General features: G+C 66.4%; 45 protein-coding genes and 5 pseudogenes. 30 read left to right on the top strand and 20 right to left on the bottom strand.

The window, feature by feature from the left end:
* From ACWPWO_RS18565 to ACWPWO_RS18555, 3 genes are all read right to left on the bottom strand, one after another.
* On the bottom strand, window positions 1-1098 hold a 1098-nt coding region (locus ACWPWO_RS18565), incomplete at its 3' end, for a Rieske 2Fe-2S domain-containing protein (RefSeq protein WP_454007859.1).
* A gap of 98 nt (window positions 1099-1196) precedes the next feature.
* A complete protein-coding gene (locus ACWPWO_RS18560; protein ID WP_454007858.1) occupies window positions 1197-2474 on the bottom strand; it encodes an NAD(P)/FAD-dependent oxidoreductase in 1278 nt (425 codons plus the stop codon).
* Window positions 2475-2505: 31 nt separating this feature from the next.
* A complete protein-coding gene (locus ACWPWO_RS18555; protein ID WP_454007857.1) occupies window positions 2506-2820 on the bottom strand; it encodes a non-heme iron oxygenase ferredoxin subunit in 315 nt (104 codons plus the stop codon).
* A 642-nt stretch (window positions 2821-3462) separates the two neighbouring features.
* Here ACWPWO_RS18555 and ACWPWO_RS18550 point away from each other — a divergent pair.
* The 13 genes and pseudogenes from ACWPWO_RS18550 (at window position 3463) to ACWPWO_RS18490 (ending at window position 17103) form a co-directional block, all read left to right on the top strand.
* Complete coding sequence (locus tag ACWPWO_RS18550; protein ID WP_394061622.1) at window positions 3463-4560, top strand: TRAP transporter substrate-binding protein; 1098 nt, start codon at window positions 3463-3465, stop codon at window positions 4558-4560.
* Window positions 4561-4584: 24 nt separating this feature from the next.
* Window positions 4585-6975 carry a xanthine dehydrogenase family protein molybdopterin-binding subunit gene (locus ACWPWO_RS18545; RefSeq protein ID WP_454007856.1) on the top strand — a complete coding sequence of 797 codons (2391 nt, stop codon included), beginning with the start codon at window positions 4585-4587 and terminating at the stop codon, window positions 6973-6975.
* On the top strand, window positions 6972-7808 hold the full coding sequence (locus ACWPWO_RS18540; RefSeq protein ID WP_454007855.1) for an FAD binding domain-containing protein: 837 nt from the start codon (window positions 6972-6974) through the stop codon (window positions 7806-7808). The genes ACWPWO_RS18545 and ACWPWO_RS18540 overlap by 4 nt, the downstream gene beginning before the upstream one ends.
* A gap of 3 nt (window positions 7809-7811) precedes the next feature.
* Complete coding sequence (locus tag ACWPWO_RS18535) at window positions 7812-8999, top strand: xanthine dehydrogenase family Fe-S subunit (RefSeq protein WP_454007854.1); 1188 nt, start codon at window positions 7812-7814, stop codon at window positions 8997-8999.
* Between the two features lie 85 nt (window positions 9000-9084).
* Complete coding sequence (locus tag ACWPWO_RS18530; protein ID WP_454007853.1) at window positions 9085-10050, top strand: ABC transporter substrate-binding protein; 966 nt, start codon at window positions 9085-9087, stop codon at window positions 10048-10050.
* Window positions 10050-10829 carry an ABC transporter ATP-binding protein gene (locus tag ACWPWO_RS18525; RefSeq protein ID WP_454007852.1) on the top strand — a complete coding sequence of 260 codons (780 nt, stop codon included), beginning with the start codon at window positions 10050-10052 and terminating at the stop codon, window positions 10827-10829. Before ACWPWO_RS18530 ends, ACWPWO_RS18525 begins: the two co-directional genes overlap by 1 nt.
* Window positions 10822-11583 (top strand): ABC transporter permease, encoded by a 762-nt coding sequence (locus tag ACWPWO_RS18520; RefSeq protein WP_454007851.1) that lies wholly within the window; start codon window positions 10822-10824, stop codon window positions 11581-11583. Before ACWPWO_RS18525 ends, ACWPWO_RS18520 begins: the two co-directional genes overlap by 8 nt.
* Window positions 11584-11620: 37 nt before the next feature.
* The gene (locus ACWPWO_RS18515) at window positions 11621-12229 is read left to right on the top strand and encodes a TRAP transporter small permease subunit (protein ID WP_454007850.1); all 609 of its coding nucleotides are present in this window, start codon (window positions 11621-11623) and stop codon (window positions 12227-12229) included.
* An 8-nt stretch (window positions 12230-12237) separates the two neighbouring features.
* Window positions 12238-13908: a TRAP transporter large permease gene (locus tag ACWPWO_RS18510; RefSeq protein WP_454007862.1), complete on the top strand. Its 1671-nt coding sequence runs from the start codon at window positions 12238-12240 to the stop codon at window positions 13906-13908.
* A gap of 16 nt (window positions 13909-13924) precedes the next feature.
* Window positions 13925-14946: pseudogene (locus tag ACWPWO_RS18505) on the top strand (XdhC family protein).
* Window positions 14947-15050: 104 nt separating this feature from the next.
* A pseudogene (locus ACWPWO_RS18500) lies at window positions 15051-15614 on the top strand (NAD(P)H-hydrate epimerase); the annotation flags it as partial.
* A gap of 82 nt (window positions 15615-15696) precedes the next feature.
* Window positions 15697-16542 (top strand): NAD(P)H-hydrate dehydratase, encoded by an 846-nt coding sequence (locus ACWPWO_RS18495; protein WP_454007849.1) that lies wholly within the window; start codon window positions 15697-15699, stop codon window positions 16540-16542.
* Window positions 16543-16749: 207 nt separating this feature from the next.
* Complete coding sequence (locus ACWPWO_RS18490) at window positions 16750-17103, top strand: DUF1428 domain-containing protein (protein ID WP_454007861.1); 354 nt, start codon at window positions 16750-16752, stop codon at window positions 17101-17103.
* Window positions 17104-17109: 6 nt separating this feature from the next.
* Here the strand turns inward: ACWPWO_RS18490 and ACWPWO_RS18485 are convergent, their stop codons facing one another.
* Window positions 17110-18030, bottom strand: coding sequence for an EamA family transporter (locus tag ACWPWO_RS18485; RefSeq protein WP_454007848.1), 921 nt, complete (start codon window positions 18028-18030; stop codon window positions 17110-17112).
* Between the two features lie 294 nt (window positions 18031-18324).
* A complete protein-coding gene (locus ACWPWO_RS18480; RefSeq protein ID WP_454007847.1) occupies window positions 18325-18732 on the bottom strand; it encodes a GNAT family N-acetyltransferase in 408 nt (135 codons plus the stop codon).
* Window positions 18733-18991: 259 nt separating this feature from the next.
* On the opposite strand from ACWPWO_RS18480, the pseudogene ACWPWO_RS18475 reads away from it, so the two are divergent.
* A pseudogene (locus ACWPWO_RS18475) lies at window positions 18992-20595 on the top strand (phospholipase D family protein).
* A 53-nt stretch (window positions 20596-20648) separates the two neighbouring features.
* Here ACWPWO_RS18475 and ACWPWO_RS18470 read toward each other — a convergent pair.
* Window positions 20649-24245: an AAA family ATPase gene (locus tag ACWPWO_RS18470; RefSeq protein WP_454007846.1), complete on the bottom strand. Its 3597-nt coding sequence runs from the start codon at window positions 24243-24245 to the stop codon at window positions 20649-20651.
* A 427-nt stretch (window positions 24246-24672) separates the two neighbouring features.
* On the opposite strand from ACWPWO_RS18470, the gene ACWPWO_RS18465 reads away from it, so the two are divergent.
* The 3 genes from ACWPWO_RS18465 to ACWPWO_RS18455 all read left to right on the top strand — a co-directional run bounded on the left by ACWPWO_RS18465 (window position 24673) and on the right by ACWPWO_RS18455 (window position 27612).
* Complete coding sequence (locus ACWPWO_RS18465) at window positions 24673-25443, top strand: GntR family transcriptional regulator (protein WP_454007845.1); 771 nt, start codon at window positions 24673-24675, stop codon at window positions 25441-25443.
* Between the two features lie 280 nt (window positions 25444-25723).
* Window positions 25724-26617, top strand: coding sequence for an MBL fold metallo-hydrolase (locus tag ACWPWO_RS18460; RefSeq protein WP_454007844.1), 894 nt, complete (start codon window positions 25724-25726; stop codon window positions 26615-26617).
* Window positions 26618-26637: 20 nt separating this feature from the next.
* Window positions 26638-27612, top strand: a complete 975-nt coding sequence (locus ACWPWO_RS18455) for a Bug family tripartite tricarboxylate transporter substrate binding protein (protein WP_454007843.1) — start codon at window positions 26638-26640, stop codon at window positions 27610-27612.
* Between the two features lie 139 nt (window positions 27613-27751).
* Here the strand turns inward: ACWPWO_RS18455 and ACWPWO_RS18450 are convergent, their stop codons facing one another.
* Together ACWPWO_RS18450 and ACWPWO_RS18445 are read right to left on the bottom strand one after the other, a co-directional pair.
* Complete coding sequence (locus ACWPWO_RS18450) at window positions 27752-28723, bottom strand: Bug family tripartite tricarboxylate transporter substrate binding protein (protein ID WP_454007842.1); 972 nt, start codon at window positions 28721-28723, stop codon at window positions 27752-27754.
* 44 nt (window positions 28724-28767) lie between these two features.
* Window positions 28768-30357, bottom strand: a complete 1590-nt coding sequence (locus tag ACWPWO_RS18445) for a sulfatase family protein (protein ID WP_454007841.1) — start codon at window positions 30355-30357, stop codon at window positions 28768-28770.
* Between the two features lie 108 nt (window positions 30358-30465).
* Between ACWPWO_RS18445 and ACWPWO_RS18440 the strand changes: the two genes are divergently transcribed.
* Both ACWPWO_RS18440 and ACWPWO_RS18435 read left to right on the top strand, forming a co-directional pair.
* Window positions 30466-31374, top strand: a complete 909-nt coding sequence (locus ACWPWO_RS18440) for a LysR family transcriptional regulator (protein ID WP_454007840.1) — start codon at window positions 30466-30468, stop codon at window positions 31372-31374.
* 149 nt (window positions 31375-31523) lie between these two features.
* Window positions 31524-32606 carry a diguanylate cyclase gene (locus ACWPWO_RS18435; protein ID WP_454007839.1) on the top strand — a complete coding sequence of 361 codons (1083 nt, stop codon included), beginning with the start codon at window positions 31524-31526 and terminating at the stop codon, window positions 32604-32606.
* Between the two features lie 7 nt (window positions 32607-32613).
* Here the strand turns inward: ACWPWO_RS18435 and ACWPWO_RS18430 are convergent, their stop codons facing one another.
* Together ACWPWO_RS18430 and ACWPWO_RS18425 are read right to left on the bottom strand one after the other, a co-directional pair.
* Window positions 32614-33015 (bottom strand): hypothetical protein, encoded by a 402-nt coding sequence (locus ACWPWO_RS18430; RefSeq protein ID WP_454007838.1) that lies wholly within the window; start codon window positions 33013-33015, stop codon window positions 32614-32616.
* A 66-nt stretch (window positions 33016-33081) separates the two neighbouring features.
* Window positions 33082-35514 carry a penicillin acylase family protein gene (locus ACWPWO_RS18425; RefSeq protein ID WP_454007837.1) on the bottom strand — a complete coding sequence of 811 codons (2433 nt, stop codon included), beginning with the start codon at window positions 35512-35514 and terminating at the stop codon, window positions 33082-33084.
* Between the two features lie 189 nt (window positions 35515-35703).
* On the opposite strand from ACWPWO_RS18425, the gene ACWPWO_RS18420 reads away from it, so the two are divergent.
* Complete coding sequence (locus ACWPWO_RS18420) at window positions 35704-36291, top strand: hypothetical protein (protein WP_454007836.1); 588 nt, start codon at window positions 35704-35706, stop codon at window positions 36289-36291.
* A gap of 9 nt (window positions 36292-36300) precedes the next feature.
* On the opposite strand, the pseudogene ACWPWO_RS18415 reads toward ACWPWO_RS18420, so the two are convergent.
* The 6 genes and pseudogenes from ACWPWO_RS18415 to ACWPWO_RS18390 form a co-directional block, all read right to left on the bottom strand.
* Window positions 36301-37424, bottom strand: a pseudogene (locus ACWPWO_RS18415) (M20 family metallopeptidase).
* Window positions 37421-38355, bottom strand: a pseudogene (locus ACWPWO_RS18410) (ABC transporter ATP-binding protein). The pseudogenes ACWPWO_RS18415 and ACWPWO_RS18410 overlap by 4 nt, the downstream one beginning before the upstream one ends.
* 74 nt (window positions 38356-38429) lie before the next feature.
* Complete coding sequence (locus tag ACWPWO_RS18405) at window positions 38430-39344, bottom strand: ABC transporter ATP-binding protein (protein ID WP_454007860.1); 915 nt, start codon at window positions 39342-39344, stop codon at window positions 38430-38432.
* Between the two features lie 71 nt (window positions 39345-39415).
* On the bottom strand, window positions 39416-40336 hold the full coding sequence (locus tag ACWPWO_RS18400; protein WP_454007835.1) for an ABC transporter permease: 921 nt from the start codon (window positions 40334-40336) through the stop codon (window positions 39416-39418).
* Window position 40337: 1 nt separating this feature from the next.
* A complete protein-coding gene (locus tag ACWPWO_RS18395; RefSeq protein WP_454007834.1) occupies window positions 40338-41315 on the bottom strand; it encodes an ABC transporter permease in 978 nt (325 codons plus the stop codon).
* Between the two features lie 34 nt (window positions 41316-41349).
* On the bottom strand, window positions 41350-42960 hold the full coding sequence (locus tag ACWPWO_RS18390; protein WP_454007833.1) for an ABC transporter substrate-binding protein: 1611 nt from the start codon (window positions 42958-42960) through the stop codon (window positions 41350-41352).
* 188 nt (window positions 42961-43148) lie between these two features.
* On the opposite strand from ACWPWO_RS18390, the gene ACWPWO_RS18385 reads away from it, so the two are divergent.
* From ACWPWO_RS18385 to ACWPWO_RS18355, 7 genes are all read left to right on the top strand, one after another.
* Window positions 43149-44060, top strand: coding sequence for a LysR family transcriptional regulator (locus tag ACWPWO_RS18385; RefSeq protein WP_454007832.1), 912 nt, complete (start codon window positions 43149-43151; stop codon window positions 44058-44060).
* A 267-nt stretch (window positions 44061-44327) separates the two neighbouring features.
* Window positions 44328-45545 carry an ABC transporter substrate-binding protein gene (locus ACWPWO_RS18380; RefSeq protein ID WP_394061561.1) on the top strand — a complete coding sequence of 406 codons (1218 nt, stop codon included), beginning with the start codon at window positions 44328-44330 and terminating at the stop codon, window positions 45543-45545.
* A 232-nt stretch (window positions 45546-45777) separates the two neighbouring features.
* Complete coding sequence (locus ACWPWO_RS18375) at window positions 45778-47682, top strand: ABC transporter permease (protein ID WP_454007831.1); 1905 nt, start codon at window positions 45778-45780, stop codon at window positions 47680-47682.
* On the top strand, window positions 47679-48446 hold the full coding sequence (locus tag ACWPWO_RS18370) for an ABC transporter ATP-binding protein (RefSeq protein WP_394061557.1): 768 nt from the start codon (window positions 47679-47681) through the stop codon (window positions 48444-48446). The genes ACWPWO_RS18375 and ACWPWO_RS18370 overlap by 4 nt, the downstream gene beginning before the upstream one ends.
* The gene (locus tag ACWPWO_RS18365) at window positions 48443-49231 is read left to right on the top strand and encodes an ABC transporter ATP-binding protein (protein ID WP_454007830.1); all 789 of its coding nucleotides are present in this window, start codon (window positions 48443-48445) and stop codon (window positions 49229-49231) included. The genes ACWPWO_RS18370 and ACWPWO_RS18365 overlap by 4 nt, the downstream gene beginning before the upstream one ends.
* A 45-nt stretch (window positions 49232-49276) precedes the next feature.
* Window positions 49277-49825 carry a DUF924 family protein gene (locus tag ACWPWO_RS18360; RefSeq protein ID WP_454007829.1) on the top strand — a complete coding sequence of 183 codons (549 nt, stop codon included), beginning with the start codon at window positions 49277-49279 and terminating at the stop codon, window positions 49823-49825.
* Between the two features lie 55 nt (window positions 49826-49880).
* A complete protein-coding gene (locus ACWPWO_RS18355; protein ID WP_394061551.1) occupies window positions 49881-50360 on the top strand; it encodes a VOC family protein in 480 nt (159 codons plus the stop codon).
* A gap of 89 nt (window positions 50361-50449) precedes the next feature.
* Here ACWPWO_RS18355 and ACWPWO_RS18350 read toward each other — a convergent pair whose 3' ends face one another.
* Genes ACWPWO_RS18350 through ACWPWO_RS18340 form a run of 3 tightly spaced genes read right to left on the bottom strand, consistent with a single transcriptional unit; the run spans window position 50450 to window position 53747 of the window.
* Window positions 50450-51154 (bottom strand): c-type cytochrome, encoded by a 705-nt coding sequence (locus tag ACWPWO_RS18350; protein WP_454007828.1) that lies wholly within the window; start codon window positions 51152-51154, stop codon window positions 50450-50452.
* Window positions 51049-53274 (bottom strand): c-type cytochrome, encoded by a 2226-nt coding sequence (locus ACWPWO_RS18345; protein ID WP_454007827.1) that lies wholly within the window; start codon window positions 53272-53274, stop codon window positions 51049-51051. The genes ACWPWO_RS18350 and ACWPWO_RS18345 overlap by 106 nt, the downstream gene beginning before the upstream one ends.
* A complete protein-coding gene (locus tag ACWPWO_RS18340) occupies window positions 53271-53747 on the bottom strand; it encodes a (2Fe-2S)-binding protein (RefSeq protein ID WP_454007826.1) in 477 nt (158 codons plus the stop codon). The genes ACWPWO_RS18345 and ACWPWO_RS18340 overlap by 4 nt, the downstream gene beginning before the upstream one ends.
* Before the next feature lie 354 nt (window positions 53748-54101).
* Between ACWPWO_RS18340 and ACWPWO_RS18335 the strand changes: the two genes are divergently transcribed.
* Window positions 54102-54299: a hypothetical protein gene (locus tag ACWPWO_RS18335; RefSeq protein WP_454007825.1), complete on the top strand. Its 198-nt coding sequence runs from the start codon at window positions 54102-54104 to the stop codon at window positions 54297-54299.
* A 176-nt stretch (window positions 54300-54475) separates the two neighbouring features.
* On the opposite strand, the gene ACWPWO_RS18330 is transcribed toward ACWPWO_RS18335, so the two are convergent.
* Window positions 54476-54622, bottom strand: coding sequence for a hypothetical protein (locus ACWPWO_RS18330; protein ID WP_454007824.1), 147 nt, complete (start codon window positions 54620-54622; stop codon window positions 54476-54478).
* Here ACWPWO_RS18330 and ACWPWO_RS18325 point away from each other — a divergent pair.
* The gene (locus ACWPWO_RS18325; RefSeq protein WP_454007823.1) at window positions 54593-56506 is read left to right on the top strand and encodes a xanthine dehydrogenase family protein molybdopterin-binding subunit; all 1914 of its coding nucleotides are present in this window, start codon (window positions 54593-54595) and stop codon (window positions 56504-56506) included. The two genes, ACWPWO_RS18330 and ACWPWO_RS18325, sit on opposite strands and share 30 nt — an antisense overlap.
* A gap of 26 nt (window positions 56507-56532) precedes the next feature.
* Window positions 56533-57256, top strand: a 724-nt coding sequence (locus tag ACWPWO_RS18320; protein ID WP_454007822.1) for an alpha/beta fold hydrolase, incomplete at its 3' end; no start/stop codon positions are given.

Genomic DNA, 57256 nt, shown 5'->3' with positions numbered 1-57256 from the left:
CATCAGGTTGCCCTGGCGCAGCCGGTGGCGGGTCATCTCCTCGGTGTCGTCCTCGTAGCCGAACATGGTCCATTGCATGATCAGGCTGTTGGGGCCGTTGGGAACGATCTGGCGCACGCCCAGTGTGTTCATCTCGCGCTGCACGATCAGGTTGGGCCAGATGGTCTGCATGGTGACCGACCAGGGCGAATCGAATTCCTTGATGTAGTCCAGGAAGCGCTCGTCGCGCAGGCGCAGGTCGTCCACGAAGGAGCGCATTTCCTTCTTGTTGTCCTCGCTGACCTCGGCGTACTTGTCCTCGGACTTGGCCGAGGCCATGTAGCCGTGGCGGCCGTGCACGGGATCCACGTACATCTGCGATTTGTTGCCCGCCACCAGCAGGCCGAACACCACCAGGAAGGAGTGCAGCAGCGTGGCGTGGTAGGGGTCCTTCAGGTTCTCGTGGTACATCTTCCAGTTGCAGGGCAGCTCGTTGCGGTAGTAGCCCAGGATCTTGAGCTTCTTGCCCGTGAAGACGGCCTCGAAGTCCTTCAGGATCTCGGGGGTCAGGTATTCCTGGATAGGCTCGACCTTGTCGCTGTACGAGGCGAAGATGACGCCGTTGTGCGTGGTGACGTGCAGCTTCTTCAGGCCGTGGTCGGCATTCTTGAAGCTGCGCGGCATGCCGCCTTCCTTGTTGACGCCGCGCTTGAAGGGAATGCCCTGCAGGTCGCCCTTCAGGCTGTAGGACCACTGGTGGTAGGGGCAGACGAATTCATTCGTGTTGCCCTGGTTGTGGCGGCAGAATTCGGCGCCGCGGTGGGCGCAGCGATTCTCGAACACGTTGATGCTGCCGTCCTCGGCGCGCGCCACCACCACGGGCGTGGAGCCTACATAGGAGCGCTTGTAGTCGCCCGAATCGGGAATCTCGGCCTCCAGGGCGACGAAGTTCCAGGTGTCGCCATGGAAGATGCGTTCCATCTCGCGGTTGTAGACGTCGTTGCTGGTGTAGACCCAGTCCGGAATCGCGTTGAGCGCGTCTTCGGGCCAGCTGCATTCGTCGACGGGACGGTCCTTGGACCCGACCGTCTGGCCTATCACCGTTTGTGCCTGATACATAGGAATCTCCTCTGATAACTCTTTGATGATGCGTGTTGAATGCCGTGCGGCGCAGGGCCGCCGGCGTGATCGGTGCGGATGCGCACGGGGCCGACGCATCAAGCGTGGGCGGCGCGCGCGGCCTCCTTGACGTACTGGCGCAGGTTCGTCGCCGGATCCAGCAGGGCGGCCGGATCCACGGGCAGGTCCTGCTCCATGAGCGTGCGCAGGGCGCGCAGGTCGGCGCCCGCGTTGACGGCGATGGCATGGCGCAGGCGCCGGCCCTCGAAGGCCAGCAGCATGAACTTGACGGCCTCGCCCGCGCTGTCCATGACGCCGCGCACCTGGTAGTCCAGGTCGGGTGAGCCCTGGCCCAGCATCTGGATGTTGCAGCCCAGCACGTCGGTCCAGAACCAGCTGACCGGATGATCGGGCGCGTCCTGCCCGGCGATGGCGTGCGCCACCTGGCGCGCCTGTTCGTTGGCGTTCTGCCAGGATTCGATGCGGCTGCGCGCGGCGGTGTCGGGACAGATCTGGGTGGCGCAGTCGCCGGCGGCGTAGATCCCGGCCACGCTGGTGCGGCCCTGGCGATCCACGATGATGCCGGCCGTCAGTTCGTCCACGGCGATGCCGCTGGCGCGCGCCAGCGCCGAGTTGGCCTGCAGGCCCGCAGCCACGATGGCCAGGTCGCCGTTCAGGATCTGGCCGTCGTCCAGCTCCAGCTGCACGGGATGTTCGTCATGCGGCATGAAGCGGGCCTGGCGCACGCCATGGCCCAGCCGCACCGTAATGCCATGCGCCTGGAAGCGCTCCAGCAGCCATTGCGACAGCGGCGCGGGCGCATTGCGCGACAACAGGCGGGTGTTGGCCTCGATGACGGTGACCTGCGCGCCGGTCTCGCTGGCCGTGGAAGCCAGCTCCAGCCCCATGAAACCGCCGCCCACCACCAGGGCGCGCAGGCCGGGGCGCAGCCGGGCCTGCAGGACCAGCGCGTCGTCCAGGGTGCGCAGGTACAGGGCGTCGGCCTGTGCGGCGGGCAGCAGCGCCAGTTCGCGCGCCGCGCCGCCCGTGGCCAGCACGGCATGCTCGAAGCTCCAGACCTGGCCGTTGCTGAGCGTGGCCTGGCGGGCGGCGCAGTCCAGCGCCTGCACGGCGGTGCCCAGCAGCAGCGTGATGTCCTGTTCCTGGTAGAACTCGGCTTTCTGCAGGAACACGCTGTCGGCGGCGGCGCTGGCCTTGAGCACGTCCTTGGACAGGGGCGGGGGCTCGTAGGGCAGGTGCGTCTCTTCGCCCACCAGGGTGATGCTGCCGGCGTAGCCCAGGCTGCGCAGTTCGCGCGCCAGCACCGAGGCGGCCTGGCCGGCGCCGATGATCAGTACGGAAGTGTGGTGTGCCATGATGTCGCGGGTCTCGTGGGCAAGAATGGCCTCAGGCCTGGCTCAGGTCGGCCAGGATGTCGCTGCCTTCGATGCGCAGCGGATAGACCTTGATGTCCACGGTGGCGGGCGCGTTCATGGCCTTGCCGGTGCGCAGGCAGAACTTGGCCTGGTGCAGGGGGCACTCCACGCAGCCGTCTTCCAGGTAGCCGTCCGACAGCAGGGCGTACTGGTGAGTGCAGATGTTGTCGGTCAGGAAGAACTCGTCGTCCAGTTTGTGCAGGGCCAGCTTCTTGCCCTGCAGGTCGATGGCCAGGGACTCTTCATTGTCGATGGCGTCGATTTCGGAAATTTTGATCCAGTTCACAGCAGTCTCCGCGTAGTGCTCATAATTACTCAGTATACTGTATAAATTGGAAAGTCAAATATCGTTTTTCTTAGGGATTTTGCTAGTTCAAGCTTAAGCTATTGATAGTGCTTTCCTTTAGTCCATCAATGACATGCGTCAGTAGTTTCCCTGCTTGACCTAAATTTAATTAATCAGCACACTTACTATTATCGGAGCTGCTGAAGTGAATTTTTGACGCGAAAAAGCAGCTCTGAACGTCGGTCCGGCCGTAGGGGGAGCCGGCCTTCAAACAACCCCGTCGTTGCTGATGTTGCTTGGCCAGGCTAGGCGCAAAGAGCGCGCTGGTAGGCACCAGCAAGCGATGAGCAACGACGCATGGGCAAGCAACATCAGCAACCCTCCGGGCCCAGGCCCCGGCTAGCCGCTGACGTTGTTGCTCGCCGCTGGTGCATCTCGATGCACGGCGCGTCTCGCGCCTAGCCATCGGCCACCCGGGGCTTGGGCGACGGGGATGTTTGAAGGCCGGCTCCCCCTAGGGGGGGAAGGTCTGGAACCCACAGGCAGGCTCATGCCTGATCGGGGCGCCAGACTGGCGGCGAGTACCTAGGCCCCTGCCGAGCAAGGGGTGTGAAGACGTTAAAAAATACAAAGAGGTGAGTGATGGAGCGTCGTAGTTTTCTGCTGAAGTCGGCTTCCGTGGCCGGCGCAGGCCTGGCGGCGGTGGCGGCCCCCGCGATTGCGCAAAACAGCCCCACGGTGCGCTGGCGCATGTCCACGGGCTGGCCCAAGAGTCTGGACACGATTTACGGTTCGGCCGAAGCCCTGTGCAAGCGCGTCAGCGAGCTGACCGAAGGCAAGTTCGAGATCCGCGCCTTTCCGGGCGGCGAACTGGTGCCGTATGCCCAGAACATGGATGCCATCAGCAATGGCACCGTGGAGTGCAACCACGTGCTGAGCACGGCCTTCGTGGGCAAGAACACGGCCGTGACCTTCGACACCGGGCTGTCCTTCGGCATGAACGCCCGCCAGCACAATTCCTGGGTGCATTTCGGCGGCGGCCTGAAGCTGCTGCGCGAGATGTACAGCCAGTACAACATCGTCAACTTCGTGGCCGGCAACGTGGGCGTGCAGATGGGCGGCTGGTTCCGCAAGGAAATCAAGGGCCTGGAAGACCTGCAGGGCCTGAAGATGCGCATCGGCGGCATCGGCGGCATGGTGCTGTCCAAGCTGGGCGCCGTGCCCCAGCAGATCCCGCCCAGCGACATCTATTCCTCGCTGGAGAAGGGCACCATCGACGCGGCCGAGTGGATCGGCCCCTACGACGACGAGAAGCTGGGCCTGAACAAGGTGGCTCCCTTCTACTATTCGCCCGGCTGGTTCGAGGGCAGCGCCTCGTTGACCACCATGGTCAACAAAGACGCGTGGGAAGCCTTGCCCGCCAACTTCAAGGCGGCGTTCGAGACGGCCTGCAATGAACAGACCATGCTCAGCCTGGCCAAGTACGACGCCTTGAATCCGGGCGCGCTGCGCAAGCTGGTCGCCGACGGCGCCAAGCTGCGCTACTTCCCCAAGGACGTCATGAAGGCGGCCTACGACAAGTCCCAGGAGCTGTGGAAGGAACTGTCCGACAGCAACGCGGACTTCGCCAAGATCTATCCGAGCTGGAAGGCCTTCCAGGAGCAGGAAGCCAGCTGGTTCCGCGTGGCCGAGAGCGCGCTGGACAACTTCACGTTCAGCGAGCTGGGCAAGCGCGGTTGAGCAGGTCATCGTTAAGGTAGTGAAATGAGTCAGCACAGTCACCCGTCAAGCCCGGGTGGCCAGGGAGTCGGCGCGCGCATCCTTCGCAAGGAGGATGTGCGCCATCTCAATGGCCGGGGCAACTTCATCGGCAACATGACCATGCCGGGCCTGCAGGAAGTGGCCTTCCTGCGCAGCCCCATGGCCCATGCCCGCATCCGTCAGATCCAGGTCGGCCAGACCGTGCGCGAGCAGGTCATCACCCGCGCCGACATGCCGGACTGCCAGGACATCTACGCGGCCTCCACGCTGCCCAGCTACCAGGCTTCCAGCATGCCTGCGCTGGCCAGCGGCAGCGTGCGCTACGTGGGCGAGCCGGTGGCGCTGGCCTTTGGCCAGAGCCGCGCGCTGGCCGAGGACGCCCTGGAGGAAATCGAGGCCGTCTACGACGAACTGCCGGTCTACGGCAGCGTCCAGGCTTCGCTGCAGGCGCAGGGGGACCTGCTGCACGAAGGCTGGCAGGACAATGCGGTCGTCACGCTGCGTTCGGACATCGCCTCCGAGGAACACGCCGCCCGCGCCGACCGCGTGGTGGAGCACTCGGTCAGCCTGTCGCGCCAGTGCATGCTGCCCATGGAAGGCAAGGCCGTGCTGGCCTATTGGGATTTCCAGGCCGACCAGCTGGTGGTGTATTGCGGCAGCCAGATCCCGCACATGCACCGCACCGGCATCGCCCAGTTCCTGGGCATGGACCAGGCCCAGGTGCGGGTGATCTCGCCCGACGTGGGCGGGGCGTTCGGCTACAAGTGCGTGCTGCACCAGGAAGAATTGTGCGTGGCCTGGCTGGCCAAGACGTTCCGCAAGCCGTTCCGCTACATGGAGGACCGCCGCGAACATCTGATCGCCGGCGCCAACACCCGCGAGCACCAGTACCGCCTGAAGGCGCACATCACCAATGAAGGCCGGCTGCTGGCCCTGGATGCGGAAATCGACATCGACGGCGGCGCCTATTCGGTCTGGCCTTTCACGGTCGGCCTGGAAGTGGGGCAGGCGCTGGGCAATCTGCCCGGTCCCTACGACTTCCGCGGCTACCGCTGCCGCACCCGCGGCGTGGGCACCAACAAGCCCGGCTTCATGCCGTATCGCGGCGTGGCCCGCACCGGCGTATGCCTGGCCATCGAGCAGATGATGGACCAGATCGCCCTGGCCGTGGGCAAGACGGCCTGGGAGGTCCGCCTGCTGAATCTGGTGCAGGGCGAGCAGATGCCCTACGTCAATGTGGCCAACAAACACTACGATTCCGGCAACTATCCGGAAAGCCTGCGCCGCGCGCTGGCGGCCGTGGACGTGGACGCCGTGCTGGCGCGCCAGGCCCGGGGCGAGCCGGACGGGAGCCTGATCGGCCTGGGCGTGGCCACGTATACGGAGCAGTCGGCGCACGGCACTTCGGTGTTCGCCAGCTGGGGAACGGCCGTCATCCCGGGATTCGACCAGGCTTTCGTGCGCATGACGCCCGATGGCGGGCTGGAAGTGCGCGTGGGCGTGCACTCGCACGGCCAGGGCATGGAAACGTCCTTTGCGCAGATCGCCAGCGAAATCCTGGGCATAGATGTGGCCAGCATCAAGGTGGTGCACGGCGATACCGGCCGCACGCCTTTCTCCACGGGCACCTACGCCTCGCGCTCGCTGGTCATGTCGGGCGGCGCGGTCTCGCGCGCCTGCAAGGAACTGCTGCCGCGCCTGCGCAAGATCGCGGCGCACATGCTGCAGGCCCAGGAGGCCGACCTGGTTCACGAAGGCGCCGCGTTCAGCGCGGGCGGGCGCACCGTGACCCTGGCCCAGGTGGCCGACGCCTGGTACATCAATCCGCAGCATCTGCCTGCCGATGTGGACCCGCAAGGCCTGGAGCTGTCCGTGGGCTACAAGCCCAAGGTCGATACCGGCAGCTTCACCTATGCCAGCAATGCCGTGGTGGTGGCGGTGGATCCGCGCACCGGCGGCGTGGAAGTGCTCAAGTACGTGGTGGTCGAGGATTGCGGCGTCATGATCAGTCCCATGATCGTCGAAGGCCAGACCATAGGCGGCATCGCCCAGGGCATAGGCACCGCCCTGTACGAGGAGATGCCCTACGACGAATACGGCCAGCCGCTGGCCTCCACGCTGGCGGACTACGTCATGCCGGGCGCCTGCGAAGTGCCCAATATCCATATCGAGCATATGGAAAGCCCCTCGCCCAATACGGAATTCGGCGCCAAGGGCATGGGCGAGGGCGGCGCCATCGCTCCGCCGGCGGCCATCATGTCCGCCATCAACAACGCGTTGAGGTCGACCGGCGCGCAAGTGTCCCACACGCCCGTCACCCCGCATCGCCTGCTCAGCGCCATTCGCGCGGCAGCACAGCAACACGCCACGCCCGTGTCGGAGGTCCAGGCATGAAGGCCGCCAAGTTTGAATACGAAAAGGCCTCGAGCCTGAAACAGGTCCAGGATGCATTGAGGGGCGATTGCGCCGGCGTGCGCCTGATGGGCGGCAGCCAATCCCTGGGGCCGATGCTGAATCTGCGCCTGGTGCGTCCGGGACGCGTGCTGGACCTGTCCGCCGTGCCTGAGCTGCGCCAGGTGAGCGCCGCCGAAGGCCGGGTGCGCATCGGCGCGGCCGTGACCCACGCCCAGATCGAGGACGGCGTGTACGAGCCGCTGCGCGGCCACATGATGCAGAAGGTGGCCGGCCGCATCGCCTATCGGGGCGTGCGCAACCGCGGCACGCTGGGCGGCAGCCTGGCCCACGCCGATCCGGCCGCCGACTGGGTGCTGACCTGCGCCGCCCTGGGCGCGCGCGTGAACGTGCGCGGCGCTCAAGGCCTGCGGCCGGTGCCCATGGGCGAATTCATGCTGGCCGCCTACACCACGGTGCTGGAGGCCGGCGAATTCATCGAGTCGGTGGACGTGCCGGCGGTGTCGGCCACGGCCCGCTGGGGATATTACAAATTCACCCGCAAGGTGGGCGAGTTCGCCGACGCCAGTTGCGCCTGTTACTTCGACCCGGCCACGCGCACGGCGCGCGTGGTGATCGGCGCCATGGAGGGCGCGCCCCGTTCCCTGCCCGAACTGGCGGTGAAGGTGGCGGCGCAAGGCGCCGCGGCGCTGGAGGGCGAGGCGATCGCTTCGGCCTTGAAACCGTATCTGGAGCAGCGTGACGAGGCCCATCAGGTGCTGTTCCGCACGGTGGTGGAACGCAGCCTGCAGCAGGCGCTGGGCGTGAAAGGTTGAGACATGGCAGAGATTTCGATTCAAGTAAATGGCCGCACGCAGACGCACGAGGCCGAACCGCGCACCCACCTGGGTGACTTCATCCGTGAAAAAGGCCGGCTGACGGGCACCAACCTGAGCTGCGAGCATGGCGTGTGCGGAGCCTGCACGGTGCTGGTGGACGGCCGTCCGGTGCGCTCCTGCATCACGTTTGCCGGCGCCTGCGACGGGCATGAAGTCACCACGGTGGAAGGCTACGAGGGCGATCCCATCATGACCCGCCTGCGCAAGGCCTTCTCCGAGCACCACGCCCTGCAGTGCGGATTCTGCACGCCGGGCATGCTCGCCACCAGCCGCGACATCGTGCTGCGTCTGCCGGACGCCGACGAGGCCCGGGTGCGCATCGAGCTTTCCGGCAATATCTGCCGCTGTACGGGTTATCAGGGCATCACCGCCGCCATCCTGTCCGTGCTCAAGGCCTTGCGCGAGCAGCCTGACGAACAGGTTCAGGCCTTGCGGGCCATGGTGGTGCAGCATGTGCCCGATGACTGGTCCCGGGACGGCTTCGCCACGTTCGAGGCCGTGCAGGAAGAAGCGGCGGCCGTCGCGCCTGCGCCCGCCGCGGCGCCGGCATCGGCCGGCAGCGCGGATAAAGGCAAGGGCCAGGCCATCCAGGGCGGCTTCGAGGCGCGCTTCCCGGCCGATCAGGTCTGGGCATTCATGAAGGACCTGCCCAAGGTGGCCGGCTGCCTGCCCGGCGCCGTCATCGAGTCCCAGGACGGGGCGACCGTGCAGGGCAAGATCGCCATCAAGTTCGGCCCCATGTCGGCGGCCTTCAAGGGCCAGGCCACGCTGGAACAGGACGATGCGCGGCGCGCCGCCGTGCTGCGCGGCGAAGGCGTGGATTCGCTCAGCCAGTCGCGCGCCCGGGGCGATGTCAGCTATCAGGTCGCGCCGGAGGGGGAATCGCGCAGCCGCGTGGACGTGGAGCTGGTGTATTCCCTGCAGGGGCCGCTGGCGCAGTTCTCGCGCTCCGGGCTGGTCCAGGACTTCGTGCGCCGCATGATCGCCGAATTCGGCAAGAACGTGAATCTGCGTCTGGAAAAGCCGCTGGCCGAGGGCGAGGCGCCCGTGGCGGCGGAGTTCAATCCGGTCAAGATGTTCTTCAGCATTCTCTGGGATCGTTTCAAGGGATTTTTCCGGCGCCGCTGAGCGCATAGATCATAAGAAAAGGGGGTAAGGAGATGACAGAGCAGAACGCTTTGGGGGACGCGTGCGCCTCGCCATGGGAGCCGCCATGCTGATCGCCAGCTGGGGCGCGGCCGCCGAGCCGCTGAATGTGAAGCTGGACTGGACCCCCTGGGCCGTCCACGCACCTTTCCACCTGGCCATGCAGAAGGGCTGGTTCAAGCAGGCCGGCCTGGATGTGCGGCTGGAAGACGGCAATGGTTCGGTGACCACGGTGCAGATCGTGGGCGGCAGCGACCGTTTCGATGTGGGCCATGCCGCGCTGGCCTCCATGGTGATCGCGCGCAGCAAGGGCCTGCCGGTGAAGGGGCTGGCGCCGTTCGCCACCTCCAGCGACATAGGCGTGCTGGTGCCCGCGGATTCGGGCATCACCGGGCCGGACGGTCTGAAGGGTCGCAAGATCGCCTATACGGCCGGTTCCCTGGAGGCGCCTTTCGTGGACGCGTTCCTGGCGGCCGGCGGCCTGCGCCGCAGCGACGTGGACCTGCTCAGCGTGGATGCGGCCGGCAAGGCGGCGACCTACGCCGTGGGCCGCGCCGACGCCGTCATCTCCACCATTCCTTTCGTGCTGCCCTCGGTGTCGCGCCAGCGTCCTTCGGCGGCCATCCCCTTTGCCCGGCACGGACTGGACATGGTCAGCTTCGGCCTGTTCGCCAGCGAGCAGAAGCTGGCCAGCCGCGAGCAGGACATCCGTACTTTCTCCAATGTGGTGGCCAAGTCCTGGAACTACATCTACGACGGCCATGAGCAGGAAGCGGTGGACGCCATCGTGGCGCAGCGCCCCAATGCGCGCCTGGACAAGGCCATCCTGCTGGACCAGCTCAACACGCTCAAGACCTATTTCGGCCCGGCCGTGGCGGGCGGCTCCATCGGCGTCAGCCAGCCGGCCGACTGGGACAAGACCATCGCCACGCTGGAGCGGGTGGAGCTGATCCCGGCCGGCCAGAAGGCGGCGGACTATTACCAGCCCGGCGTGGTCAGCAGCGAATCGCTGGCGGGCCTGGAGCTCAAGTGATGGCGGCGCGCGTCCTCTCCCAAGACGTGCGCAAGCGCTTCGAAGGCGCGCGCGACGTGCTGGCGCTCGACGGCATCAGCGTGGACATCCAGCCCGGCCGGTTCATCAGCATCCTGGGCCCCAGCGGCTGCGGCAAGAGCACCTTCCTGCGCTGCGTGGCCGGTCTGGAGAGCATCAGCAGCGGCTCGCTGACGGTGGACAACCAGCCCGTGAAGGGGCCGCCCGACCAGGTGGGCATGGTGTTCCAGCGCGACGCCCTGCTGGAGTGGCGCACCATACGCGAGAACATCCTGCTGCCGCTGGAATTCGCCGGCAAGCGCCGCGCCGACTACCGCGACAAGGTGGACGAACTGCTGGCGCTGACCGGCCTGTCCCAGTTCGCCGACAGCTACCCGCGCCAGCTGTCGGGCGGCATGTGCCAGCGCGCCTCGATCTGCCGGGCTCTGGTGGACGATCCGCGCCTGCTGCTGATGGACGAGCCCTTCGGGGCGCTGGACGCCCTGACGCGCGACAACATGAACGCGGAGCTGCAGCGCATCTGGCTCAAGACGGGCAACACGACGCTGTTCGTGACGCACGGCATCGCCGAGGCCGTCTTCCTGGCCGACACCGTGCTGGTGTTCTCGCCCCGGCCGGGTCGCATCCTGGAGCAGATCCACATCGATTTTCCCCGTCCTCGTCCCCTGTCCTTGCGGGAGACGCCGGAATTCGGGCGCCATGTGGCGCATATCCGTCAATTGTTCGGCATTGCCGACGGCGCGGGAGACAGCCATGAATAAAGCCTTGCGTTCCTTGCCTTCCTGGCTGGCTGGCCTGATCTCAGTGGTGGTGGTACTGCTGGTCTGGGAGGCGGTCTGCCGCTTCGGCCAGGTGCGCGAGGTCATCCTGCCCCGGCCCACGCTGATTCTCAAGGACCTCTACGGCGAGCTGGGCTGGCACCTGAGCCAAGCCCTGTACACGCTGGGCGTGACGCTGGCGGGCTTTGCCCTGGCGGCGATCGGCGGGGTGCTGATCGCCGTGGCCCTGGTCAGTTCGCCGCTCTTCGAACGCTTCTGCTATCCGCTGATCGTGGGCTTCAACAGCATTCCGAAGGTGGCCCTGGCGCCGCTGTTCGTGGTCTGGATGGGGACCGGCTACGAGCCCAAGGTGGCCATCGCCTTCATGATCGCCGTGTTCGCCGTCATCGTGGACACGGTGCAGGGGCTGCGCTCGGTCTCGCCCGACATCCTGGACCTGGGCCGGGTGCTCAGGGGCGGACCGGTGGCCATGTTCTTCAAGGTGCGCCTGCCCTCGGCCCTGCCATCCATCATGGCCGGGCTGAAGGTGGCCCTGTCGCTGGCGCTGGTGGGCGCCATCGTGGGCGAGTTCGTGTCCTCGCAGCGCGGGCTGGGCTTCGTGATCATGAGCGCCCAGGGGGTGTTCGACACGGTGCGGGTGTTCTCGGCGCTGATCATCCTGGCGGTGATGGGTCTGGCGCTGTACTTCCTGCTCGATGCCGTGGAAAGACGCGCGACGCGTTTCCGGGCTGACTAGTTTCCAACAACATCAATGCAGAAAATCTGGGGGATTGATGCAATTTCTACTCAAACTGTCTCGGGCGATCGACTGCCTGAACCGACTATGCGGCCGTTCGGTCATGTGGCTGGTTCTGCTGGTGGTGGTGATCAGCTCGTTCAATGCGATTTCACGCAAGTTCTTTGATTCCAGCTCCAACGCCTGGCTGGAGGTGCAGTGGTATCTGTTCGGCGCCCTGTTCCTTTTGACCGGCGGCTACACATTTCTGCGCAACGAGCACGTGCGCGTGGACGTGCTGGCCTCGCGCCTGTCCGAGCGCAAGCAGATCATGATCGAGATCGTCGGCGTGCTGCTGTTCATGCTGCCGGCCTGCATCGCCATCATGGCGCTGTCCTGGCCCGTGTTCATGGATTCCTACCTCAGCAATGAAGTCTCCTCCAATTCGGGGGGCCTGATCCGCTGGCCGGCCAAGCTCATCGTGCCCATTGGCTTCGCCTTGATTTCCCTGCAGGGGATCTCCCACCTGATCAAGTGCATCGGCTTTCTGCGCGGCGCCTGCCCGAATCCCAACCGGCGGCTGCAGGAGAAGACGCCGGAAGAACTGCTGGCCGAGGAAATCGCGCGGCAGGCCCAAGCCAAATTCGAGCATCAACAGAAAGGCTGAACTTCATGATGGATCTATTTGTCGCCAATATGGCGCCGGTGATGTTCGCATCACTGATCATCTTCCTGCTGCTGGGCTTTCCGGTAGCCTTCGCCCTGGCCGCCAACGGCATGGTGTTCGGGCTGATCGGCGTGGAGCTGGGCCTGTTCAACTGGTCGCTGTTCCAGGCCCTGCCGCTGCGCGTGTTCGGCATCATGGCCAATGACACGCTGCTGGCCATTCCCTTCTTCACCTTCATGGGCCTGATCCTGGAGCGCTCGGGCATGGCCGAGGACCTGCTGGATACGGTGGGCCAGTTGTTCGGCTCCATGCCGGGCGGCCTGGCCATCGCCGTGGTGGCCGTGGGCGCCATGCTGGCGGCCACCACTGGCGTGGTGTCGGCCTCGGTGATCTCCATGGGCCTGATCTCCCTGCCCATCATGCTGCGCTATGGCTACAGCCGGCGCCTGGCCACGGGGGTGATCGCCGCCTCGGGAACCTTGTCGCAGATCATTCCGCCGTCCCTGGTGCTGATCGTGCTGGCCGACCAGCTGGGCCGCTCCGTGGGAGACATGTATCGCGGCGCCATGGTGCCCGGCCTGCTGCTGACCGGCGCCTACATCATGTACATACTGATCCTGGCGGTGCTGCGTCCCAAGGACGTGCCGCCCATTCCGGTCGAGCATCGCGCCTATACGGACGCCCAGGGCCGCACCGGCACGCGCTCCCTGATCGTGTTGCTGCTGGTGTCGCTGGCGGCGGCGTATGCGCTCGACGAGTTCGTCATCGATCCGAACGGCCCGATCGACGAGAAAATCATCATCGGCATCCTGCTGGTGGGCGGCGTGGCCTTTGCGCTGGCCCTGTTGAACAAGTGGCTCAGGCTGGGCATGCTGTCCACGCTGGCCGAGCGCGTCACCTTCGTGATGATTCCGCCCTTGGCGCTGATCTTCCTGGTGCTGGGCACGATCTTCCTGGGCATCGCCACGCCGACCGAAGGCGGCGCCATGGGCGCCGTGGGCGCCATCCTGATGGCGGTCAGCCGCCGTCGGCTGAACCTGGACCTGCTCAAGCAAGCCATGGACACCACGGCCAAGCTGTCCTGCTTCGTGATGTTCATCCTGATCGGCTCCACCATCTTCTCGCTGACCTTCCGCGGCGTGGACGGCGACCTGTGGGTCGAGCACCTGCTGATCGATCTGCCCGGCGGCGAGTACGGCTTCCTGATCCTGGTGAGCGTGCTGGTCTTCGTGCTGGCCTTCTTCCTGGACTTCTTCGAGCTGGCCTTCATCATCGTGCCCTTGCTGGGTCCGGTGGCCGACAAGATGGGGATAGACCTGATCTGGTTCGGCGTGCTGTTAGCAGTTAATATGCAAACATCCTTTATGCATCCACCATTTGGCTTCGCACTATTTTATTTGCGTTCGGTGGCGCCCAAGGAAGACTATATCGACAAGGTGACCAAGAAGAAGATTCAGGGCGTGGCCACGGGTGACATCTACTGGGGTTCGGTGCCGTTCATCGGCATCCAGATCCTGATGGTGGCCATCGTCTTGCTGTTCCCCGGCATGGTGACGCATTACAAGGGCGGCGGGCCGCAGGTGGATCCCAACACGGTCAAGATAGAAATGCAGGACGAGTACGGCGTGGACGCCAATCCGTTCGATTCGTCGGACAGCGACATGCCTTCGTTCAAATAGCGGGAAGGAGAGGGCCATGGAGAGCCTGGATGTCAGGGTATTGCGTCAGTTGCACGACTGGCGTGCGCAGGGGCGCGAGGCCATCCTCGTGACCGTGGTGCAGACCTGGGGCTCGTCTCCGCGTCCGGAAGGCTCCATCATGGCTCTGGAAAAGGGCGGGGCGGTGGTCGGGTCCGTCTCGGGCGGCTGCATCGAGGACGACCTGATCCGCTCCTACACGACACGCAGGCCGCAGACAGCCGCCTGCATGGAGACGGCGGGCCCCAGTTGCTGACGTATGGCGTCAGCGCCGACGAGGCGCACCGCTTCGGCCTGCCATGCGGGGGCACCATCCGGCTGCTGGTGGAGTTCAATCCCTGCCCCTTGGCCCTGGCCGAGGTCCTGGAGCTGCTGGAGCAGCGCCACCTGGTGCAACGCCATGTGGATCTGCACAGCGGCCGCGCCTGGAGCAGCGCCACGCGCGTGCCCGCGGCCTTGAGCCTGAGCCCGGATCGCCTGTCCGTCACCTTCGGACCGGCCTACCGCCTGCTGCTCATCGGCGGCGGGCAATTGTCCGAGTACGTGGCCACCATTGCCTTGTTCAATGGCTTCGACGTGACGGTCTGCGATCCGCGCAGCGAGCATATCGAGGGCTGGAGCGTGGCCGGAGCCCGCGTGGTGCGCGGCATGCCCGACGACGAAGTGATCGCCTGCGTGCCGGACCGCAGGACGGCGGTGGTCGCCCTGACGCACGATCCCAAGCTGGACGACCTGGCTTTGCTGGAAGCGCTCAAGAGCAGCGCCTTCTATGTGGGCGCCATCGGCTCGCGGCGCAACAACCAGAGCCGGCGCGAGCGCCTGGCGGAGTATTTCGACCTGACGGCCGAGGAAATCGACCGCCTCAAGGGGCCCATCGGCCTGTACGTCGGCAGCAAGACGCCGGCCGAGATTGCCGTCAGCATCATGGCCGAGATCATCGCCGTCAAGAACGGCGTGGACGTGCCGCGCGAGCTGTCGGTGGCCTCGGTCAAGAACAGGCAGGAGCAGCAGTCGGCCTGATTGCCTGCTTGCGCGCCAGTCCCGCTGTTCATGGCGCCGATTCGCATTAAGATAGGAGAACGGGTTGCGGTCCGTTCTCTTTTTTTGCCGTCTGCGAGCCTGCGATGACTTTGTCTGCTATTTACGGCTATACGCCCGTCAGCGCCCCGCAGGGGCGTCAAGCCTTGTATACCCCCAGCCAGTGCGCCCGCATGGATGCGGCGGCGCCCGCCCTGGGCGCGCCCGTCGAGCAATTGATGCAGGCAGCCGGCCAGGCCGTGGCGCAGGCCGTACAGCAGCATTGGCCGCGCGGAGCGGTGCTGTTCCTGTGCGGGGCGGGCAACAATGGAGGCGACGCCCTGGTGGCCGCGAGCATCCTGCGTGAACAGGGACGGGACGTGTCGGTCTACAGCCTGGTCGATCCGTCGGCGCGCCGCGGGGCGGCGGCCTGGGCGCAGGCGCAGTGGAACGGGCCCTGGGAGCCGCGTTGTCCCGATTTTGCCGGTTTTGCCGTCGTGGTGGACGGCTTGCTGGGGGCGGGCCTGGACAGGCCCGTGCAGGGCGAGGCGGCCGATTTGATCGGGGCGCTGGCCGCCTCGGGCGCGCCCGTGTGCGCGATCGACGTACCCTCCGGTCTGGATGGCGCCACCGGGCTGGTGCGCGGCGTTGCCGCCCGGGCATGCGTCACGGTCACCTTTGTGCGCTACAAGCCCGGCCACCTGTTGTATCCGGGTCGGGACTTGTGCGGGCGCCTGGCTGGTGGGCATAGGCATGCCTGCGGCCGCCCTGGAGCCGCCCGACACCTGGCTGAACGAGCCTGCCCTGTGGCTTGCCCATCTGCCCCGGCTGGCGGCGGACAGCCACAAGTACACGCGCGGCCATGCCCTGGTGATAGGCGGGACGCGCATGACGGGGGCCGGCCGGCTGGCCGCCCGGGCGGCGCAGCGCGCCGGAGCCGGCCTGGTCAGCATGGCCGTGCCCGAGGCGGTCTGGAGCATCTACGCCGCCGCGCTGGAGAGCATCATGGCTGCGCCGCTGGAGGCGTCCGTCAGCCGCGACGGGCGTATCCGCGCCTGGCTGATCGGTCCCGGCGCGGGCCTGGGAGAGGACACCCGCAAGCTCGCGCTGGAGCTGCTGGCCACGGGCCGGCCCTGCGTGCTGGATGCCGATGCGATCAGCAGTTTCGCCCGCCGTCCGCAGGAACTGTTCCAGGCCCTGCATGGGCAGTGCGTGCTGACGCCGCACGCCGGGGAGTTCGCGCGTCTGTTCGATCCCGCCGAGGATCGCCTGCAGTCGGCTCGCGGCGCCGCCCGACGATGCGGCGCGGTAGTGGTCCTGAAAGGCGCCGATACGGTGATCGCCGCTCCGGACGGCCGCGCCTTGATCAACGCCTGCGCGCCGCCCTGGCTGGCAACGGGAGGCACCGGCGACGTGCTGGCCGGGCTGGCGTGCGGATTGCTGGCGCAGGGCATGCCGGCCTTCGAGGCTGCGGGCGCTGCCGTGTGGCTGCATTCCCAGGCGGCGCTGCACTGCGGGCCGGGCCTGATCCCCGAGGACCTGCTGCAGGCCATGCCGGCCGTCTGGCGGCTTCTGTGTCAAGCGCCATCTCAGGGATAGTCCGCAGCGGCGGCCGGCCCGTTTGGTTTTAAGATCAGCCTTTCAGGCTTCATGTTTATGCAAGCTCGTCGAGCCCGCGTACGCGACAGGCGCGTCATGAGCCGGGACGGACAGGGGAGGAGGAGCGCGCGGCGCGTTTCGCCATTTGCGGCGGCGCCGGCGGCGGTTACGGATCGGCCGGAGCCGCACCCCTATCAGGTGAGCATGATGAAATACGTGGAAGGTTTCGTCTTGGCCGTTCCCAAGGCCAACAAGGAGCAGTATCTGCAGCATGCCGGGCAGGCCCTGCCCATCTTCAAGGAGATGGGCATCAGTCGAGTCGTGGAGTGCTGGGGCGACGATGTGCCGGACGGCAAGGTGACGGATTTTCGGCGCGCCGTCCAGGCGGCGCCCGACGAGGAGGTGGTGTTCAGCTGGTTCGAGTATTCATCCAAGGAGGTGCGCGACGCGGTCTATCAGAAGATGATGGACGATCCGCGCATGCAGGCTATGAGCAAGAACATGCCTTTTGACGGCAAGCGCATGATCTTCGGGGGCTTCGTGCCCATCCTGGACGCCTGAGGGCGTTCAGGCGCCCTGGCGCTGGTAGGCCAGCAGCACGATCCCGCTGAGCACCACGGCGCCGCCCAGAAGCTGGGTCGGGTTCAGGGTCTGCTGCAGGATGAACCAGCCCAGCAGCAGCGAAGCCACCGGCTCTATGTTCAGGAAGGGGGCGTTGCGCGACAGATTCAGCCGGGGCGCCATCACGAACAAGGTGACGAAGCCCGCCGTGTACAGCAGGCAGACGACGGCCAGGGCCAGCCAGCCCATGGGACTTTGCGGCAGGGACGAGCCGCCGGGCAGCAGACCCAGCGGGCTCAGGGCGATCAGCAGCACCAGTGTCTGGCTGATGGTGCAGAAGCTGCGCACTGCTCCGGGCAGGGCCGAGAGCTTGTTTTCGGTCACCCACAGTCCGATGGCGAAGACCAGCGCCGTAGTCAGCCCGCAAGCCACCCCCAGCAGCCAGTCGGCGTCCAGCGTGGCGCCGGCCAGCAGGCTGGGCACATCCAGCGCCAGCCGCAGTCCCGCCAGGATGACGAGCATGATGATCAGGGTCTTGCGGCCGGGCCGGTGGCCGCCCAGCACCCAGGTCAGCAGGGCAAGCAGGATGGGGTACATATTGGCCACCAGCAGGGCCAGGGCCACGGGGATGCGCGCGATGGAGGAATAGATCAGCATGCACTGCGTGGTGATCAGCGCGCCCAGCAGCAATTGCCAGCCCAGATAGCGGCGCGGCACGCGCAGGGCCTGGCGCTGCCAGATCAGGAGCAGGCCCAGGGCCAGCGTGGCCGAAGCCGAGCGGGAAATCACGGTGATGATCAGGCCCGTGCCGTGGTCCAGCGCGACCTTGGCGGCGATGTGGTTGCCGGCGAAGGAGCTGCCCAGCAGGAGCAGCAGGGCGATGGCCAGGTGACGGGGCAGCAGGGAAGGCGCAGACGCGGGGGGCATGCCAATTATTTCAAATTTAAAGTATTAGCTTGTACCCAATTGTTGTCTGCGGCAGGCTTTGCTGCAAGCGCTATTTGCGGGAAAGCGCCCCGTGTGTGGCCGGTGAGGCGCCAAACCAGGCCCGCCGGCGCGACGCGGCGCCGCCAGGCAGGGCGGCGGCGCGCTTCAGTGCGTGCTGCCGCTGGGCGTGACGCGCGGGATCTGGTAGGTGATGGACTGGTATTTGGGCGTGGACTGGTGGCCCACGATCTCGCCGCCCAGGCTCTCGGCGATCTTGCGGCTGGCGATGTTCTCCTAGGCCACCGGATAGCAGAATCCGGCGGCTTCGCTCACGCTGGACGCCCATTCCAGTACGGCTTGCACGGCTTCGCGGCCGAAGGCCATGCCCTGCTTGTCCTCGCGGATCCAGATGCCCAGCTCGGGCGTGGCGGTGCGCAGCCGGTGCAGGCCCGCCAGTCCCAGGAACTGGTCGGTGGTGCGGTGGCGCACCGCAAAGACGAATTCGGTGCCGTCTGCCGCTCCGGTCAGCCATTCGCCCCAGATGCTGTCGAATTGCTGACGGCTTTCAGGCGGATCCCAGGTCATGAAGCGGGTCAGGGAAGGAGTGATGCAGGAAAAAGCTTCGTCCGCGTCGCGCAGGCTGAAGGGTTTCAGGGACAGCCGGGCCGTCTTGAGAGTCAGGTTTTCTGTGTCGAGTGGCATAGGATCTCCTCGGTACAGGCGGACTGGCCCGGTGGGCAGCCGGCCGCGATTGCAAAACAGAGGGCGGCTAGCCCGGCCCTCTCTTTTTTTAGCGTAACAGCGTCGCCCTTCCGAAGGCCAGTTAAAAAACTGTTTTTCCCGGGCAAAAAGCCAGTGCGGGCGGACCTATGGATGGCGGCGCGCCTGCTGCGGCGGGCGCAGCACAGCCGGTTGCAGTGCTACTATGATGGCCGACGTCCCCGCTGACAGAGATTCCACCATGAATTCCGATTCCGCCCAGGCGCCGATTGCAGACAACAAGCGGGCGCAGTCCTTGTTCCGGCGCTGGCGCGCCATGTTGGCCGGCGGCCTGCTGCTGGCCGTTCTGGCCGGCTGCGCGCTGCCTTCACTGGAGGGACGCACCCAGTCCGTCTCCCTGTACAGGGAGCAGGCCGAGCAGACGGCCCTGGGCCGGGCCATCGTTCCCCTGGCGCAGGCCCATCCGGGCCTGTCGGGCATCTATCCTCTGTACGATCCCTACAATGCCTATGCGGCGCGGGCCCTGCTGGCGCACGCCGCCCAGAAGACGCTGGACGTCCAGTATTACATCTGGCGCGGGGACACCACCGGCATGCTGCTGCTGGGGGCGCTGCTGTCCGCGGCCGAGCGCGGCGTGCGGGTGCGCCTGCTGATCGACGACAACGGTTTGCGGGCCTGGACGGCACGCTGGCGGCGCTCAACGCCCACCCCAACATCGAGGTGCGGCTGTTCAATCCCTTCGTGCTGCGCTGGCCCAAGTCGCTGGGCTACCTGACCGATTTCTCGCGCCTGAACCGGCGCATGCACAACAAGTCCTTCACGGTGGACAACCAGGCCACCATCATAGGCGGGCGCAATGTGGGCGACGAATATTTCGGCGCCACCCAGGACGTGCTGTTCGCCGATCTGGACGTGCTGGCCGTCGGAGCCGTCGTCCAGGACGTCTCCGACGATTTCGATCGCTATTGGGCCAGCCAGTCCTCCTATCCCGTGGACCGGCTGGTGTCGGCGGACGGGCCGCAGGCGCTGGAGTCCTTCCGGGAAGAACTGGCCGAAGCCGAGCGCCAGCCCCGCGCCCAGGGCTACCGCGCCGTGCTGACGGGCTCCAAGCTGGTGGGCAGCCTGATGCGCGGCGAAATAGAATTCCAATGGGCGCGCACCACGATGATCAGCGACGATCCGGCCAAGGCGCTGGGCGAGGTCAACCCGGAACAACTGTTGGTCTGGCAGATGGACAGGCTGCTGGGCGAACCCAGGCGCAAGGTGGACCTGGTCTCGTCCTATTTCGTGCCCACGCGCACCGGCGTGCGTTCCTTCCAGTCCCTGATGGACCGGCCGGGCATGCGGGTGAGGGTGCTGACCAATTCGCTGGCCGCCACGGACGTGGCCGCCGTGCATGCCGGCTATGCCAAGCGGCGCCGCGCGCTGCTGCAGGCCGGAGTGGAGTTGTGGGAGCTGCGTCCGACCGGGGACAGGCCCACACGGCATGGCTCGGCGCCGTTCGGCAGTTCGGGTTCGGCGCTGCACGCCAAGACCTTCGCCATCGACGAGCAGCGGCTGTTCGTGGGCTCGTTCAACTTCGATCCGCGCTCGGTCAATCTGAACACGGAGCTGGGCTTCATCATCGAAAGCCCCGTCATGGCCCAGGCGCTGTCCAGGGCCTTCGACCAGACCATCCCCTATCGCAGCTATCGCGTCGAACTGGACGACAAGGGCGAACTCATATGGGTGCAGTTGAACGAAGACGGCAGCCGTCGCGTCTTCCATACGGAGCCCGAGGCCGGCCTGTGGCGGCGCCTGAACGTGGGCGTGCTGTCGGTGCTGCCCATCGAGTGGCTGCTGTAGCGGCCCGGCTTGGGATCAGCGGAGGCGAACTTCGGGCGCCGCGCCGGCGGCCTTTACACCTTCAGGCGCTCCAGGGCGGCGCGCCGGGCGCTGATCCAGCCTGCATACAGGTACAGCCCGTATTTTTCCATGTCCTGCTCGGCCAGATTCCATTCGTGCAGGGCGCGTCCCGGCTCGCCGAGCGCAAGCCATGCATCGCCCCGGACGCAGTGCAGCTCGGCGGACAGGCTGTTCGAGGCGTAGCGCAAGCCTTGCGCCGCTGCCTTGTCCAGCCAGGGCATGGCCTCGTTGCTGCGTCCCAGGCGTATCAGTGCGCGCGCGATTCGCGCCATGAGCCCGTCGGCGCAGATGGGCAGGCCGTGCAGCACGGTCGGCACGCAGTCCAGCATGGGTTGCAGGCTGGATTGGCGGCCATGCAGCATGATCTGGCAGTAATGAAGAAAAGAGCGTGCCAGGGCCGACCAGGGTTCCGGGCTGCTCAGCTCCTTGAGTTCCTTCAGGGACTGATCGGCCAGATGGCGGCATTGTTCCAGCTGATCGCTCAGGTACAGGGTCTGCAGCGCGAACAGCCGGGTGATGGCGCGCATGGTGAAGGGCGTCTCGGGGCGCAGGCTCTGCAGCGCCTGCTGGGCATGCTGCCGTGCGGCGGCCGGGTCGCCCTTGAGCGCCAGCGTCACGGCCAGGGTGCCCAGCGTCAGGTTTTGCGGAAACTGATCGGCGATCGCCAGCCGGCTCTTCGTGGCGGGCAGGTCTTCCAGCACGGCCAGGCTGAGGTTCAGGGTCTGCTCGGCGGCGCGCACGTCGCCTTTCCATAATTCGTGCTGGCCGATGGCGTACAGCGCCCAGCTACGGTTCTGATCATGGCCGGTCTCGCTGGCCAGGGCCAGAAGCTGGCGGGCCACCTGCAGGGCCTGCTCGAAGTTGCCCTGGGCCTGCAGGGCCGACCAGGTGGTCCACAGCGACACCATCACCTGGTCGCTGTCGTGATGGTCCTGGACGTGGCGGGCCAGCTCATAGGCCATGGCCGTCGAGGCGGCGGCCGGGCCGTAGAGCGCGGCTTCGATGGCCCCCTGCAGCATGCGGCATTCGAACTGCAGCGTCTGGCGCACCTGCAGATCGCTGATGAGCTCGCTGCGGTTCAGGGAGCGCTGCAACAGTTGGCTGGCCTGGCGCAACTGAGTCTGCGCCAGCGCTTCGCGCGCGGCGCGCTGCCACCAGAATGCGGCCTCGGCGCTGTCGGCCTCGCACAGGTGCCGGGCGATCAGTTCGGGCGCATGGCGACGGCGTATGCCATGGCGGGCGATGGCCCGGTGCGCGTCCTGCTGTTCGCGGCGCAGGGCGATCCGGCCCACGGCCTGGGCGACCAGCGGCTGGCAACTTATCTCGCGGCCATGGCGCTCGATCAGGTCCAGCGTGACCAGCGTGTCCAGTCCGCTGTCCAGCGTATCGACGTCCATGTTCAGCATCAGGGCCAGTTCGTTCGTTGCGATGGCATGGTCGTTGAGCGCGACGGCGGTCAGGATGCAGCGCGTGGCCGGCAGCAGGCTGTGGTACTGGGTGCAGACCAGGTCGTTCAGGCGGGGCGCGCAGTCGGGTGCGCCGCCCAGTTCGATCTGGCGCAGCAGATCGTGGGCATGCCCCGGGTTGCCGCCGCTCAGCCGAGCCAGGCGCGCACGGTGGTCCCTGGAGAGCCGCTGCCCTCGGCTCAGAAGACTGTTGATGCTGGAGCGGTCCAGGGGGCGCAGCGCCAGGCGCTCGGCGCGTTCCAGCCCATGGCTGGGATTGCGGCTGGTGGTCAGCAGCAGCGTGGGGTGCCGCGGCGCGCAGTGCGCCAGCAGCCGGATCAGCTTGTGCGTGGGCGGATCGGCCCATTGCATGTTCTCGATGATCAGCAGGCGACGGCGGGTCGAGCCCCGCGGGCCGCTGAGCAGGTTGAAGAGCATGTCCATGTGTGCGGTGCAGGGCTCGTTCAGTTCCAGCTCATCGGGCGGCGACTGCAGCCATGAGCTCAGCGCACGGGCTTGCTGCGGCGTGATTTCCAGGGCGGCTTGCACGGCCTGCGGAGAAAACGGGTCCTGCTGGCCGGCCGGCTGCTGCGCCATCTGGCCGGCCAGCCGCTCGTACAGCCACAGGCGCACCGGGTGCCAGGCCAGGCGGCGCATGTCTTCGCGGCACTGCAGCGCGATGCAGGCGTGATCGGTCTTTTGCACGTAGTCGGCCAGGGACTGGACCAGCAGGCTCTTGCCGATGTGCGCGCGACCGTGGATCGCAAGGTGTTGCAGCGGACGGGCCGGACCTACCAGGGACCAGGCCTGCACCAGTTGGTCGAACTCCTGGGATCGACCGTAGACGCGGCTGGCGAGACGCCCCGCGTCCGCGCCCGCTGCGCGCAGATTGAGCGCCAGCGCCTCGTCCTGGCCCGGGTGGGGCGCCAGCGCGTCTTCGGGCGTCAGACGCAGCGCAGCCTGCAGCGTGACTCCGGGCGAGCCGGGCGGTGCCTGCCAGCTCAGCGGCAGGACGACCTGCGCCAGTTGCCCCCAGGGATCGGGCCGGCCGGACAGGTCGTCCATGGCCAGGTCCGCATGCACGGCGATGCTCATCTGGACGCGTTCGTCCAGCCGCCGGGCGGCCGCGGCGCGGGCCAGTCCGGCGGCCAGCGCCACCGGCGCCTCCAGCAGTTCGGGATAGCCGAAATACGCCAGCACCTGATTGGGGCCGGCGGAACAGAACCAGCCCCCGTGCTGCTGGATCAAGGAAGCCAGCAATTGACGGCTCTGGTCCAGGACGGCCCCGCTGTGTTCGCGGTCGTGGCGCTTGTCCGGCTGGAAGCGCAGGCAGAAGCCGACCACGGCCAGCGGGCGCAGGCGCAGGCTGCTTTGCGAAGCCTGGACGGGATCAGCCTGCCGTTCGGACGCGTCGATCAGGTCGCGGGTCTGGGCGCTGGGTTCGCAGCCCAGCCGGTCGGCCAGCAGCACGGAGCACTGCTCGAAGGCCTGCATGGCGGCGTCGTGCTGGCCTTCCTGCTTGAGCAGGCGGATCAGGCGTTGATGCAGCAGTTCTTCCTCGGGCCAGATGAGCAGCCAGCGCTTGAGGTGGGCGATGGCCTGCGCGGGCGGCACGGCTTCCAGGCCCGACTCCATGTAGCGGTCGCGGCACTGCGCCAGGGCCCGGCGAATCTGCGCATGGGCGTCCTGCAGCCAGTCCTGGAGCTGTTCGCCGTGGTGCAGCTTGACCTGCTCAAGCAAGGGCCCCTGGTACAGCTCCAGGCGTTCCAGGTCGCTCAGCTCCGGCTGGCTGGGGTGCTGGAGCAGGGCCAGCACGTCGATGCGGATCCGGGCGGGATCCAGGGCCAGGGTTTCATTGCTGATGCGCAGGACCTCGCCGCAGCCGTCGAAGGCGCGGCGCAGGGCGTGCAGGGCGTGGCGCAGGCGTGCGCGGCCTATGCTGACCGGATCCTCGTGCCAGATGATCTCCGCCAGGTGGCTGCGGCCCAGCGGCTTGCCGTGGGCCAGCGCCAGCAAGGAAAGCAGGATGCGGGCCTTGTCGTAATTGATGATCTGGGTGCGCGGCTGGCCGCCGACAAGCAGTCGGTACGGCCCCAGCAGATGGAGCTGGGCGTCGGGCGGAGCGGGCGAAGACAAGGCAGCCATGGGCTTGTTCATGTATCAAGAGTTAAGCAATGACGTCTAGAATGTATCCGATGCGTTTAATTGTGCTTCAAGTATTTCTCCGAGGATAAGCGTTTTTTCGTTCGGGGCCTCCGACATCACGAAACTTTCGCTCGGCTTTCAGGGTTTTCCCCTCTTCCACCGTTCTGGCCGGCAGTCGGGCCGGCCTGGCCTAAAGCTTTGAAAAAAGTGGTTCCTGAAATGATTAAACGGAGACGGCAGGCGCTTGCGCCCGCCCGGAGCGCGGCCTTGAAAGGCTGAGGCACGTCGGCGTGGCAGCCGACATGCCCGGCGGCGGCCGCTCATGTGATCCGGCGGCTGAATCAAGGCTGGAACGGTATGACCGGCGGACAATGCGTCAGGCTATGATGTGGCATTCTGAATAAAAATTACCAGCTGCTACATAGTCATGGGCGACCCAGCTCGTTCCACGCTGCGCAAGCAGTCCCGATTGCCCCTGTCGCTCAAGGTCAAGTACACCTTGCGGGCGCGCCTGGAACGGGGAGAATGGCCCGTGGGCACGCGCATCCCCACGCTGGAGGAGCTGATGCAGGAGTACGGGGTGTCGCGCGCCACGGTGCGCGCCGCCCTGGACGAGCTGGAGGGCGAGGGGCTGATCGAGCGCACGCGCGGCAAGGGCACTTTCGTCATCGGCGACGTGGCCCAGGATCACTGGCTGATGCTGCCCACCGACTGGGACTCCCTGATCGAGCACCTGAACCGCCTGCACACCGTGATGGTGGAGCTGGGCAGCGGCAAGGGCGCGCTGCCGGTGGAGATCACCGGCGAATCCCTGCCGGGCTCGTACTGGTGGACCACGCGCGTCAATCACACGGACGGCCTGGCCTACAGCCTGAATACGGTCTACGTGCTGGATGAGCTGGCCCAGAAGCTGCAGCCCCACCTGAGCCGCGAACCCGTGCTCCTGGTGCTCAACCGGCTGGGGCGCGACCAGATCCATTCCATCCGCCAGACGCTGACCGTGCGGGTGGCGGACGCGGACCTGGCGCGGCATCTGAACATGGACATCGGCATGCCGGTGGTGCGGGTGGTCCGCATCATTCGCAACCAGCAGGACCAGGTGGTGTATGCCGCGCATGTGTTCTATCCGGCCAAGTACCTGAGCATCGAGAACGAGCTGACGCCGGCGCCCGTGCCGGCCGCGCGACGCTCCGCCTGAGCGCGCGCCTTTGCGCCAGATCCGTCGTGCACGGCGAGGTCAGGCGCGGCCGGATGGAGGCGGCGCGCAAGACGTCTGCGCATGGCGACGAAGAAACCCTCGCCGCAAGACTGGAGTCCTTCATTTCCCTTTCTAGGTAGAAACACGGTGTTAACGCCTGCCGCGGCTTGGTGTACAGTCTGTTTTCATAAAGTTCTAAAAATAGTACTTTAAGACTTATAAGGGTTCAGCCCGCCCTTGCGGCGAGCGACCGTTTTTCATCTGCTTTGAGGAGTACCACGTGAAGTTAACCATGCTTGGCAGCGGCGCTGCCTTGCCTGACCCGGACCGCGCGCAATCGTCCATTCTGGTGACGCTGGACAACGGCAAGAACTACCTGTTCGATTGCGGCGAAGGCTCCACCCGCCAGATGGTCAAGGCCAACATCAACCCGGCCGATGTGCCCTGGGTGTTCCTGAGCCACCTGCACTACGATCATGTCTGCGGCCTGCCTTTCTTCGTGCTGTCCAGCTGGGTGTTCAACCGCGAGGGCCGGCTCAAGGTCTTCGGTCCCAAAGGCACGCAGGACTTCGTGGATCACTCCTTCGAGAACGGCGCCTTTCGCGTGGACATCCAGGCGCGCGCCGCCTATCCGGCCCGCCAGAAGAACATCGAGGCCGTGCGCCCTGAAGTGTTCGAAGTCGAACCCGGGCTGATGTACGAGGACGAGGACGTGAAGATCCATATCGATCTGGTCGATCACATCCCCACCGAGATCACCGACTGTTTCGGCATCCGCATGGAAGCCGAGGGCAAGGTCGTGGCCTTCAGCGGCGACACCGCGCCATGTGAATCCATGATCCGCCTGGCCCAGGACGCCGACCTGCTGATCCACGAATGCACCTTTCCCGAATCCTTCCTGGAGCACCGCGCCAAGTCCGGCGTAGGCACCTTCGCACACACCAGCCCGCTGCAACTGGGCGAGATCGCCCGCCGCGCCAACGTCAAGAGCCTGGTGGCCACCCATTTCGGCCATTACGACTCGACCAGCCCCGTCATCAAGCGCGCCGCCCGCAACCACCTGCCGGTGGATCTGATGGGGCCCGAGCGCCTGGACGAGGTCGCGCGCGACATCCGCAAGAGCTACAAGGGCGAGCTGCGCCTGGCCACCGACCTGATGCGCATAGACCTGTAGACAGGCGCGGGGGAGACAAGATGCGATTATTCAAGAAAAGCGGGGCGGCCCTGCTGGCGGCCCTTCTGCTGGGCGCCGCGGGGGCGGCCCCGGCGGCCTATCCGGAGCAGCCGCTGCGGGTGATCCTGCCCTACGCGCCCGGTGCGGCCGGCGATATCATCTTTCGCATGATTCAGCCCGAGCTGTCGCGCGAGCTGGGCCAGACGGTCGTCATCGATTACAAGACCGGCGCGGGCGGCAATATCGGCGCGCAGATGGTGGCGCGCGCCAAGCCGGATGGCTACACGCTGCTGTTCTCGGCCACGAACAACTTCGTGATCAATCAGTTCCTGTACAAGAAGATGGGCTACGACCCGCTCAAGGACCTGCACGTGATCAACAAGGTGGCCGATGCGGCGGCGTTCGTCTATGTGAACGCGCAGGTGCCGGTCAAGACCATGGCGCAGTTCCGCGATTACGTGCAGCAGCATCGCGGGCAGGTGAACTACGGCACGCCGGGCGCGGGCACCACGCCCGACCTGTCGGGCTGGATGCTGTCCGAAGCCCTGGACGGCGACATGCTGGGCATCCAGTATCGCGGCTCGGCGCCGGGCGTGCAGGCGCTGATCGCCAATGAAGTGCAGATGTTCATCGGCGGCTACGGACTGGGTGCGGCCTTTCTGCCCGAAGGCAAGATCCGCGCCCTGGCCGTGGCGCTGCCCGAGCGCTTCCCGGCCCTGCCGGACGTGCCCACCATAGACGAGCTGGGCTACAAGGACGTGGTGGTGAGCAACTGGTGGGCCCTGGCCGCGCCGGCCGGCACGGACGCCCGGATCCTGGACCAGGTGGAGAAGGCGCTGGACAAGGTGCTGGCCGACCCTGCCATCCGCGACAAGCTGATGGCCCAGGGCTATGTGGCGTCTTCCGCCCCGGCCGCCCGGTTCCGCGCCGACCTGCCCGCCCAGGCCCGTTATTGGCAGGACGTGGTGCGCAAGTCGGGCATCAGCATCGAATAAGGGGTGAACCATCCTCGGGGCCGGGTCGGCTTCATAGCTGGGACGATCTGGTCCTTTTTGCAGCGCCTCCTACCGGTGGCGCTGTTTTTTTGACGCCCATGGAAACGGCCCTCTTGCAAGGGCCGCATGGCGTTCGTTCTCAACCGTCCGACCGGATTCCGGCTTCGCGCACGACCTTCTCCCAGCGCCGGCTGCGCTGGTCTATCCATTGCACGGCGTCGGCCTTGGATGATTCATAGGGCCGGATGTCCAGGGTGCGCAGCATCTGCGCCGTGGAAGGGCGTTTCATGATGTCGGCCAGCAGCGTGTTCCAGGCCTGCACCTGGTCGGGAGGCGTGCCTTTAGGGGTGAAGACCAGATAGGCGAAGCGCTCGTCGAAGTTCTCCAGGCCGGGCAGCTTGGCCTCGGCCACGGTGGGCACATCGGGCATCAGGGGATTGCGCGTGTCGCCCGAGACCGCCAGCGGCGTGAGCTTGCCTTCCTGCACGGCGCCCAGCACCCCCGCGATCACCAGGAATCCGCTGTCGATGCGGCCGCCGTACATATCGTTGACCACGGCCGGATTGCTCTTGTAGGGGATGTGGTCGAGCTTGACGCCGCTGTCCTGGGTCAGGGCGGACATCATCAGGTGGCCGGGCGAGCCTATGCCGGCCGAGCCGTAGTTCATCTGTCCCGTGCGCGCCTTGTCCAGGAACTGCGCCGTGGTCTTGATGCCCGGGCCGGACGGCACGACCAGCACCTGGTCGAAGGTGCCCAGCAGGGACACCAGCTCCAGCGAATCCTTCAGCCGGAAACGATTGTTCACGTAGACGTGCGGGTTGGCCGTGGCCACGGTGTCCAGGGTCAGCAGCAGGGTGTTGCCGTCCGGCTTGCTGCGGCCCACGGTCTCGGCCGCGATGGTGCCCGAGGCGCCGGCGCGGTTCTCCACCACGATGGTGCGGCCCGTGTTGGCCGAGGCCTCGCGCGCCAGCATGCGGCCCAGCAAGTCCAGCGGCCCGCCGGCCGCGGAACTGACGACCAGGGTGACGGTATCCGATTGCTGGGCCGGTGCGGCCAGAGGCAGCAGCAAGGCACAGGCGGCCAGGCTGCGAAAGAGGGGGGCGAATGTCATGTTTGTCTCCAGATGGATGTGGTTTTTATGGGTGCTGCAAGGACTCAGGCCAGTGCCAGGGGCAGAGGACTGGATTCGCTGTGGGCCATCAGTGTGTCCACCAGTTGGCACAGCAGGCGGGTCTTCAAGTCGCGGGACGAGGGATCATCCCACAGGTTGTTCTGTTCCAGGGGGTCGGCCTGCAAGTCGTACAGCTCCCCCCATTCCGTCCCCTGATAGACGCTGATCCGGTGCGACCCGGTCAGCAGCGAGCGCAGCTTGCAGCGCTGGGGCATGTTGAAGAGCTGGCGCTGGTTTTCTTCTTCCACCAGCAAGGCCTGGCGCCATTGGGCTGGCTCGCGCCCCATCAGCGGCAGCAGCGAACGGCCCTGGATGCCGTTGTAGGGCAGCAGGCCGGCGCGCTCCAGCACGGTGGGCGCGATGTCGATGGTCGAGCACAGGGCGCCGCTGCTCCCGCAGGCGGCCGGGGCGGCGGGGTCGAACCAGATGAACGGGGTGCGGATGATGCTTTGGTAGTGCACCGGGCCTTTGAGCAGCAGCTGGTGGTCGCCCATGAAATCGCCATGGTCGCTCATGAACATGACGATGGTATTTTCGGCCAGTCCTGACTGCTGCAGATGGTCCAGCACGCGGCCGATCTCCGCATCGATGTGCGTGATGGAGCCGTAGTTCAGGGCGATGGCCTCGCGCGCCTCGCGTTCGCTGCAGGCGAACAGGGCGGGCGTATGCTTGACGGCCTTGCCCTGGTCGCGCTGCTGGTGCAGCCACTGGATGTGCGGGGGCGGAGTGTGCGGGCCGGGCTGGAATGAGGCCGGCAGCGTCACTTGTTCAGGGTCGTACATATCCCAGTAGCGGCCGTGCGGCGTGAAGGGATGATGCGGATCGGGGAAAGAGCACTGGATGAAGAAGGGTTGCTGCGCCTGCGCATAATTGTCCAGCAAGGCGCGGGTACGCGCGCCGATCCAGGCCGTGGTGCTGTATTCTTCGGGCACGCGCGTGCGCCAGGCCTGGCCGCAGCGGCTCAATTCGAAGTCAGGGCTGGGCAGGGCCTGCTCGGGGCCGGACAGGGCCGCGATCTCGGGATGTTCGTTCTGGAGCCAGCGGCCGTAGTCGCCCCAGACCTGGTCGCCGTGGTCCACGGCCAGGTCCACATGCTCGAAGCCATAGAAGGGCAGTGTCATGGCGTGGTCGGGCCGGTCGCGCCAGAGCGCGCCGCATTCCTGATCGTAATCATTGGTGGCCGTCTGGCGACGGGCCTCGCCGCGCGTGGGAGGCGCATCGGGCCTCGGGTACAGCGCAGGATCGTCCGTGATGTTCTGCAGGTGCGCCTTGCCCACCAGCGCGGTGCGCCAGCCGGCCTGGTGCAGCACGTCCACGAAGGTGGTCGACTCCAGCGGCAGGGGCACGCCGTTGTGACGCGCGCCGTGCACGGAGGGCATGCGGCCGGTCATCAGCGAGGCGCGGTTGGGCATGCAGATGGGCGTGGCGACGTAGAAGCGCTCGGCGCGCCAGCCGCGGCTGGCCAGGGCATCCAGGCTGGGCGTGCGCACTTCGGGGTTGCCGTAGCAGCCCAGGTGGTCGGCGCGGTGCTGGTCGGTGATGAACAGGAGGAAATTGGGTGCAGCGGTGGACATGGCCTTCCTTTTTTGCATGACAGGGTTTTTGTCCATTATGGAAGCCAGGGTCATAATGTTAAATTGAATAATTGACAGCTATATATACAAATAATTCATGGGTGAGACATGGGCTGGAGCGATCGCATACGACTGAAGCACCTGCAGGTCCTGATCCGCTTGTGCGAGCTGAAAAGCATGAGCGACGTGGCCCGGCAGTCCAACATGACGCAGCCGGCCCTGTCCAAGTGGCTCAAGGAGCTGGAGGACAACGTGGGCATGCCGCTGTTCGAGCGCCATGCGCGCGGCATCGAGCCCTTGCCGCCGGCGCTGGAGCTGGCGCGCCAGGCGCAGGGCGTGCTCAGCCGCCTGGATCGCATGGGCGAGTCGCTGGATCAGTACCGGCAAGGCTTCCGGCAGCAGTTCGCGCTGGGGGTCTCGCCCATGGTGGCGGTGGTCTATCTGCCCGACCTGCTGCGCGACGTCTACCAGCGCCATCCGCACTGCCACGTCCGCATCCAGGAGGGCACGCTGGACATATTGGGCAAGAACCTGGAGCAGGGCGAACTGGACCTGGTCATCGGCCGCATCGACGAGACCGGCCGCAATCCGGACATGGCCTTCATGTCCCTGGGCATGGTGCCGCTGTGCGTGGCGGTGGGCCAGAGCCATCCGCTGGCCGGGCGCGCGGGACTGGACTGGGAGGAGCTCCTGGACTACCCCTGGGTACTGCCGCCCAAGAACAGTCCGATGCGCCGGCGCTTCGAGCTGGCGCTCGATGCACAGGGCCTGCAGCACCCGCACTGCGCCATCGAATCGTCCTATGCCCATACCAGCGCGCGGCTGGCGGTGGACAGCCCCTTTCTGGTGCCCATGGCGCGCAGCATAGCCCAGGTCTATCCTGACTTGCGCGTGCTGGCGCTGAACTGGAGCGACGCCAGCCTGCACGGCCAACTGGGTCTGTTATGGCGTCCGGAGGACACCGGCCAGCCCTTGCTGGAGGAATTCATAGGCTGGATGCGGGACCGTCACGCTTAAGCATCAAGTTTCGCGGCTTGGAATGTTGTTCCCTTGCGCGATCTCAAATACTGCGCATATGCTTTTGTAACCAGGTATGGCTGGCGTGTTATTTTGTTTCGTCTGGGCGGATTATTTGTATGGGAACATTCCTGTCAGGTTGGAAGAATTTGCAAGCGATAAGCATCAGCTCCGTACGCGATACGCTGAGCGGAAAATACCATTCCCGTGATTTCATCCACGCCCGCATGGAGTACCTGCGCACCCGGGTCATGCTGGTGGGACTGATCTTTGCCGTGCTCACCCCGCTCTGGACCATCATGGACTGGCTGGTGCTCCCCAGTTGGCCCGCCCATTTCCTGACTGCCCGGATCTTGAGCTTTGCAGGTCTGGCCGCCTGCGTGTGGCTGGCCCTGCGGGGGCACCAGCGCATCCGCCTCATTTATGTGCTCAGCGGCCTGGTGTTCATCCTGCCGGCCTCTTTCTACGCCTACATGCTGCTGACCTCGGCCAGCGCCGGACGCTACGTGGTGCTGGGCTACGGGTTCATTCCCTTCCTGCTGGTGGCCACGCTCAGCATCTTTCCCTTCACCTTGCTGGAGTCCGCGCTGGTGGGCAGCGCGCTGCTCGGCCTGCAGGTGCTGGCGTCCGTGCGTTCGGGCACCTGGATGACGGCGCAGGGCTTGCAGGACCTCTGGCTGCTGGCCGCCTTGCTGGTGGTGGCCCTGACCGCCAATTACTTTCACCTGGGCCTGCTGCTGCGGCTGTACCGGCAGGCCACCCACGACGCACTGACGGGCCTGCTGAACCGGGGCGCGCTGAACCAGCAGCTCAAGCAGCGCGCCGATGCCGACAATCTGCACGTGCTGATGGTGGACCTGGATCACTTCAAGCAGATCAACGACACCCACGGCCATTCCGTGGGCGACGATGTGCTGATGCGCACCGCCGCCCTGCTCAAGACCCACCTGGGCCCGCAGGACCTGGCCGCCCGCTACGGCGGCGAGGAGTTCACGCTGATCCTGGCCGGCCGTACGGACGAGCAGGCGCTGGAGGTGGCCCGGCAATTGCTGCGCGAGGTGCAGGGGCAGGTCCTGTACAACCACGATCGCAAGCCGTTTCGCGTCACCGCCAGCATGGGTCTGGCGGTCTGTCCTCCGGGCCGGGAAGTCGAGTCGGTCCTGCAAATGGCGGACGAACGCCTGTACCTGGCCAAGCAGCGCGGTCGCAACCAGGTGGTGGCGGAAGATTGAGCGGCGCTTAACCGGTCTGGCCGGGCGCCGCCTGCAGCCACCGGGACGCCAGGGTATCGGCGGACCGGGCGCTGTCGGTCACGTGCAGGGGATAGCCCCAGACCTTCTGCGTCAGCGGCGCCATCGCTTCAAGGGCGGCGCGCTTGTCCGGATCGGCTTCGATCATGATGTGTCCGCGCACCAGCGCCTGCAGGCGCTCCTTGTGCTGCTTGATCCACAACACGAGCTGCTTGCGCAGAGCCTGGTCGGGGTCGGCGGACAACGCCGGGGCGTCGGGGCTTATTAATACGAAGGGACGTTCCTGGTCCAGGGCCTGCTCGAATTGCGCCAGGAATGCGGCCGCGTCGGGCGGCACGCCGGGTTCGTAGACAAGATCGACCAGGGGGAAACGTTGCAGATCAATATACATGGGGCAGCCCAATACAGTAATGATAATAATTATCATTACTGTATCTAAAACTGCCTGGCTTGTCACTCAATAGCGCAGCGTCAGGGTGTCCACGGCGGCTTTTTCGACCGCCTGCGCGCCGACCGCGTCGGGCTTGCACCCGAAGCGGCTGAACAATTCAAGCTGATCCGAGTGGTGCGGGTCCGCCTTGCCCTGGGGGTCCACAAAGCCGCTCTGGCCGGGCGCGGCCACCGAGCACATGCGCACGCCTTGCGGGTCCAGCACGACCTGGAAGCTTTCGCTGCCGGTGTTCAGATAGGGCCAGACGCGGCGCTGGTGGGCCGGGTCGCCCCAGGGCACGCCGATGGCATTGCGGGCGGCGAACAGCATGGGCACGGCCGGCGCGCGCCACTTGGCCGCCTGCGCTCCCTGTTCCCCCTGCAGGCTGCGCGCCGCCTGTTCCAGGGCATCCAGCACCCACTCCCGGGCGGGGCGACCCTGCAGGAAGTCGATGGTCTGCGGCACGCCCGAGCGCGGTCCCTGGATGGCGTTCCAGATCAGCTTGGCGGCGGCTGCGGGCTGGGCGCTGCGCGGATCGTCCACGCCCGGATACAGGCCTTTCTCGTAGCTCGCATAGACGCTCTCAGGCAGCCGGCCCTTCAGGAACACCGGCACGGCGGCTTTCATCCAGGCCTGCATGACGGCCGGGGCGCTTCCACGGTAATGCCGTCCGTCCTCGTCCAGGTGCAGCTTGTAGTCCCAGCCGCGCAACTGGGCGGCCGCTTCGCGCGCCAGGGCACTGGCGCGCGGCAGGTCGGCGGCCTGCTGGATCAGCGGCGCGAAGTAGCGCGCGTTCAAGTCCGAGCGGGCGCCCAGCTGGTCCACCGCCCAGATTTCCTCGTCGCTCAGACGCTGCTTGGCCTGCAGCGGGGCCAGCAGCTCCTGCACGCGATCCACATAGGAAAAGTTGGAGCTGTCGGCCAGCAGGCCGGCAAAGGCCTTGTTGTTCCAGCTTGCCACATAGCCTTGTTCGGGATTCAGCACCTTGGGGTTGTGCTCGAAGGGCAGGAAGCCCTGCCATTCCATGCTGCCGTCGCCGACGGCCGGGAACTGCACCGGCTGGCCTGCCGGGCGCTGCGGCAGCCGGCCCAGCGCGGCGGCGCCGATGTTGCGCTCGGTGTCGGCATAGAACCAGGTGATGGAGGCGCTGACGCGGGCGGCCTGGGCCATGAATTCGTCCCAGTTGCGCGCCTTGGCCGCCTGCGCCCAGCCCAGCAGAGTCTCGATCTCGCGGCCTTCCCAACTGCGGCGATTGGCGTAGGCGGTGTTGTTCCTGGCGTCCCAGGTGCTGACGAAGCCCTGGACCGAGCGGTACACGTCCAGCAGCACGTCGTCCTGGCCGCGCACCTTGATGCGCACCTGCTTATGCTCCATGGGGCGCCAGGCGCCCCGATACCAATAGCTGTGGGGATCGCCATCCTTCAGGCGCAACTGATAGACGTCGTTGGTGTCCAGGGAGCCCACGGTGGAGCCCCAGGCGATGCGCCCGTTGGTGCCGAAGAGAATGGCGGGCAGGGCCACGGCGGTACTGCCGGTCAGGTCGTAGCCAGCGCCGTGCAAGCCTACGCTGTAGGTGATGGAGGGGGTGTACCAGCCTTGCTGCGGGCCGTTGTACAGCACGGCGTGGCCATGCAGGGTCTTGGCCGGCCCCAGCACCCAGGCGTTGCTGGCGGTGGGCGTGCCGTTGGCCACGGCGGGTCCCAGGGCGATGGACTGGCGATGCAGATAGTCGCGCGCGGCCTGGGGCGAGAGCGCCTGCAGTGCGGCAGGCATTTGCGCCTGCGCCTTGCTTGCGGAATGCTGCGGGATGATGGTCGGGGCGGTCGGATCGTTCAGCCAGCGCAGCTGCCGGTAAAGCTGTTCGCCGCGGACCGGCCCTTCGGCCGCGCGCAGCGTCTCCAGCAGGCTCAGATTGGCCATTTCCGCCGTTCCGGCGAAGAAGCGGTTCAGTATCAGGCCCACCCAGACCATGGCTATGTCCTCGGGCTGCCATCCCGAGGGCTCGAAACCGTTGGCGATGAACTCCCTGGGCATCAGCGTGGCGGCCTGCGCCTTCACGTCGCGCACGCGCTGGGTGAAGCCGGCGGCGTAACCTTCGAAGATGGCGCGGTCCTCGGCCGGCAGGGCGGCGAGCTGGCGGCGTATGGATTCGGGGTCGAAGCTGCCGTGGGTGACCTTGTCCAGTTCCAGGTAATCCGGCCCCAGCACTTCGGCCACCGTGCCCCAGCCGGAGCGTTTGGCGATCTCCATCTGGTACAGCCTGTCGGTGGCCACCGCGTAGCCATAACCGTAGAACAGCCCGTAGGGGTTCTGCGCATAGATGTGGGGCACGCCGAAACTGTCGCGCTTGATGGTCACGCTGCGTTCGGCCGGCGGGGTGGCGGCGCAGGCCGCCAGCAGCAGGCTGGCGCCCAGGACGCTCAAAGTCAGGCGGCGCGGGGAGCGGCGAGGGGAATCCATGTCTCAGTCTCCTTGAATGTGACGCGTGCTGTGCCGCGGCACTGTTTCTTATGCCATGAATATACCGTCAAAATTGTTTATACATATATATATCCACAAGAATGCTTATAAAGGATTTCCCCAACCGAGCCGCGGCGGGGAATGAAAATTGCTGGGCGTCCACATGATCTCAGACATGGGAGTACGAACATGGAACGCATCATTGCAGCGGAATTCGATACTTTCGAGCAGGCCCAGAAGGCGTTCACGGCCCTGCAGGTGTACGGCCTGGCCATGCAGGACATGCAGATCTTCTACCTGAAGCCCGGCGGCCAGCACGCCCAATACCCCATAGGCGGAGACAGGGCGACGGACAAGGCCTCGCGCGGAGGCGGCCGGGGGGCATTGCTGGGCGTGGCGCTGGGCGTGATCTCGGGCGCCTTGGTGGGCTGGTGGCTGCTGAGCCTGACCCAGTGGCCGCCGCTGGTGCTCATTGCCTTCATCGCCCTGGGGGCCTATGTGGGCGCCATCTCCGGCGGCATCACGCGGCTGGGCGGGCGCGACCGCCGCCGCGACCCCTTGAACCGGGTCTCGGGCGTGATGCTGGCCGCCCGCCAGGGGCAGGCCGACGAGCGCGGCGTGGTGGAGGTGCTGCAGAGCAACGGGGGCTATGCCATCGAATGGGCCCAGGGCACCTGGGCCGACGGCCAGTGGACGGACTTCAATCCCACCCGCACGCCCCACCTGTATGACCTGCCGGGCAAGGGCCAGCACATCCACGAGGTGCGCAGCGGCTGAATCCGGGATTCAGTCCAGGCGGGTCAGGGTTTCCATCCAGAATGCGCGGCGCAAGGCCAGCGTGGACACCAGGATGTGTTCGCGCAAGGTGTGGGCGCCGTCGCCGTCGGCTCCCAGGCCATCGAGCGTGGGCACGCCCAGCGCCGCGGTGAAGTTGGCGTCGCTGGCGCCCCCGGTCATGGGCGCCTCTTCCAGCGCAAGGCCCACCTGGCGGGCGAATTCCTGGCAGCGGGACAGCAGTCCGGCGGTGGCTTCGGTGCGGGACATCGCCGGCCGGTTCAGGGAAAAGGTCACCTCCAGCTTCACGTCCGGATTGACGGCGCGCAGGGCCTGGACCTGTTCGCGCAGCGCCTCGGCCGCCTGCGCGTCGGGAACGCGGAAGTCCGCCCGGATGCTGCAATGCTCGGGCACGACGTTCGGGGTCGTGCCGCCCGAAATCGTACCCACGCTGACCGTCACCCCGCGCTCATAGTTCGTCAGGGCCTGCAGCGCCAGAACCTGGTGGGCGACTTCCTCGATGGCGTTGCGGCCCTTCTGGTGCTGGATGCCGGCGTGGGCCGGGCGCCCGTGGGCGGCGACCTGGATGAAGCCCGTGCCCTTGCGGGCGGTGACGCAGCGGCCTTCTTCGACGCGGGCGGGTTCGCAGACCAGCGCATAGCGCGAGCGGCGCGCAAACGCCTCGGTATGGGGGCGGGACAGATGGCTGCCGGTTTCTTCGTCGGGCAGCAGCACCATGTCCACGGGCAGGCGGGTCTGCCCGGCGACTGCGCCCAGGGCGGAAAGCGCCAGGCATACGCCGGCCTTCATGTCGTAGATGCCGGGTCCGTAGAGCCGGTCGTCCTCGCGCCGCACGGGATTCTTCTCCAGCGTGCCCAGCGGGTGCACCGTGTCGTAGTGGCCCAGGACCAATATGCCTTCGCGCTCGTCGCCGTCGGGGCGGTTGTGTATATGCAGCAGGGGGCGCCGGCATCGCCCATGTCCACGGCCTGCACGGCCAGGCCCAGCGCGCGGGCGTCCTGGCTGATCAAAGCGGCCATGGCCTGCAGCGCGGCCTGGTCGTGGGAAGGAGATTCCAGCCCCGTCCAGCGTTCTATCTGCTGCACGAGGGCGTCGGTGATGGTGTCGGTGGTCATGGCGTGGCGTTGAGTGGTCGGATATGGTGGCAGGCGGCCTGGTGGCCGGTCCCAATGGTTTGCAGGGCGGGCGCGGCCTGGCGGCAGAGGTCCGTGGCCAGGGGGCAGCGCGGATGGAAGGTGCAGCCCGGCGGCGGCTTCAGGGGGAGGGGATTTCGCCCTGGATGGGGGCGAACTCGCGCCGCCGGCGCTGCACGTCGGGCATTTCGGCCAGCAGGGCCTGGGTGTAGGGATGCGCGGCATGGCTGAAGATCTCGGCCGTGGGCGCCATCTCCACGATGCGGCCCAGGTACATGATGGCCACCCGGTCGGAGATGTGGCGCACCACGCCCAGGTCATGGCTGATGAACAGGTAGGTGAAGCCGTGGCGACTGCGCAGGTCCATGAACAGGTTGATGACCTGCGCCTGGATGGACACGTCCAGGGCGGCCACGGGCTCATCGCACACCAGGAAGTCGGGCTGCACCATCAGGGCGCGGGCGATGCCGATGCGCTGGCGCTGCCCGCCCGAGATCTGATGGGGCAGGCGGTCGCGGTATTCGGCGGCCAGGCCCACTTCAGCCAGGGCCTGGTCCACGCGCGCCGGTATGTCCTGGCGGGGCGCCAGCTTGTGCACGTGCAGCGCCTCGCCCAGGATCTGGTGCAGTTTCTGTTTCGGGTTGAGCGAGGCTTGCGGATCCTGGAAGATCATCTGCACCCCCAGGGTGTAGTCCAGCTTGTCCTTGGGGCCCAGGCCGGCCACGTCGCGGCCCTTGTACAGAACCTGTCCCGCCGAGGGCCGGATCAGGCCGGCCGCCATGCGGCCCAGGGTGGATTTGCCGCAGCCCGATTCGCCCACCAGGCCGACCACCTCGCCGGCGGCGATGCTCAGGTCGACGGTATTGACGGCATGGACCGTGGGGAGCTCGGGCGCTTGGCCGAGGGCCTTCATCAATTTGTAGGCCAGGTCCGGCGTGCGGCTGAATTGTTTGCGCAGGCCGCGCAGTTCGATGACGGGCGTCGTGCTCATGATGCCTCGTTGATCAAGGGGTGGAAGCAGCGGTAGTCCTGCCGCCCGTGGCGGCGGATCTCGGGTGCGGACTGGCCGCAGCGCTCGCTGGCGCGGGGGCAGCGGGGGCGGAAAGTACAGCCTGCCTCCCGCCCGGTCAGGGTGGGGGCCATGCCGTCGATCTGCTGCAGGCGCTGTCCGGGAGCGGTGGCTCCGGGCATGGAGTTCAGCAGGCCGCGGGTATAGGGGTGGACCGGCCGGGCCAGCACCTCGGCGACCGGGCCGTGCTCGACGATGCGGCCGGCATACATCACGGCCACCTGGTCGGCCAGTTCGGCGATCACCCCCAGGTCGTGGGTGATCCAGATCATGGCCGTCTGGTGCTCGCGGCACAGGGTCTGCATCTGGTAGAGGATCTGGGCCTGGATGGTCACGTCCAGCGCGGTGGTCGGCTCGTCGGCAATGATCAGGTCGGGCTGGTTCATCATGGCGATGGCGATGGCCACGCGCTGGCGCATGCCGCCGGAGAACTCGTGCGGATACTGGTCCAGGCGGCTTTCGGGCGCCGGGATGCCGACCTGGGCGAGCGCTTCCACGCAGCGCTGGCGGGCCTGGCGACGCGGGGTGCGCGGATGATGGGTCAGGATGGCCTCCATCATCTGCTCGCCCACCTTCAGCGCCGGGTTCAGCGTCATCAGCGGATCCTGGAAGATCATGGCGATGCGGTCGCCGCGCAGCGCGCGCATGCCTTCTTCGTCCAGGGCGCGCAGGTCGCGTCCCTGGAACAGGACGCGGCCGGCAATGACCTCGCCGGGCGGGTCGATCAGGCCCAGCAGGGAAAAGCCCGTCACGGACTTGCCCGAACCGGATTCGCCCACCAGGCCCAGGATTTCGCCGCGGCGCACGGTCAGCTCGACGCCGTCCACGGCCAGCCAGGCGCCGTCTTCGGTATGGAAGGCCGTCTGCAGGCCTTCGACATGGAGTAGGGGGTATCAGGAGTCATTTAGCGTCGCGGGTCCAGGCTCTCGCGCAGGCGATCGCCCACGATGTTGATGGACAGGATGAGCAGCAGCAGGGCCACGCCCGGGAAGATGCTGATCCAGTAGTCGCCCGAAAGCAGGTATTCGAAGCCGCTGGAGATCAGCAGGCCCAGGGAGGGTTCGGTCACGGGCACGCCTACGCCCAGGAAGGACAGCGTGGCCTCCAGCGTGATGGCCGTGGCGATCTGTATGGTCGCAAAGACCATGATGGGGCCCAGGCAGTTGGGCATCAGGTGGCGCAGCATGATGCGCCAGGCGGGAAAGCCCAGGTTCTGGGCCGCCTCGATGTATTCCTTGCGGCGTTCCTGCAGGGCGCGGCCGCGCATGATGCGGGCGTAGTGGGCCCATTGCACCACCACCAGGGCGATGATCACCTTGTCGATGCCCCGCCCCAGCATGGCCAGCAGCACCAGCGCCACCAGAATGGTCGGAAAGCCCAGGATGAAGTCCACGCAGCGCATGACCACGGTGTCCACCCAGCCGCCGCGAAAGGCCGCCAGCAGGCCCAGCAGCGAGCCGATCAGCGTGGACAGGACCACGGCGCCCAGTCCGACCAGCAGGCTGATGCGCAGCCCGTAGAGGATGGCGCTGAGCATGTCGCGCCCTTGGGCGTCGGTGCCCAGCCAGTAGACCTGGCCGTCCATATTGGTCGAGCCCGGCGGCAGGCGGCCGTCCAGGATGTCCAGCGAGAGCAGGTCATAAGGATTCTGCGGGGCGAACAGCGGCGCGGCCAGCACGATGGCGATCAGGATGGCCAGGGTCCACAGGCAGCGGCGCGCGCTGGGACGGGCGTGCAGGCGCCGCAGGATGCGGCGGCGCTGGGGCGTCTGCTGCAGGGGGGCTACCCGGGCGGGCGGGGTCTGGATGTGATTGGGGTTTTTCATATCAGGCGCTGGGCTCCATCAGTTGGACGCGCGGGTCCAGCACGGCATACAGGATGTCCACGATCAGGTTGATCAGCACGAACAGCAGCGTGACCAGCATCACATAGGCCACGATGACGGGGCGGTCCAGCTGATAGACGCTGTCGATCAGCAGCTTGCCCATGCCGGGCCAGGAAAAGACGGTCTCGGTGATGGTCGAATAGGCGATCAGCGAGCCGAATTCCATGCCGATCACGGTGACCACCGGGATCAGGATGTTGCGCAGGATGTGGCGGCGCACGATGCGGCCCGGACGCAGGCCCTTGGCGCGCGCAAAGCGCACGTAGTCCTGGCTCTGGGCTTCCGATACGCCCGAGGCCGTCATGCGCAGGATCAGCGCGATGTTGGCCACCGCCAGGTTCACGGCGGGCAGGGCCAGGTGGCGCCAGCCTTCGGCGCTGAACAGGCTGAAGGGCACGCCCAGCACGTCCACCGTGGGACCCCGGCCGGAGGCCGGCAGCCAGCCCAGCCACACGGCAAAGAGCAGGATGAACACCATGCCCTGCCAGAAGTTGGGCAGGGAAAAACCCAGCACGGAGCCGCCCATGATGCCCCGGCCCAGCCACCGGTCGCGGTACAGGCCGGCGACCAGGCCCAGCGGGATGCCCAGCAGGCAGGTCAGGGCGATGGCGACGGTCACCAGCTCCAGCGTGGCCGGAAAGCGCTGCAGGATCAGCTCCACGGCGGACACCCCGTGCACGAAGGAGGTGCCCAGGTCGCCCTGCAGGGCCCGGGAGAGGAAATGGAAATACTGCTGCCACAGCGGCAGGTCCAGGCCGAGGCGGGCGATCAGCGCGTCGCGCTCGGCCCGTCCCACGTCAGGACTGACCAGCAATTCGATGGGGTCGCCCACCGCGTACACCGCGGCGAACACCACGACGGACACGGCCAGCAGCACCAGCACGCTTTGCAGCAGGCGGCGGACAATGAAAATGGCCAATGCGTTACTCCTTACTCATCAGTCCTGCAAGGCCTTACCGGGCAGGGCGCGCGGCCGTGGCCATGGTGCGCTGGTCGGCGCGGCCTTCATACTGGATGTCGCCGCGATAGGCCCATACGCCGCTCTCGAAGTGCAGCGGGATGCTGGGCATCTCGTCCAGGGCGATCTTGACGGCCTGCTGCAGCAGGGCGCTGCGCTTGTCGTCGTCCAGCGTGCGTACCGCCTCCAGGTAGACTTTGTCCAGCTCGGGATTGGAGTAGCGGCCGTAGTTGCTGCTGCCCACGCCCAGCTCGGGGTTGCGGGTGGTGATCCAGTACTGCAGGAAGTTGCTGGCCTCGCCCGTCTCCGAGCCCCAGCCGCCCAGGGACGCGCTCATCTCCAGCTTGGCGCGCTTGGGGAAGTACACCGAGCGGGTCATGGTGTCGACCTGGGTCTTGATGCCCACGCGGCTCAGGTACTGGGCCACGGCCTGGGTCAGCTGGGCGTCGTTGATGTAGCGGTCGTTGGTGTCCGACATCGTCAGCTCGAAGCCGTCCGGGTAGCCGGCCTCGGCCAGCAGCTCCTTGGCTTTCTTGGGGTTGTACTCCAGCGGGGGCGCGCCTTCGATGGAGCCGAACATGCCCGGCGGGATGAACTGGTTGGCCGGCTCGGCCACGCCGTCCATGATGCGCTCGACGATGGCCTTGCGGTCGATGGCCAGCGACATGGCCTGGCGCACCTTGGCGTTCTGCAGCGGATTGTCGCCCTTGGGGGATTTGACCAGCGGGCTTTGCTCGCGGCCGGCGTCCAGTTGGAAGAACATGACGCGCACGGAGGGCTTGACGGTGTAGGCGAAGCCGCTGTCCTTGATGCGCTTGAGATCGCGCGCGGCCGGGTTCTCGATCAGGTCGAAGTCGCCGGCCAGCAGGCCGGTCAGGCGCGGACCGGCGGCGGGCACGGCTGTCATGCGCACCTGCTCCCAGGCGGGCGCCTCGCCCCAGTACTGGGGATTGCGCTCCAGCACGATGCCCGAGCCCTTCACATAAGATTTGAGCAGGTAGGGGCCGGTGCCCACCACCAGGTCGCCTTTGTTGAAATCGGCGACGGTGGGCCAGGGGCTGGTGACGCCGCAGCCTTCCTTGGGCGCGTAGCGCAGTTGCTCGTGCTTGGCGATGCCGCTCCAGATCATGGGCGCGCGGGCCAGCTCGTTGGGCAGCACGGGATAGGGCGCGGCGGTCTTCAGGCGCACGGTGTGGGCGTCGGGCGTCTCGATGGCCACGATGCGGCGGGCCACATTGGTCAGGCCCCCGCCGATGGCGGTCTCGTTGTTCAGGATGCGGCAGAAGCTGAACACCACATCCTGGGCGGTGAAGGGTTCGCCATTGGAGAAGCGCGCGCGCTCGTCCAGCTTGAAGGTCCAGGTCGTGTCGTCCGTGGCTTCCCAGGACTTGGCCAGCGCAGGCGTGAGCTTCATGTCCGGGCTCATGGCCACCAGGGGCTGGAAGATGTGATAGATCAACGCCTCATTGGGCGTGGTCTGGTGGTAGTGCGGGTCCACGGCGGTGGGTTCGGAAGCCAGGCCGATCTTCAGGGTCTGGGCGGAAGCGGCGCCCGCGAACAGACAGGCCAGGCCGGCGGCCAGGGTGGTGAGCAATGGCTTTTTCATGGGCAGCGAGTCCCCTATGTAATAGGTGTTATCGAAAACGAGGGCTTATTCTAGGAGGCGTCATGTTTCTATACAATTAGAATATTTAGAGAATGATTTGCCTGAATTAGAAAGCTTTGTGCGGGAAAACCCTAGACTTCCCTAGGATGCAAACCCGGCGCGGAATCTGATTTTTAGGGAGAATTGGCGTGCAGAGCCTGGCTTTTAAATACTTTTACGAAGTGGCCCAGACCGGCAGCCTGAGCGCGGCCTCCGAGTCCCTGCACGTGGCGATCTCGGCCATCAGCCGGCAGATCTCCGCCCTGGAGCAGCGCCTGGGCACGCCGCTGTTCGAGCGCAGCGCGCGCGGCATGCGCCTGACCGAGGCCGGACAGTTGCTGCTGCGCCATGTGCGCCGCTCCTTGCTGGAAACCGAAGCCGCCTTCGAGCAGATCGCCGCCTTGCGCGGCGCCGAGCGCAGCCCCATACGCATCGCTTGCACGCAGGGCCTGGCCAACGAGTTGGTGCCGGGCGCCATCGCCGCTTTCGGGCGCAAGCATCCCCGTTGCCGCTTCCGCATCTGGGTGGACAGCGCGCGCGGCGCCACCGAGCGCGTGGCGGCCGGCGAGGCCGACATGGCGGTCACGTTCAGCACCACGCCCGCCGACCACGTGCAGGTGCGCTATGCGCACAGCGCCGCCGCCCTGGCCGTCATGTCCCAGACTCATCCGCTGGCCGAGCGCCGGCGCCTGTCGCTCAAGGATCTGGTGGACTATCCCCTGGCGCTGACCGACGAGAACACGTCCACCTACCGCCTGTTCCAGCTGGCGTCCAATATGGCGGGCCTGAACCTGCAGCCGCGGGTTTTCAGCAATTACGCCGAGGCCTTGCATGCCTATGTGCGCGACAGCCAGGCGGTGCTGTTCGCCAGCTATGTATCGATCTCCGAGCGCCTGCGGCCCAACCGCCTGGTGGCCATTCCGCTGCGCAATACGGAAATGCATGCGCGCACCATACAGGTTCAGGTGATGTCGGGGCGCATTTTGCCGGATATGATGGAGCAGTTTATTGAGTTCATGATTCGTCGCGTGCACGAAGTCAGCGAGGCGGCGCCGCGGTAATAGTCTGGCTTATTAAGCGTAGGCGCTGAATATTTTTATTTGCTCCTCTTCGTCGGCCAAGGCCTTTTTCTGCTGGATCCGTTCTATGTTCCATGCAATTTAGACTATTGTGCACGGCCTGGCATGTTTCAGGGTTGAAGTGTTCAAGGGTATATCCCTAGGCCATGGCCGATTTACTCGCAAAATCGCTATGTGTACACTTCAAATCACTAAAACAAGGCAGGTAGTCGAAACCTTTTTTCGCTTCACGAGCCCACGGAGAAGACAATGAAGAAGATGGTTGCAGGTGCACAACTGGCCGGCGTGCTGGTGTTCAACACCCTGGCCGGCGCCGCCGTCGCAGACGGCGTGATCAAGATCGGCGAACTCAACAGCTACAAGACGCAGCCCGCCTTCCTCGGGCCGTACAAGAACGGCATGGAACTGGCGGTCGAGCAGATCAACCAGGCCGGCGGCATCAACGGCAAGCAGCTGCAGCTGATCATCAAGGACGACAATTCCAATCCGGGCGACGCCGTGCGCGCGGCCGAAGAGCTGATCTCCCGCGACAAGGTGGACGTGCTGACCGGCACCTTCCTGTCCAATATCGGCCTGGCCATCACGGATTTCGCCAAGCACAAGAAAGTCTTCTTCCTGGCCAGCGAGCCGCTGACGGACAAGATCGTGTGGGCGGACGGCAACCGCTATACCTTCCGCCTGCGCAATTCCACCTATATGCAGGTGGCCATGCTGGTGCCCGAGGCCGTCAAGCTGAACAAGAAGCGCTGGGCCATCGTCTACCCCAACTACGAATACGGCCAGTCCGCCGTGGCCACCTTCAAGACGCTGATGAAGCAAGCGCAGCCGGATGTCGAGTTCGTGGCCGAGCAGGCCACGCCGCTGGGCAAGGTGGACGCCGGGGCGGTGGTGCAGGCGCTGTCCGAAGCCAAGCCCGATGCGATCTTCAACGTGCTGTTCGCCTCCGACCTGGCGCGCCTGGTGCGGGCCGGCAGCCAGCGCAACTTCTTCAACAAGGACATGCCCGTGGTCAGCATGCTGACCGGCGAACCCGAGTATCTGGATCCGCTGGGCGAAGAGACGCCCGAGGGCTGGATCGTGACCGGCTACCCCTGGTATGCCATCGATACGCCCGAGCACCAGAAGTTCCTGCAGGCCTATCAGGAAAAGTACAAGGACTATCCGCGCCTGGGCACCATCATCGGCTACAGCGCCATCCTGTCGCTGGCCGCCGGCATCGAGAAGGCCGGCTCCACGGACACGGAAGCCATGATCAAGGCCTTCCGCGGCCTGGAGCTGATGACGCCGTTCGGCCCCATCACCTACCGCACCCAGGACCAGCAATCGACGCAAGGCGCCTATGTGGGCGTGCTGGCCAAGAAGGACGGCAAGGGCATCATGACCAACATCCGCTACGCCGACGGCAAGGACGTGCAGCCCACGGATGAACAGGTGCGCCAATGGCGCCCCGAAGCCGCCAATCAATAATGCAAGGGGGCCTCTGAACCAGTCCCCGCGTCGCGCGCCTTTGCGGGTCCGGATGATCCGCGGTGTTGTGAATCCTTGCGATGGCAAGGGCTGTCGCGGCGGTTTGCGCCTTGCACCTCATTCCGAAGCGCAAGTGCCGCTTTCCGACCTGGTTCATAGGCTCCTGGCGGCTCAGGCTTTTCTGTAGACCGGCGCGCCGGGGGGCGCGCCACTTCTTCTCACGCGAGGCAATATGGCCTTATCGGCTCTGTGGGTGCAGTTCCTGAACGGACTGGCCGAGGCATCGTCATTGTTCTTGGTGGCGGCCGGCCTGTCCCTGATCTTCGGGGTGACGCGCATCGTCAATTTCGCGCATGGCTCCTTGTACATGCTGGGCATCTACATCGCCTACTCCGCCGTGCAGTTCCTGGGCGGATCGGCGCTGGGGTTCTGGGGCGGCCTGATCGCGGCGGCCCTGCTGGTGGGCGCGCTGGGCGCGCTGCTGGAGATCGTGCTGTTGCGGCGCATCTACAAGGCGCCCGAGCTGTTCCAGCTGCTGGCCACCTTTGCGCTGGTGCTGGTCATCAACGACGCCGCGCTGGCGATCTGGGGGCCGGAGGACCTGCTGGGCCCCCTGGCGCCCGGCCTGAACGGCTCGGTATCCATCGCCGGACGCTTCTTCCCCGTATACGACCTGGCCCTGATCGCGATCGGGCCGGTGGTGCTGGGCTTGTTGTGGCTGCTGCTGACGCGCACCCGCTGGGGGGTGCTGGTGCGCGCCGCCACGCATGATCGCGAGATGCTGGGCGCGCTGGGCGTGAACCAGGCCTGGCTGTTCACCGGCGTGTTCGCGCTGGGCGCGTTTCTGGCGGGCCTGGGCGGGGCGGTGCAGTTGCCGCGCCAGCCGGCCAACCTGCTGCTGGACCTGAGCGTGATCGGCGACGCCTTCGTGATCGTGGTGGTCGGCGGCATGGGCTCGATTCCTGGCGCCTACGTGGCCGCGCTGATCGTGGCCGAGCTCAAGGCGCTGTGCATCGCCCTGGGCACCGTGACGCTGTTCGGCGTCGATTTCGCCTTCCCCAAGCTGACGCTGGTGGTGGAGTTCATCTTCATGGCCGTGGTGCTGGTGTTCCGGCCCTGGGGCCTGTTCGGGCGGCCCCAGGCGGTGAGCCGCAATTCCGCGCCCATCGAGGCTCCGCTGCGGCCCAGCGGCCTGGCGTTCCGGGTCCTGGTCGCGGCGGTGCTGGTCGTCATGGCCGCGCTGCCCATGCTGACGCAATGGTTCCCCTATGCGCCCGTGCTGGCCCTGGACATCCTGGTCGTGTCGCTGTTTGCCATCAGCCTGCATTTCATGATGGGGCCGGGCGGCATGAACTCCTTCGGCCACGCCGCCTATTTCGGCCTGGGCGCCTATGCGGCCGCCTTGCTGCTCAAGGCGGCCGCCCTGTCCATGGGCTGGTCCATCGCCCTGGCGCCTCTGGTGGCCGGCGTGGGCGCGCTGGTGTTCGGCTGGTTCTGCGTGCGCCTGTCGGGCGTCTACCTGGCCATGCTGACCCTGGCCTTCGCGCAGATCATCTGGTCCATCGTCTACCAGTGGGACAGCTTCACGGGCGGCTCCAACGGCGTGGTGGGCATCTGGCCCTCCGAATGGCTGTCGGGCGACCGCTACTATTACTTCGCCTTGGCGCTGGTGGCGCTGGCCGCGCTGTTCCTGCGCCGGGTGCTGTTCTCGCCCTTCGGCTACGCCATGCGCGCCAGCCGGGATTCGGCCTTGCGCGCCGAAGCCATCGGCATCCCCGTCAAGCGCGTGCAATGGCTGACCTTCATCCTGGCCGGCACTTTTGCGGGTCTGGCGGGCGCGCTGTTCGTCTTTGCCAAGGGCAGCGTCTCGCACGAGGTCATTGCGGTGAACAAATCGGTGGACGGTCTGGTGATGGTGCTGCTGGGCGGCCTGCAGACCCTGGTCGGTCCGGTGGTGGGCGCGGTGGTGTTCACGCTGCTGCAGGATTTCTTCCTGGGCATCACTCAGTACTGGCGAGCCTTGTTCGGCGGAGTGATCCTGCTGCTGGTGCTGGCCTTCCCGCAAGGCATTGCCGGTTTCTTCAAGCAATTGGCGGACCGCCGCGCGCGGCCCGCCGCCCAGGAGGCGCAGCCATGAGCCTGTTGCAAGTACGTGATCTGAAAAAGGCCTTCGGCGGCAACGTGGCGGTGGACGGCATCCAGTTCGACCTGCATGCAGGCGAGTTCCTGGCGCTGATCGGGCCCAACGGGGCCGGCAAGACGACCACCTTCAATATGGTGGGCGGCCAGCTCGCGCCCACGGCCGGCTCGGTACGGCTGGAAGGCCAGGAACTGGTGGGTCTGGCGCCGCGCCGCATCGCCGCGCTGGGCGTGGGGCGCACCTTCCAGATCGCCGCCACCTTCGCCTCCCTGACCGTGGTGGAGAATGTGCAGATGGCCTTGCTGGCGCACCAGAAGAAGGTGTTTTCCTTCTGGCGTCCGGCGGCCCGATTCCAGCGCGAGCGCGCGCTGGAGCTGCTGGCCCAGGTGGGCATGCAGGCCCAGGCCGACCGACCCTGCAGCGAATTGGCCTACGGCGACGTCAAGCGGGTGGAGCTGGCCATTGCGCTGGCCAACGATCCGCGCCTGCTGCTGATGGACGAACCCACCGCCGGCATGGCGCCGCGCGAGCGCAACGAGCTGATGCGCCTGACCAAGAAGCTGGTGATCGAGCGCAATATGGGCGTGTTGTTCACCGAACACAGCATGGACGTGGTGTTCGAGCATTCCGACCGCATGATCGTGCTGGCGCGCGGCCGGCTGGTGGCCGAAGGCGATGCGGACCATATCCGCAACCATCCCAAGGTGCAGGAGGTCTACTTCGGCACCGGCAAGACCTTCGAGAAAAAGGAAACGGCATGAACACGAGCCAAAGCGCAAATCCCGCCTCGCTGCCGGCGCAGGCCGGCCGGAACGATGCGGCGCAGCCATTGCTGTCGGTCCAGGACCTCAATGCCTGGTACGGTGCGGCGCACATCCTGTTCGACCTGTCCCTGCAGGTGCGGCGCGGCGAGGTGGTCGCCCTCATGGGGCGCAACGGCGCCGGCAAGTCCACGACCCTCAAGTCCATCATGGGCCTGATGGCCCGCTGCACGGGCGACGTTCACTTCATGGGACAGGCCATCCATGGACGCCAGCCCTTCGAGATCGCCAGGGCGGGGCTGGGCTTCGTGCCCGAAGACAGGCGGGTCTTCGCGGACCTGACCGTGACGGAGAATCTGGAAGTGGGGCGCCAGCCCGCGCGCCGCTGGCCCGACGGTTCGGCTGCGCCGCGCTGGCGTCCCGAGCGGCTCTACGAACTGTTCCCCAACCTGGGACGCATGCAGGACAGGCCCGGCGGGCAGATGAGCGGGGGCGAGCAGCAGATGCTGACCGTGGCCCGCACCCTGATGGGCAATCCCTACCTGGTGTTGCTGGACGAGCCGTCCGAAGGCGTGGCGCCGGTGATCGTCGAACAGATGGCGCAGATGATTCTGGAGCTCAAGCAGCAGGGCGTCAGCATCCTGCTGTCCGAGCAGAACCTGCATTTCGCCGAACTGGTCTCGGACCGGGCCTATGTGCTGGAAAAGGGGCAGATAAGGTACAGTGGCGCCATGCAGGAACTGGCCGCCAATGATGAAATCCGGCGCACCTACCTGACCGTTTGATGCGGGCCGTCTCTTGACCGGCCTGCCTTGCCCCAGGAGAAACGCATGCAAGAGACGACCCCCAATCCCCAGGCCGTGATCGATTTCTGGGTCCAGGCCGGACCGCAGAGCTGGTTCCGGAAATCCGATCAGTTCGACCAGCAGTTCCGCGAGCGCTTCCTGGACTGGCACGAACGCGCCGCCAGGGGCGAGTTCGACGATTGGGCCGCCAGCGCGTCGGGATCCTATGCCTTGCTGATCCTGCTGGACCAGTTTCCGCGCAACGCTTTTCGCAACACCCCGCGCATGTACGCCACGGACGCCAAGGCGCTGGACCTGGCCAAGGCCATGGTGGCCCAGGGGCTGGACAAGCAGATCCCCGTCGAGCGGCGCGTCTTCTGCTATCTGCCTTATTCACATTCGGAGAGCCTGGCCGACCAGCAGGAAGCCGTGCGCCTGAACCAGGAGATCGGCCGGCCCTGGCTGGACCATGCCGAGGAGCACCTGGACGTGGTCCAGCGTTTCGGCCGTTTTCCGCATCGCAACACCATCCTGGGCCGCCAGACCACGGAGCAGGAAATGCAGTTCCTGCAGACTGGGGGCTTTGCCGGCTGATCTCCTTTTCCGGGGTCCCTGCGTCAAAACGAAGTTCTTTTTTGGGAGAACCCAGATGGCGAGCAAGAACACGATATGCCTGTGGTACGACGGCGCCGCCCTGGAGGCCGCGACCTTCTACGCCCAGACCTTTCCGGACAGCTCGGTGGGAGCGGTGCACCGGGCGCCCGGCGACTACCCGGCCGGCAGGCAGGGCGATATCCTCACGGTGGAGTTCACCGTCATGGGCATTGCCTGCCTGGGCCTGAACGGCGGCCCGGCCTTCAAGCACAACGAGGCGTTTTCCTTCCAGGTATCGACCGAGGACCAGGCCGAGACCGACCGTCTGTGGAACGCCATCGTGGACAACGGCGGGCAGGAAAGCGCCTGCGGCTGGTGCAAGGACAAATGGGGCGTGTCATGGCAGATCACGCCGCGCATCCTGACCGAGGCCATCGCCGATCCGGATCCGGCAGCGGCCCGGCGCGCCTTCGAGGCCATGATGGACATGCGCAAGATCGATATTGCCGCCATCGAAGCAGCCCGGCGCGGCTGAGCCCGCGAATGCCGGCGTCTCCGCGGGGACGCCGGCATCCTGGCGGAAAGAACAGCCTGAACCGCCTCTGATCGAGCCGGCCAGGGCCGTCAGAGATGCCCTTTCTGTTCGCGTATCGCGGCGATCTTTTCCTTCAGGCCGCTCCAGGCCGGCTTGTCGGGCGCGAAGCGCGCCCGCATGTAGACCAGCAGCTCTTCCATCTGCTGGTCGTTCATGCTGTCCTTGAAGCCCGGCATGGACCCCAGCGAAGGCTGGGCGGGCCGCGTGATGCCGTGCATCAGCACCTGGATGGCGTTGTCGGGGTGGTCGCTGTGCAGATTGGTGTTCAGGGCGAGCGAAGGCCGCGCGCCGAACAGCACCGGGCCGCCGCGCGGATCGTGGCAGACGGCGCAGGCGCCGTTGAACAGCTTCTCGCCGGGCATCAGCATCACGGCCTGATTGGCGCGGCTGGCCTCTTCCAGGCGGGCGGCCTGGGCGGCATGCTCCCTTTCCTGCTGCGCGTCGACCGGATTCAGGCTGGCCAGATAGTGAGCCATGGCGCGCACGTCCGATTCGGGCAGTTGCGCCAGGCCGGCCACGACCGGGCCCATGGGTCCGGCGGCCACGCCGTGGCGCGGCGAATAGCCGGTGCGCAGGTACTGGAACAGTTCCTGTTCGGTCCATGGGATGGGAGACCGGGACAGGCCGTTCAGGGCGGGCGCTTCCCAGTTGTCGGCAAAGCCCCCGCCAGGAAATTGGCTGCGCCGCCTTTCTCGGCGCCCAGGGCGTTGCGGGGCGTGTGACAGGCGGCGCAATGCCCGCTGCTGTTGACCAGGTAGGCGCCCCGATTCCAAAGAGTGCTCTGGCTTTCGTCCGGCACATAGGCTTGCTTGTCGCGATGGAACAGCAGGTTCCAGCCGGCCACCAGCGGGCGCATGTTCATGGGGAAGGGCAGTTCGGTCTTCTTGTTCGGGGCGTGCACCGGTTCCTGCGTCATCAGATAGGCATAGAGGGACTGCAGATCCTCGTCGCTGATCTTGGCAAACGCCGTGTAGGGAAAGGCGGGATACAGGTGGCGCCCGTCCTGGTGTATGCCTTCGCGCATGGCCCGCTCGAAGGCCTTGTAGCTCCAGGAGCCTATGCCTGTTTCCTTGTCCGGGGTGATGTTGGTGGTGTAGATGGTGCCGAAAGGCGTCTCCAGGCCCAGGCCGCCGGCGTTGGGCTGGCCGCCTTCGGCGGTGTGGCAGACCATGCAGTCGCCGGCAATGGCGACCAGCCGGCCCCGTTCGATCGCCTGGTCGGAAAATATGGACGTGTCCACGTGCGCGACCGGAGCGATGGCGGGCCGCCAGGGCATGGCGCTGACCACCGCGCCGGCGGCCACGGCCAGCAGTCCGCTCAGCCATGGCTTGCGCCGCCGGGGCGCGCCCTGCGGGCCTTTGCAATCCAGGGCCAGGGCGTCCATGGCGAAGGGAGCGCTGTTCAGGCGCACGCCGGTGGCGTTGAATACGGCGTTGGCGATGGCGGCCGCGGCGGGCAGCTCCACCCCTTGGCTCCAGGCCATGGGCCGCTCCAGCGCCTGCTCGCGTTTGACCAGCTGCACGCTGGGCCGGGACGGCTCGGGCGCGCGCCGCTGCTCGCCGGTTTCCGCGCGCGCGGCTGGCGCCAGCAGTTGCTGGGCCCAGCGGCTCAGGCGGTCCGCCAGGGCGGGCGGCGCTTCGGCCTGGACGCCGGGTTCGGCCAGGGCGCTGCTGTCGTGGCCTATGGTCAGCCTGTCGATGCTGAGCCGGCCGCTGTGGGTGTCCACGCTCACGTCCACGGCCCAGGCCGACCATTGTTCGCGCGTCGTCTCGCCCGGCTGGCGTTCCACGACGTGGCTGTAGGCCAGGCCGCGGCCCTTGCGGATCACACCGTCCTGGCGGGCCGGCGCGCCGGACCAGTCGGATTGGCGGGCCACGCTCTCCAGCAGTTCCCGTCCCTGCCGGCTGGTCACGCGGTCCAGGCGCGCCTGCAGCGGGTCCAGACCGCGTTCGTGACAGTATTGGTCGAATTGCGATTCCTGGGCAAAGATGGTGGCGTGCGCCACGCTGTCCGGATCGCCGACGGCCGCCTGCCCGTCGTGCGCCGCCAGCGGTTGGGAGAAGTAATCGCTGACGGCCTGGGGGCCGGCGGCGGGCAGCGAGCCCTGGCCGCACAACACGGCGGCCAGCGAGGGACGCGTGCTGTCCAGGGTGTTCAGGCGCCAGTGCGCAGCCTGCAGTTGCTCCGCCAGTTCCGCGTGGGAGCGTCCGTCGTCATGGACGGCCAGGCGTATGGCCGGTTCCCCATGCGCGGCGCGCACTTGCACCGCTTGCGCGCGGCCAAACGCCATGACGGCCGCGTCCATGGCGCAGTCATAGGCCTCAGCCGCATCATGGCCGGGATCGAGCACGATGACGCGTTCGGCCGGCAGGCCGCTCAGGGCTTGCAGCTCTGTCATCAAGGCGGCGGGACGGCGGGTGCGGGCCCAGACGCGCAAGGTGTCGCCGTCGTGCCAGGCCACGGCCCAGGCGGGTCCCAGTCCAAGGGCGCCACGCTGCCATTCATAGACGTGGGCCGGCCCGTTCGCCTGGCCGGCGCCGGCATTCGCTTCCAGGCTTGGGCCGGCCTGGCCGACGGGCGTGGCCCAGCGGGCGTCCAGCAAGGAGCAGGCCTGTTGCGCCTGTTCCTGCTGCGCGGCCAGCACGCCGACGAAGTTGCCTTTGCGCACGCAGGCCACCACCCCGGGCACCTGCAGCGCGGCCTGCGCATCCAGCGTCTGCAGTTGCGCGCCTTGATAGGCGCCGTCCGCATAGTGCCAATAAGGCGGGCGCAGCACCACGCCGTGCAGACAGGGCGTGGAGGCGGGCAGGCCGGGCAGTTCCGGACGCGGGGCGGCTTGGGCGAGATGACTCATCGCATGGCCTTTGCCGCGCGCATGGCGGCCTGCATGATTTCCACGTGCGTGCCGCAACGGCACAGGTTGTAGCGCAGCTCGTCCCGGATCTGTTCTTCGGTCGCCTGCGGATTGCGGTTCAGCAAGGCCTGCACGGTCATGATCATGCCATTGAGGCAATAGCCGCACTGGGCCGCCTGACAGTCGATGAAGGCCTGCTGGACGGGATTGGGGCGGCCGTTCAGGGCCAGCCCTTCCAGCGTCGTGATCTGGCGGTGCTCCACGATGCTGACGGGCACGACGCAGGAGCGCGCCGCCACGCCGTCCACCAGCACCGTACAGGCGCCGCATTCGCCCAGGCCGCAGCCGAACTTGGGACCGTTCAGTTCCAGATCGTTGCGCAGTACATAGAGCAGCGGGGTATCGGGTTCCACGTCAATGACGTGCGTCTGTTGATTGACCCGCAGCGAATGCGGGCGGGAGCGAGAGGCCATGGAAGCTTCACCTTTAATTCGTCGCTGGCGCCCGGGTTGCGTGAACCCTGGCCTGGAAACGGAGGTTCGGTTTTATTTGCACGTTCAACTATAAGAGCTGGCCGGCCGCAGGGGAACGGCTTTGCGCCGGCGACAGCCCCCCGGCTGCCGAGTCCTGGCCATGTGCCGGATCCGAACCTGACGCAGCTCTTCCGTTGCATCGGAGTTGATACACTTAAATTAAGTGTATACACTTTAAATTATTGAGTAAATAGATCAGGTGCGACAATTTACCGCATTTGGCGACAAGCAGGCCGACAGACCCTTGAGTTCGCTGTATCTAGCAAAATTAATAGGGTTTACACTGATTATTGAGTGCTTGATTTTCTATTTATAGTGATGGTTGAAAACGGCGTGTTTGCCGTGTTTTTCATTTTTTATAGGGTGTGTACGCTGATGATCGGGGCTGTGGTGGAAGTGTGGGCGCGGATGGCGCCCGTTCATGCCGACCCCGTGCAGCGGCCGGCCATTGCCGGTCGTGCAGCGAACCAGGGAGAGTCCGATGTCCTATGACGCGCCGCGACGCCAGCAGCAAGAGCTTTTGCAGGCTGAAGGAACCTTGCTCATCCTTCGCGCGCCCGCGCGTCCGCCCCGCCCGTCGCCGGGCCAGCCGGGCGTGGTTTCCGACTACCTGCAGGCGCATGATGATGTGTTCGTCGCCGTTTCCGAGCAGGGCTGGGTGCGCGCGTTCAGCGGACACGTGGACCTGGGCACCGAGCCTGCGCCGCCGCCTTGCGCAAGGGCGCGGCGTGGATCTGGATGGAGGCGCTGGCAATGGTGGGTCCCTGGTTGGGAACCGCGTCCGTATGACCCAGCACCATCTGCACGCGCTCCATCGGCACGTCCAGCTCGTCGGCCACGATCTGGCTCAAGGCCGTCTGGATGCCGCCGAGCTGCGCGTGCAGGACGGCCTGATCACGGCGCTGGATGGCCGCAGCCTTTCCTATTGGGATGCGCTGCGGGGCCGCAAGCTGCATGCCCAGCTGGACAACGATACCGTCACCAAGCCGGTCGGCGAGCTGCGCATCGTCGGCACGCCCCAGCCCCGCGTGGACATTCCCGGCAAGGCGCTGGGACAGTGGGTCTACGTGCACGACGTGCGCGTTCCGGGCATGTTGCACGGCCGCGTGGTGCGCCCGCCTTATGTGGGGCGGGACAGCGGCGACTTTGTCGGTTGCAGCCTGGAGTCCGTGGACGAGGAGTCCATTCGTCATATCGCGCCGGACTTGCGCGTTGTGGTGGAGGGCGATTTCATCGGCGTGGTCGCGCGCCGCGAAGAGCATGCCATGCGCGCCGCCAAGGAACTGAAGGTGCGCTGGAAGCCCATTCCCGCCCTGGCGGACATGGGCGACGTGGAACAGGCCATACGCCGCCAGCCCATGACCGAGCGTGTGCTCTGCGACACGCGGGCGGACCATCCCGTCCTGCCGCCGGAGGGCAGGCGCCTGAAGCGCACCTATGTGTGGCCTTATCAGTTGCACGCCTCCATAGGCCCGTCCTGCGCGGTGGCGCACTATCAGCCCGGCCATAGCCGGGTCTGGTCCGGCAGCCAGAATCCGCACATGCTGCGCGTGCACCTGAGCCAGTTGCTGGATGAGGACGAAGGCTGCATCGAGATCATCCGCCATGAGGCGGCGGGCTGCTACGGCCGCAATTGCGCCGATGATGTCTGCGCCGACGCTCTGCTCTTGTCTCGGGCGGTGGGCGCGCCGGTGCGCGTGCAGTTGAGCCGCGAGCAGGAGCATGGCTGGGAGCCCAAGGGCACGGCCCAGCTGATGGACGTGGAAGGTTCCATCGATACCGAGGGCCGCCTGCGTCATTATGATTTCGCCACCCATTATCCTTCCAACGATGCGCCCAACCTGGCCCTGCTGCTGACGGGCCGGGAAAGCGCCGCGCCGCGCCAGCTGGAGATGGGCGACCGCACGGCGGTGCCGCCTTACAGCTATCCCAGCCTGCACGTGGTCTGTAACGACATGCCCGCCATCGTGCGCGCCTCCTGGCTGCGCGGGGTATCGGCCATGCCCAATTCATTTGCGCACGATTGCTTCCTGGACGAGCTGGCCTTCGAGGCCAAGGCCGACCCGCTGGAGTATCGCCTGCGCTACCTGGACCGGGACCAGCGGGCGCAGGAGCTGCTGCAGGCCGTGGCGGATCGCGGCCAGTGGCGGCCCGGCCGCATGGGTACGCGGGGCGTGCCGGATGAGCAGGGGTGGCTGCATGGCCGCGGCCTGTCCTATGCCCGCTACATCCATAGCAAGTTCCCGGGTTTCGGCGCCGCCTGGTCGGCATGGCTGGTGGACTTGAGCGTGCATGCGGACAGCGGCCTCATTCGCGTGGACCAGATCTATGTCGGTCAGGATACCGGGCAGATGGTCAACCCGGCGGGGGTGCGCCATCAGATACACGGCAATGTCATCCAGTCCCTGAGCCGTACGCTGTACGAACAAGTCTCTTTTGATGGCCGCGGCGTGGTCAGCGCCGAATGGGGAGCCTATCCCATCATCGATTTTCCGCGCATCCCCCCCATCGAGGTCATCCTGATGGATCGGCAGTCCGAGGCGCCCATGGGCTCGGGCGAATCCGCCTCCGTGCCTTGCGCCTCCGCCATTGCCAATGCTCTTTTCGACGCCACCGGCCGGCGCTTCCGGCGGGTGCCTTTCACTCCGGACGTGGTCCGGGCCGCGCTGGCCGCTGCGAACCAGGCAGCCACGGCGTGAGCGTGTTTCAACCCAAGGACAGTTTAATGAGTACATATCTTTATGGTGGCCATGTGCAGGCGAACGGCATCCGCCAGCACTACCTGCGTTACGGCGGTTCGACCGGCGAGCGCGCCGGCCGCGATGCGGTCATCATCATCCCCGGCATCACCAGCCCTGCGGTGACCTGGGGTTTTGTCGGCGAGCAGTTCGGCCGGCATTTCGACACCTACGTGCTGGACGTGCGCGGCCGCGGCCTGAGCGAGGCGGCCGAGGGCATGGACTACAGCCTGGACGCCCAGGCGGCCGACGTCATTGAATTCGCCAAGGCCCTGGGCCTGAAGCGCTACGCCATCGTAGGCCACTCCATGGGCGGCCGTATCGGGGCCCGTGCCGCCCGCTCCCATCCTGAAGGTCTGACCCGCCTGGTCATGGTGGATCCGCCCGTATCCGGTCCGGGCCGCCGCGCCTATCCATCCAAGCTGCCCTGGTACGTGGATTCCATGGCCATGGCCCGCAAGGGATGCACGGCCGAGGACATGCGCGCCTTCTGCCCGACCTGGACCGAGGAGCAGCTGCAGTTGCGCGCCCAGTGGCTGCACACCTGCCACGAGCCGGCCATCCTGGCCAGCTTCGAGGGCTTCCACACCGATGATGTGCACGCGGATTTCCCCCAGATCCAGGTGCCGGTGATGCTGATGGTGGCCGAACGCGGCGACGTGATCCGCGCCGAGGACATTGCGGAAATCCAGAGCCTGATCCCAGGCGTGA

This window comes from Alcaligenes sp. Marseille-Q7550 (genome assembly GCF_965112015.1).
This window is presented reverse-complemented; position numbering and strand designations above follow the sequence as displayed.

Coding starts and splice junctions, on each gene's coding strand:
- ACWPWO_RS18490 (WP_454007861.1), top strand. CDS start 16,750: ATGAAATACGTGGAAGGTTTCGTCTTGGCCGTTCCCAAGGCCAACAAG.
- ACWPWO_RS18520 (WP_454007851.1), top strand. CDS start 10,822: ATGAATAAAGCCTTGCGTTCCTTGCCTTCCTGGCTGGCTGGCCTGATC.
- ACWPWO_RS18345 (WP_454007827.1), bottom strand. CDS start 53,274: ATGAGTCATCTCGCCCAAGCCGCCCCGCGTCCGGAACTGCCCGGCCTG.
- ACWPWO_RS18510 (WP_454007862.1), top strand. CDS start 12,238: ATGGATCTATTTGTCGCCAATATGGCGCCGGTGATGTTCGCATCACTG.
- ACWPWO_RS18380 (WP_394061561.1), top strand. CDS start 44,328: ATGAAGAAGATGGTTGCAGGTGCACAACTGGCCGGCGTGCTGGTGTTC.
- ACWPWO_RS18330 (WP_454007824.1), bottom strand. CDS start 54,622: ATGGAGCGCGTGCAGATGGTGCTGGGTCATACGGACGCGGTTCCCAAC.
- ACWPWO_RS18425 (WP_454007837.1), bottom strand. CDS start 35,514: ATGGATTCCCCTCGCCGCTCCCCGCGCCGCCTGACTTTGAGCGTCCTG.
- ACWPWO_RS18390 (WP_454007833.1), bottom strand. CDS start 42,960: ATGAAAAAGCCATTGCTCACCACCCTGGCCGCCGGCCTGGCCTGTCTG.
- ACWPWO_RS18545 (WP_454007856.1), top strand. CDS start 4,585: ATGAGTCAGCACAGTCACCCGTCAAGCCCGGGTGGCCAGGGAGTCGGC.
- ACWPWO_RS18525 (WP_454007852.1), top strand. CDS start 10,050: ATGGCGGCGCGCGTCCTCTCCCAAGACGTGCGCAAGCGCTTCGAAGGC.
- ACWPWO_RS18370 (WP_394061557.1), top strand. CDS start 47,679: ATGAGCCTGTTGCAAGTACGTGATCTGAAAAAGGCCTTCGGCGGCAAC.
- ACWPWO_RS18430 (WP_454007838.1), bottom strand. CDS start 33,015: ATGTATATTGATCTGCAACGTTTCCCCCTGGTCGATCTTGTCTACGAA.
- ACWPWO_RS18480 (WP_454007847.1), bottom strand. CDS start 18,732: ATGCCACTCGACACAGAAAACCTGACTCTCAAGACGGCCCGGCTGTCC.
- ACWPWO_RS18515 (WP_454007850.1), top strand. CDS start 11,621: ATGCAATTTCTACTCAAACTGTCTCGGGCGATCGACTGCCTGAACCGA.
- ACWPWO_RS18355 (WP_394061551.1), top strand. CDS start 49,881: ATGGCGAGCAAGAACACGATATGCCTGTGGTACGACGGCGCCGCCCTG.
- ACWPWO_RS18375 (WP_454007831.1), top strand. CDS start 45,778: ATGGCCTTATCGGCTCTGTGGGTGCAGTTCCTGAACGGACTGGCCGAG.
- ACWPWO_RS18360 (WP_454007829.1), top strand. CDS start 49,277: ATGCAAGAGACGACCCCCAATCCCCAGGCCGTGATCGATTTCTGGGTC.
- ACWPWO_RS18340 (WP_454007826.1), bottom strand. CDS start 53,747: ATGGCCTCTCGCTCCCGCCCGCATTCGCTGCGGGTCAATCAACAGACG.
- ACWPWO_RS18465 (WP_454007845.1), top strand. CDS start 24,673: ATGGGCGACCCAGCTCGTTCCACGCTGCGCAAGCAGTCCCGATTGCCC.
- ACWPWO_RS18365 (WP_454007830.1), top strand. CDS start 48,443: ATGAACACGAGCCAAAGCGCAAATCCCGCCTCGCTGCCGGCGCAGGCC.
- ACWPWO_RS18470 (WP_454007846.1), bottom strand. CDS start 24,245: ATGGCTGCCTTGTCTTCGCCCGCTCCGCCCGACGCCCAGCTCCATCTG.
- ACWPWO_RS18450 (WP_454007842.1), bottom strand. CDS start 28,723: ATGACATTCGCCCCCCTCTTTCGCAGCCTGGCCGCCTGTGCCTTGCTG.
- ACWPWO_RS18455 (WP_454007843.1), top strand. CDS start 26,638: ATGCGATTATTCAAGAAAAGCGGGGCGGCCCTGCTGGCGGCCCTTCTG.
- ACWPWO_RS18540 (WP_454007855.1), top strand. CDS start 6,972: ATGAAGGCCGCCAAGTTTGAATACGAAAAGGCCTCGAGCCTGAAACAG.
- ACWPWO_RS18535 (WP_454007854.1), top strand. CDS start 7,812: ATGGCAGAGATTTCGATTCAAGTAAATGGCCGCACGCAGACGCACGAG.
- ACWPWO_RS18440 (WP_454007840.1), top strand. CDS start 30,466: ATGGGCTGGAGCGATCGCATACGACTGAAGCACCTGCAGGTCCTGATC.
- ACWPWO_RS18325 (WP_454007823.1), top strand. CDS start 54,593: ATGACCCAGCACCATCTGCACGCGCTCCATCGGCACGTCCAGCTCGTC.
- ACWPWO_RS18445 (WP_454007841.1), bottom strand. CDS start 30,357: ATGTCCACCGCTGCACCCAATTTCCTCCTGTTCATCACCGACCAGCAC.
- ACWPWO_RS18550 (WP_394061622.1), top strand. CDS start 3,463: ATGGAGCGTCGTAGTTTTCTGCTGAAGTCGGCTTCCGTGGCCGGCGCA.
- ACWPWO_RS18400 (WP_454007835.1), bottom strand. CDS start 40,336: ATGAAAAACCCCAATCACATCCAGACCCCGCCCGCCCGGGTAGCCCCC.
- ACWPWO_RS18485 (WP_454007848.1), bottom strand. CDS start 18,030: ATGCCCCCCGCGTCTGCGCCTTCCCTGCTGCCCCGTCACCTGGCCATC.
- ACWPWO_RS18420 (WP_454007836.1), top strand. CDS start 35,704: ATGGAACGCATCATTGCAGCGGAATTCGATACTTTCGAGCAGGCCCAG.
- ACWPWO_RS18495 (WP_454007849.1), top strand. CDS start 15,697: ATGCCTGCGGCCGCCCTGGAGCCGCCCGACACCTGGCTGAACGAGCCT.
- ACWPWO_RS18560 (WP_454007858.1), bottom strand. CDS start 2,474: ATGGCACACCACACTTCCGTACTGATCATCGGCGCCGGCCAGGCCGCC.
- ACWPWO_RS18530 (WP_454007853.1), top strand. CDS start 9,085: ATGCTGATCGCCAGCTGGGGCGCGGCCGCCGAGCCGCTGAATGTGAAG.